Source organism: Streptomyces sp. SD15, from assembly GCF_054462255.1.
This window is the reverse complement of record NZ_JBTLMO010000024.1, coordinates 1-56,107: the sequence shown is the minus strand read 5'-3', so window position 1 is coordinate 56,107 and position 56,107 is coordinate 1. Positions and strand designations below refer to the sequence as shown.

The 56,107-nt window shown below is 70.6% G+C and carries 47 protein-coding genes, 3 tRNA genes and 4 pseudogenes; 32 read left to right on the top strand and 22 right to left on the bottom strand.

The annotated features are described in order from the left end of the window. Window positions 1-141 precede the first annotated feature (141 nt). Complete coding sequence (locus tag ACX28W_RS23730; protein WP_459001267.1) at window positions 142-1,119, top strand: acyl-ACP desaturase; 978 nt, start codon at window positions 142-144, stop codon at window positions 1,117-1,119. A 32-nt stretch (window positions 1,120-1,151) separates the two neighbouring features. Here ACX28W_RS23730 and ACX28W_RS23725 read toward each other — a convergent pair whose 3' ends face one another. Further along, the gene (locus ACX28W_RS23725; RefSeq protein WP_459001265.1) at window positions 1,152-4,514 is read right to left on the bottom strand and encodes a hypothetical protein; all 3,363 of its coding nucleotides are present in this window, start codon (window positions 4,512-4,514) and stop codon (window positions 1,152-1,154) included. A gap of 83 nt (window positions 4,515-4,597) precedes the next feature. Between ACX28W_RS23725 and ACX28W_RS23720 the strand changes: the two genes are divergently transcribed. Further along, the gene (locus tag ACX28W_RS23720) at window positions 4,598-5,446 is read left to right on the top strand and encodes a hypothetical protein (RefSeq protein ID WP_459001264.1); all 849 of its coding nucleotides are present in this window, start codon (window positions 4,598-4,600) and stop codon (window positions 5,444-5,446) included. Between the two features lie 15 nt (window positions 5,447-5,461). Here the strand turns inward: ACX28W_RS23720 and ACX28W_RS23715 are convergent. Beyond that, window positions 5,462-5,537: transfer RNA gene (locus ACX28W_RS23715), tRNA-Trp, on the bottom strand. Window positions 5,538-5,637: 100 nt separating this feature from the next. Here ACX28W_RS23715 and ACX28W_RS23710 point away from each other — a divergent pair. Beyond that, on the top strand, window positions 5,638-7,035 hold the full coding sequence (locus tag ACX28W_RS23710) for a vWA domain-containing protein (RefSeq protein WP_459001262.1): 1,398 nt from the start codon (window positions 5,638-5,640) through the stop codon (window positions 7,033-7,035). Between the two features lie 60 nt (window positions 7,036-7,095). Continuing rightward, the gene (locus ACX28W_RS23705; protein WP_459001261.1) at window positions 7,096-8,910 is read left to right on the top strand and encodes an AAA family ATPase; all 1,815 of its coding nucleotides are present in this window, start codon (window positions 7,096-7,098) and stop codon (window positions 8,908-8,910) included. A gap of 34 nt (window positions 8,911-8,944) precedes the next feature. On the opposite strand, the gene ACX28W_RS23700 is transcribed toward ACX28W_RS23705, so the two are convergent. The 4 genes from ACX28W_RS23700 to ACX28W_RS23685 form a co-directional block, all read right to left on the bottom strand. Beyond that, on the bottom strand, window positions 8,945-10,291 hold the full coding sequence (locus ACX28W_RS23700; protein ID WP_459001355.1) for an SDR family oxidoreductase: 1,347 nt from the start codon (window positions 10,289-10,291) through the stop codon (window positions 8,945-8,947). A 29-nt stretch (window positions 10,292-10,320) separates the two neighbouring features. After that, window positions 10,321-10,392, bottom strand: a tRNA-Ser gene (locus tag ACX28W_RS23695). Between the two features lie 31 nt (window positions 10,393-10,423). Next, window positions 10,424-10,495 (bottom strand) — tRNA-Glu (locus tag ACX28W_RS23690). 51 nt (window positions 10,496-10,546) lie between these two features. Further along, window positions 10,547-10,792, bottom strand: a complete 246-nt coding sequence (locus ACX28W_RS23685) for a WhiB family transcriptional regulator (RefSeq protein ID WP_459001260.1) — start codon at window positions 10,790-10,792, stop codon at window positions 10,547-10,549. A gap of 271 nt (window positions 10,793-11,063) precedes the next feature. Here ACX28W_RS23685 and ACX28W_RS23680 point away from each other — a divergent pair, with 271 nt between their 5' ends. Next, entirely contained in the window at window positions 11,064-11,855 is a 792-nt protein-coding gene (locus ACX28W_RS23680; protein WP_459001259.1) for a VOC family protein, read from the top strand. A gap of 389 nt (window positions 11,856-12,244) precedes the next feature. Next, window positions 12,245-12,910: a TetR/AcrR family transcriptional regulator gene (locus ACX28W_RS23675; RefSeq protein WP_459001258.1), complete on the top strand. Its 666-nt coding sequence runs from the start codon at window positions 12,245-12,247 to the stop codon at window positions 12,908-12,910. A 25-nt stretch (window positions 12,911-12,935) separates the two neighbouring features. Here ACX28W_RS23675 and ACX28W_RS23670 read toward each other — a convergent pair whose 3' ends face one another. Then, window positions 12,936-13,982 carry a LacI family DNA-binding transcriptional regulator gene (locus ACX28W_RS23670; protein ID WP_459001256.1) on the bottom strand — a complete coding sequence of 349 codons (1,047 nt, stop codon included), beginning with the start codon at window positions 13,980-13,982 and terminating at the stop codon, window positions 12,936-12,938. Window positions 13,983-14,166: 184 nt separating this feature from the next. After that, on the bottom strand, window positions 14,167-15,183 hold the full coding sequence (ligD, locus tag ACX28W_RS23665; RefSeq protein ID WP_459001255.1) for a non-homologous end-joining DNA ligase: 1,017 nt from the start codon (window positions 15,181-15,183) through the stop codon (window positions 14,167-14,169). Window positions 15,184-15,271: 88 nt separating this feature from the next. On the opposite strand from ligD, the gene ACX28W_RS23660 reads away from it, so the two are divergent. Together ACX28W_RS23660 and ACX28W_RS23655 are read left to right on the top strand one after the other, a co-directional pair. Further along, on the top strand, window positions 15,272-16,342 hold the full coding sequence (locus ACX28W_RS23660) for an ATP-dependent DNA ligase (RefSeq protein WP_459001253.1): 1,071 nt from the start codon (window positions 15,272-15,274) through the stop codon (window positions 16,340-16,342). A 252-nt stretch (window positions 16,343-16,594) separates the two neighbouring features. Continuing rightward, window positions 16,595-17,620, top strand: a complete 1,026-nt coding sequence (locus ACX28W_RS23655; RefSeq protein ID WP_459001252.1) for a DUF3048 domain-containing protein — start codon at window positions 16,595-16,597, stop codon at window positions 17,618-17,620. Here the strand turns inward: ACX28W_RS23655 and ACX28W_RS23650 are convergent. Together ACX28W_RS23650 and ACX28W_RS23645 are read right to left on the bottom strand one after the other, a co-directional pair. Then, on the bottom strand, window positions 17,590-17,976 hold the full coding sequence (locus ACX28W_RS23650) for a hypothetical protein (protein WP_459001250.1): 387 nt from the start codon (window positions 17,974-17,976) through the stop codon (window positions 17,590-17,592). The genes ACX28W_RS23655 and ACX28W_RS23650 overlap by 31 nt on opposite strands. Further along, window positions 17,973-18,728, bottom strand: a complete 756-nt coding sequence (locus tag ACX28W_RS23645) for an IclR family transcriptional regulator (RefSeq protein WP_459001248.1) — start codon at window positions 18,726-18,728, stop codon at window positions 17,973-17,975. The genes ACX28W_RS23650 and ACX28W_RS23645 overlap by 4 nt, the downstream gene beginning before the upstream one ends. A gap of 129 nt (window positions 18,729-18,857) precedes the next feature. Between ACX28W_RS23645 and ACX28W_RS23640 the strand changes: the two genes are divergently transcribed. Next, complete coding sequence (locus ACX28W_RS23640) at window positions 18,858-20,183, top strand: MFS transporter (RefSeq protein WP_459001246.1); 1,326 nt, start codon at window positions 18,858-18,860, stop codon at window positions 20,181-20,183. An 11-nt stretch (window positions 20,184-20,194) separates the two neighbouring features. On the opposite strand, the gene ACX28W_RS23635 is transcribed toward ACX28W_RS23640, so the two are convergent. Further along, the gene (locus ACX28W_RS23635) at window positions 20,195-20,659 is read right to left on the bottom strand and encodes a MarR family winged helix-turn-helix transcriptional regulator (protein WP_459001244.1); all 465 of its coding nucleotides are present in this window, start codon (window positions 20,657-20,659) and stop codon (window positions 20,195-20,197) included. A 261-nt stretch (window positions 20,660-20,920) separates the two neighbouring features. On the opposite strand from ACX28W_RS23635, the gene ACX28W_RS23630 reads away from it, so the two are divergent. The 8 genes from ACX28W_RS23630 (at window position 20,921) to ACX28W_RS23595 (ending at window position 27,568) form a co-directional block, all read left to right on the top strand. Then, window positions 20,921-21,703, top strand: a complete 783-nt coding sequence (locus ACX28W_RS23630; RefSeq protein ID WP_459001242.1) for a CoA transferase subunit A — start codon at window positions 20,921-20,923, stop codon at window positions 21,701-21,703. Beyond that, complete coding sequence (locus ACX28W_RS23625) at window positions 21,703-22,374, top strand: CoA transferase subunit B (protein ID WP_459001241.1); 672 nt, start codon at window positions 21,703-21,705, stop codon at window positions 22,372-22,374. Before ACX28W_RS23630 ends, ACX28W_RS23625 begins: the two co-directional genes overlap by 1 nt. 2 nt (window positions 22,375-22,376) lie before the next feature. Beyond that, window positions 22,377-23,579, top strand: a complete 1,203-nt coding sequence (locus ACX28W_RS23620) for a thiolase family protein (protein ID WP_459001352.1) — start codon at window positions 22,377-22,379, stop codon at window positions 23,577-23,579. A gap of 10 nt (window positions 23,580-23,589) precedes the next feature. Continuing rightward, entirely contained in the window at window positions 23,590-24,360 is a 771-nt protein-coding gene (gene pcaH, locus ACX28W_RS23615) for a protocatechuate 3,4-dioxygenase subunit beta (protein WP_459001240.1), read from the top strand. 2 nt (window positions 24,361-24,362) lie between these two features. After that, the gene (pcaG, locus tag ACX28W_RS23610; RefSeq protein WP_459001238.1) at window positions 24,363-24,926 is read left to right on the top strand and encodes a protocatechuate 3,4-dioxygenase subunit alpha; all 564 of its coding nucleotides are present in this window, start codon (window positions 24,363-24,365) and stop codon (window positions 24,924-24,926) included. Then, window positions 24,923-26,242, top strand: a complete 1,320-nt coding sequence (gene pcaB / locus ACX28W_RS23605) for a 3-carboxy-cis,cis-muconate cycloisomerase (protein ID WP_459001236.1) — start codon at window positions 24,923-24,925, stop codon at window positions 26,240-26,242. The genes pcaG and pcaB overlap by 4 nt, the downstream gene beginning before the upstream one ends. Continuing rightward, entirely contained in the window at window positions 26,239-27,366 is a 1,128-nt protein-coding gene (gene pcaDC, locus ACX28W_RS23600; protein ID WP_459001235.1) for a bifunctional 3-oxoadipate enol-lactonase/4-carboxymuconolactone decarboxylase PcaDC, read from the top strand. The genes pcaB and pcaDC overlap by 4 nt, the downstream gene beginning before the upstream one ends. Before the next feature lie 79 nt (window positions 27,367-27,445). Next, entirely contained in the window at window positions 27,446-27,568 is a 123-nt protein-coding gene (locus ACX28W_RS23595) for a hypothetical protein (RefSeq protein ID WP_459001234.1), read from the top strand. A gap of 21 nt (window positions 27,569-27,589) precedes the next feature. On the opposite strand, the gene ACX28W_RS23590 is transcribed toward ACX28W_RS23595, so the two are convergent. Further along, window positions 27,590-30,271 (bottom strand): ATP-binding protein, encoded by a 2,682-nt coding sequence (locus ACX28W_RS23590; RefSeq protein ID WP_459001233.1) that lies wholly within the window; start codon window positions 30,269-30,271, stop codon window positions 27,590-27,592. Window positions 30,272-30,508: 237 nt separating this feature from the next. On the opposite strand from ACX28W_RS23590, the pseudogene ACX28W_RS23585 reads away from it, so the two are divergent. Both ACX28W_RS23585 and ACX28W_RS23580 read left to right on the top strand, forming a co-directional pair. After that, window positions 30,509-31,864, top strand: a pseudogene (locus ACX28W_RS23585) (anhydro-N-acetylmuramic acid kinase). A 73-nt stretch (window positions 31,865-31,937) separates the two neighbouring features. After that, complete coding sequence (locus ACX28W_RS23580; RefSeq protein ID WP_459001232.1) at window positions 31,938-32,936, top strand: DUF2510 domain-containing protein; 999 nt, start codon at window positions 31,938-31,940, stop codon at window positions 32,934-32,936. 185 nt (window positions 32,937-33,121) lie between these two features. On the opposite strand, the gene ACX28W_RS23575 is transcribed toward ACX28W_RS23580, so the two are convergent. Next, entirely contained in the window at window positions 33,122-33,736 is a 615-nt protein-coding gene (locus ACX28W_RS23575) for a TetR/AcrR family transcriptional regulator (RefSeq protein WP_459001231.1), read from the bottom strand. A 237-nt stretch (window positions 33,737-33,973) separates the two neighbouring features. Between ACX28W_RS23575 and ACX28W_RS23570 the strand changes: the two genes are divergently transcribed. Continuing rightward, complete coding sequence (locus tag ACX28W_RS23570) at window positions 33,974-34,822, top strand: phosphatase PAP2 family protein (RefSeq protein WP_459001230.1); 849 nt, start codon at window positions 33,974-33,976, stop codon at window positions 34,820-34,822. Then, complete coding sequence (locus ACX28W_RS23565; protein WP_459001228.1) at window positions 34,819-35,808, top strand: DMT family protein; 990 nt, start codon at window positions 34,819-34,821, stop codon at window positions 35,806-35,808. The genes ACX28W_RS23570 and ACX28W_RS23565 overlap by 4 nt, the downstream gene beginning before the upstream one ends. Before the next feature lie 90 nt (window positions 35,809-35,898). Here the strand turns inward: ACX28W_RS23565 and ACX28W_RS23560 are convergent, their stop codons facing one another. The 4 genes from ACX28W_RS23560 to ACX28W_RS23545 form a co-directional block, all read right to left on the bottom strand. Continuing rightward, the gene (locus ACX28W_RS23560; RefSeq protein WP_459001227.1) at window positions 35,899-36,744 is read right to left on the bottom strand and encodes a phospholipid scramblase-related protein; all 846 of its coding nucleotides are present in this window, start codon (window positions 36,742-36,744) and stop codon (window positions 35,899-35,901) included. Window positions 36,745-36,796: 52 nt separating this feature from the next. Further along, entirely contained in the window at window positions 36,797-38,848 is a 2,052-nt protein-coding gene (locus tag ACX28W_RS23555) for a phosphocholine-specific phospholipase C (protein ID WP_459001226.1), read from the bottom strand. A 226-nt stretch (window positions 38,849-39,074) separates the two neighbouring features. Continuing rightward, window positions 39,075-40,103 (bottom strand): DUF6745 domain-containing protein, encoded by a 1,029-nt coding sequence (locus ACX28W_RS23550; protein ID WP_459001224.1) that lies wholly within the window; start codon window positions 40,101-40,103, stop codon window positions 39,075-39,077. 56 nt (window positions 40,104-40,159) lie between these two features. After that, window positions 40,160-40,486, bottom strand: a complete 327-nt coding sequence (locus tag ACX28W_RS23545; RefSeq protein WP_459001223.1) for a hypothetical protein — start codon at window positions 40,484-40,486, stop codon at window positions 40,160-40,162. Window positions 40,487-40,695: 209 nt separating this feature from the next. Between ACX28W_RS23545 and ACX28W_RS23540 the strand changes: the two genes are divergently transcribed. The 5 genes from ACX28W_RS23540 to ACX28W_RS23520 are packed head-to-tail and all read left to right on the top strand — an operon-like array spanning window position 40,696 to window position 45,960. Next, window positions 40,696-41,664: an STM4015 family protein gene (locus ACX28W_RS23540; RefSeq protein WP_459001222.1), complete on the top strand. Its 969-nt coding sequence runs from the start codon at window positions 40,696-40,698 to the stop codon at window positions 41,662-41,664. Window positions 41,665-41,701: 37 nt separating this feature from the next. After that, window positions 41,702-42,865 carry an STM4014 family protein gene (locus ACX28W_RS23535; RefSeq protein WP_459001221.1) on the top strand — a complete coding sequence of 388 codons (1,164 nt, stop codon included), beginning with the start codon at window positions 41,702-41,704 and terminating at the stop codon, window positions 42,863-42,865. Window positions 42,866-42,923: 58 nt separating this feature from the next. Continuing rightward, window positions 42,924-43,730 carry an STM4013/SEN3800 family hydrolase gene (locus tag ACX28W_RS23530; protein WP_459001351.1) on the top strand — a complete coding sequence of 269 codons (807 nt, stop codon included), beginning with the start codon at window positions 42,924-42,926 and terminating at the stop codon, window positions 43,728-43,730. Continuing rightward, window positions 43,727-45,082 carry an STM4012 family radical SAM protein gene (locus ACX28W_RS23525; RefSeq protein ID WP_459001220.1) on the top strand — a complete coding sequence of 452 codons (1,356 nt, stop codon included), beginning with the start codon at window positions 43,727-43,729 and terminating at the stop codon, window positions 45,080-45,082. The genes ACX28W_RS23530 and ACX28W_RS23525 overlap by 4 nt, the downstream gene beginning before the upstream one ends. 8 nt (window positions 45,083-45,090) lie before the next feature. After that, window positions 45,091-45,960 carry an STM4011 family radical SAM protein gene (locus ACX28W_RS23520; protein WP_459001219.1) on the top strand — a complete coding sequence of 290 codons (870 nt, stop codon included), beginning with the start codon at window positions 45,091-45,093 and terminating at the stop codon, window positions 45,958-45,960. Here the strand turns inward: ACX28W_RS23520 and ACX28W_RS23515 are convergent. The 3 genes and pseudogenes from ACX28W_RS23515 to ACX28W_RS23505 form a co-directional block, all read right to left on the bottom strand. Next, entirely contained in the window at window positions 45,944-46,471 is a 528-nt protein-coding gene (locus ACX28W_RS23515) for a hypothetical protein (protein WP_459001217.1), read from the bottom strand. The two genes, ACX28W_RS23520 and ACX28W_RS23515, sit on opposite strands and share 17 nt — an antisense overlap. Next, complete coding sequence (locus tag ACX28W_RS23510) at window positions 46,468-47,937, bottom strand: sensor histidine kinase (protein ID WP_459001215.1); 1,470 nt, start codon at window positions 47,935-47,937, stop codon at window positions 46,468-46,470. The genes ACX28W_RS23515 and ACX28W_RS23510 overlap by 4 nt, the downstream gene beginning before the upstream one ends. Beyond that, window positions 47,934-48,095, bottom strand: a pseudogene (locus ACX28W_RS23505) (winged helix-turn-helix domain-containing protein); the annotation flags it as partial. The pseudogene ACX28W_RS23505 and the gene ACX28W_RS23510, both read right to left, overlap by 4 nt. Before the next feature lies 1 nt (window position 48,096). Between ACX28W_RS23505 and ACX28W_RS23500 the strand changes: the two are divergent. Next, window positions 48,097-48,315 (top strand): annotated as a pseudogene (locus tag ACX28W_RS23500) (DUF3152 domain-containing protein); the annotation flags it as partial. Between the two features lie 82 nt (window positions 48,316-48,397). On the opposite strand, the pseudogene ACX28W_RS23495 reads toward ACX28W_RS23500, so the two are convergent. Continuing rightward, a pseudogene (locus tag ACX28W_RS23495) lies at window positions 48,398-48,508 on the bottom strand (iron chelate uptake ABC transporter family permease subunit); the annotation flags it as partial. A 648-nt stretch (window positions 48,509-49,156) separates the two neighbouring features. Between ACX28W_RS23495 and ACX28W_RS23490 the strand changes: the two are divergent. From ACX28W_RS23490 to ACX28W_RS23470, 5 genes are all read left to right on the top strand, one after another. Then, a complete protein-coding gene (locus ACX28W_RS23490; RefSeq protein ID WP_459001212.1) occupies window positions 49,157-49,885 on the top strand; it encodes a hypothetical protein in 729 nt (242 codons plus the stop codon). Continuing rightward, entirely contained in the window at window positions 49,882-50,193 is a 312-nt protein-coding gene (locus tag ACX28W_RS23485; RefSeq protein ID WP_459001211.1) for a hypothetical protein, read from the top strand. The genes ACX28W_RS23490 and ACX28W_RS23485 overlap by 4 nt, the downstream gene beginning before the upstream one ends. After that, window positions 50,186-50,833, top strand: coding sequence for a hypothetical protein (locus tag ACX28W_RS23480; protein ID WP_459001209.1), 648 nt, complete (start codon window positions 50,186-50,188; stop codon window positions 50,831-50,833). Before ACX28W_RS23485 ends, ACX28W_RS23480 begins: the two co-directional genes overlap by 8 nt. After that, entirely contained in the window at window positions 50,830-54,666 is a 3,837-nt protein-coding gene (locus ACX28W_RS23475) for a hypothetical protein (RefSeq protein WP_459001208.1), read from the top strand. Before ACX28W_RS23480 ends, ACX28W_RS23475 begins: the two co-directional genes overlap by 4 nt. Window positions 54,667-55,084: 418 nt before the next feature. Then, the gene (locus tag ACX28W_RS23470; RefSeq protein WP_459001206.1) at window positions 55,085-55,255 is read left to right on the top strand and encodes a hypothetical protein; all 171 of its coding nucleotides are present in this window, start codon (window positions 55,085-55,087) and stop codon (window positions 55,253-55,255) included. A gap of 175 nt (window positions 55,256-55,430) precedes the next feature. Here ACX28W_RS23470 and ACX28W_RS23465 read toward each other — a convergent pair whose 3' ends face one another. Then, window positions 55,431-55,922 (bottom strand): Asp23/Gls24 family envelope stress response protein, encoded by a 492-nt coding sequence (locus ACX28W_RS23465; protein ID WP_459001204.1) that lies wholly within the window; start codon window positions 55,920-55,922, stop codon window positions 55,431-55,433. Window positions 55,923-56,107: the final 185 nt, after the last annotated feature.

The window sequence follows — 56,107 nt, the reverse complement described above, 5'->3', positions numbered from 1 at the left end:
GCCGCGCCCCCTTGAGTACCCCCGCTGATCAGGCACTCTTTACGCTGCGCTTAACCTACGGTTTCGTAACCTACGGTTTCGTAGCCTACGATGCCGTAGGTTTCGTCCCCGCTCAGTACTTTCCCGTCCCCTGGAGTACCCGTGACGATCACTTCTCCCCACCTTGGCAGCCCGTCCGCCGCCTGGACCGATGCTCGGCTGCTGTACGCGCTGGAGGAAGTGGTCGAGACGGAGCTCAACCGCCACCTGAAGGTGGCCAAGGACTGGATGCCGCACGAGTACGTGCCGTGGGGCGACGCCCGTAACTTCCCCGGCTTCTTCGAGGACGGCGAGGCCTGGGGCAAGGAGCAGTCCAAGGTCACCGAGCTCGGCCGGATCGCGCTGGTCGTCAACCTCCTCACCGAGGACAACCTCCCCAGCTACCACCACGAGATCGCCTCGCTGTTCGGCCGCGACGGCGCCTGGGGCACCTGGGTGCACCGCTGGACCGCCGAGGAGGGCCGCCACGGCATCGTGATGCGCGACTACCTGCTCGCCTCCCGCGCCGTCGACCCCGACAAGCTCGAAGCGTTCCGCATGCAGCACATGAGCGAGGGCTTCGAGTCGGACAACCGCCACTCGATGCTGCACTCCGTCGCGTACGTCGCCTTCCAGGAGCTCGCGACCCGCGTCTCGCACCGCAACACCGGCCACCAGTCGGGCGACCCGGTCTGCGACCGCATGCTGGCGCGCATCGCGACCGACGAGAACCTGCACATGGTCTTCTACCGGAACCTGCTGAAGGCCGCGTTCGAGCTCGCCCCCGACCTGACCATGCAGGCCGTGCGGGACGTCATCGTCAACTTCCGGATGCCCGGTCACGGCATGCCCGGCTTCGAGCGGGCCGCCGCGCAGATGGCCATCGGCGAGGTCTACAACATGCGCATCCACCACGACGACGTGCTGCAGCCGGTGCTGCGCCACCTCAAGGTCCTGGAGATCGACGGCCTCGGCCCCGAGGGGCGGCAGGCCCAGGAGGAGCTCGGCCTCTTCATGGGCGGGCTGGACGCGGAGGCCGCGAAGTTCGACGAGAAGCTCGCGGCCCGCAAGGCACGGATGGCGGCACGCGCGAGCGCGTAGTACCGCCCCCCGTCACCCCCCCCTCTTTCTCTTCACTCGTACGCCGTCACCTGGTCCAGCGCCGCGTCCCGCACGTCGGCCACCGGGTGGCGGCGCAGTGCTCTCAGCCGCTCCCGCCAAGGGGCGGCCCAGCCCGTGCGGGCGCCCATCGCCTCCGTGACGGCCACGGCGAGCAGACCCTCGCCGTACCCGCCGTGAGCGGTCAACCGCCGTACCGCGGCCAGCAGCACCTCGGGATCCCCCTCGGACGGCCGGCTCTGCAACCGCTGCCCCAGCTCCTTGGCGGTCCGGACGGCGAGCGCCGGCCGGCCCTCGGTGAGGGTGGCCAGCCGCTCCAGCCGCACCGGTCCGGTGTCCAGATCCAGGTGAAACACCGCGATCGCGGCCGCCTGCGGTACGAAGGCGTCGTACCCGGCGAGCAGTGCACCAGCGGCGAGGGCCACGGGACGGATGGGTCCCGGGACCACCCTGGCCTCCCGGGCGAGGCCCGCGACGAGGTGGTCGACGCGCTGCCGGGCCGGTCGATCGCGCCGCTCGTCGGCATCGGCATACCCGTCACCTTGCGCAGCGGTCTCCGCCTCGGCCAACGCCCTCAGCGCCCGCTCCAGCGCCAGGCCACCGCGTGGTGAGCCCGCCGCCGCGGTCACCAGACCGCTCGCCGCCGCGCGCCAGTTCGTGCGCTGCGTCAGGTCGGCGATGGCGTCGGCGAGGACCGTCGGGGCCTGCGGGGACCAGGGCGCCCAGCGGGCCAGGGCGTCGAAGGCGAGTCCGGCGGTCTCCGGGTCGCCGGTGGCGGACACGTCGCGTACCAGCCGGGCGTACCGCTCGCGGTGGGGTTCGGGCAGGTCCCACGGGGACACCCGGAGGACCGCGGTGCGCAGCACCGGTTCGGCGCCGGCGGCGTCGCGCAACAGTCCCCACACCGCTTCTTCGGCGAGCAGGCCGCCCGCGAAGGCCACGATGGCGGCGCGGACGTCGACATGGGTGTCCGGCGCCGCGTACGCCTCGGTCAGCAGCGCCGCCGCCCGCGGCACCGGGAGCCGCACGGCGGCGAGCCGGGCGGCCTCCTTGCGGCTGGTCACCTTGGCACGCGGCGCGAACAGCATCGCGCGCAGTTGCTCGGCAAGGCGCGACGGCGCCGCGTACCGGGACGCCTGGGTGGCCGCGTACACGGCGACCCGCGCCCGCTCCGTGCCCGCGTGCGCCAGCAGCTCGGGCAGCGTGTCGGCGGGCCGGTCGGTGCGGGCGAGCGCGGCCAGCGCCGCTTCGGCGAGCACCACGTCCGGGGAATCCGTCCAGTGACGTACGAGATCGGCGCCCGTGTCCGGGACGAGCGCACCCTGCGTGAGGGCCGCGGCCCGCTGGTACAGCGGCAGCCCGGCGTCCTCGGCCTTCGCTGCCAACTGCCGGGCGACGGCGAGCTGTTGACGGGGTACCCAACGCCGTACGTCGCGGTCCACCGGTACGGTCCAGGGGGTGCCCTTGGTCAGAAAGCGCCCGTACGGCGGGGCGTCGGCCAGCAGCAGGTCGAGCAGATCGGTGCGGCGCCGGGTGACGACCTGGAGGACGGTCCACAGCGCACCCGTGGACGGTTCGAGCGCAAGGATGCGCGCCACCCGCTCGTCCCGGGTCGCGGGCGGCTCCAACCACAGCTCGACCGCGCTGCGCACGGTCGTGTCGTTGCCGTACCGGATCGCCTGCCACAGGAGTTCCTGCAGCTCGGGCATGCCGGCGGCGCGGCGCCCCACCGCGCGGGCGAGCGCGAAGGCAAGGCTGTAGTCGGACTTCTCGGCGCCCGCCTCGATCCAGGGGCGCAGCGCCTCGTACACCTGGTGCTCCTGGCCGCGGCGCAGCCTCGCGTCGAGTCGGCCGAGGTCGGCGCCGCCGGTGCTGCCGGATATCCGGACCAGGGTGCGCAGCGCCCAGTTCACCAACTCCCGACGCCCGCCCGCCGCGTGCTCGCGCAGGACGGCGAGGGCGAGCCTGCTGAGGTGCTGCCGGGTGGCGGGCGAGGAGTCGCGGGCCTCGACGGCGTCCGCGGCGATCCGGTCGAGGTGCGGTTCGGCGTCCTCGGTGAACAGCGCGGGCCGGACCCCGGACAGGGCGTGGAGCGCGGCGGAGCGGACCGGATCCTGCTCGTTGCGCAGCCGTCCCATGTCCTCCAGTACGGAGGTGACGGCCGCGGGGTCGCCGGAGCGGGCGGCGTTGCGGATGAGCAACGGCCAGGCCTCGGCGCGGTCTTCGGCGGCCGGGCGCCGGGTGGCCTCGACGAGCCGTTCGCGCACCTCGGCGACGGGCAGGTAGGACTCGGCGAGCAGCAGGGAGTTCCAGCGGGCGCCGTGTTCGCGTGCGACGGCGGCCATCCGTCGGGCCTCCTCGGCGACACCACTGCGCGGCAGCACTTCGAGGATGACCGTGTCGATGGTGGCGTGTCCGGCTCCGCGGTCTTCCTCCGCGCTCCGGTAGAAGGCGTGGCGTCGGGCGGGCGGCAGCGCCTTCAGGAGCGGAGCGAGATCGCCCCACTCGGCCAAGACCCGGCCGTAGGCGGCGAGTTCGGGCGCGCCGGAGCGGGCCAGTCTGCGCAGCACCGTGGGGCCCAGCGCCCGGCTGCGGCGCGCGGCGATTTCGCCCGGTGTGAGCAGCAGCTTCAGGAAGCGGCTCGCGTCGGCCGCCGCGAACGCTCCGAAGTGGTCGTGGAACAGGTGGGGAACGGCGCCCGGCCGGAAGCGTTCGAGCAGGTCCAGCACGCGCAGTGGCTCCGCTGGGACCGTGGCGGCGACGCCCGGTGCGTACCGGCCCCACCAGGTGGCCCGCAAAGCCTCGGGCAGCGCCGTCAACTCCCCTTCGGCGACGTCGAGAAGCGGGCCGGGATGCCGCTTGGCGAGTGTCTTCCACCCGCTGACGGCGTGGAAGAGTTCGGGGAGCAGACGGGCGACCGTCTCCGGGGCGCAGCCGGGCAGCAGCCGGGCCGCGTCCGCGTCGCCCCAAGCCTGCCGCAGGCCTTCCAGCAGCCGGTCGGCGAGCGCGGTCCGCCGCCCCGCGACGATCGCGCCCAGCAGCTGTCTGCGGACCACTTCCGGGGCGTCGTCGAGCGCCGACTCGTAGGCGGAGTCGGGTACTTGGAGGCTGTCGGCGACGCGCAGCGCGTGTCCGCGCACGAAGCTGTCGGGGTCGGCGATGCGGTCCGCGATCCACTCGGCGTCCCGGACGACGGACGCCGCGACGACGGCGATTCCGCGACCGTACGGTCCGCGGCTTTCGAGCTCCTCCAGAACCGGCCGCAGCGGCGCCACCTCCCTGACCATCAGGGCGAGCTCGCGCATGCGGTGCGGGAACGGCAGCGGATCGAGGACGTTCAGCAGACTCTCGGCGTACTGCTGCGGGGTGCGGGACATGCGGGGGATTCTGCCTGCTGAAAGCCATGCGGCGTACCTCATTTACCGTGCGGACCGCCGGGCCGCTGCGGAATCATGCGCCCATGCAAGACAACAGCACGTCGGGACGGGCGGTCGGGTTCCTGCTGGGTCTGATCGGGTCCGACGACGCGGAGCTGGTGCGGTGGCGGATCGGGCTGCCGCCCCCGCCCGACGCCGACGAGGAAGAGCGCATGCGCCATGTGCTGTACGCGTCCTGGAAACGGACGGCCGTGCCGTCCTCCGTCCTCCTGTGGATGCTGGAGGAGGACGAGCCGGAACTGAACGCCGTCGTGTGGGGGCACATGTCGGCGGACGACGCGATGCGCCGAGCCGTCGTACGGGGCATTCCCCACGGTCCCGGCCGCAAGGGTGCGGTACGGGTGGCGAAGGCCTTGCGCGACGAGCCGGAGCCGCCGGTGCCCGAGCACTTCAGCCGGTACGGGCTGATCGGTGCGCTGCGGGCGTCGACGTCCATGGGACCGGCCAGGAGCGCGGCGTCCATGGTTCTCGGGCGCCTCGGCTGGCAGGCGGTCGCCGCCGCGGACCTGGAGCGTCCGCTGCCGGGGTACGCGCGCTGGGCGCTCGCCGTGCGCCCCGACTGTCCGCCCGCGCTGCGCACGCAGTTCGGCTCGCACGCGAAGTTCTCCCATCGGGTGCGGCAGGCGGGCGTCATCGAAGGTCCCGCGCGGTACGCGATGTCCTCGAGCCCCGCGAGCCAGGTGCTCCGTGTGCTGTCCCTGGGCCGGATGATGTTCCCGACCCGCGTCCGGGAGGCCGAGGACGCGCTGCGGCCGCTCGTACGGGACCACTTGGGCGACCGTGAGAACGCCTGGGCCGTGCTCGCCCAGTTGACCGGGACGTACTACGGGACGGTTCCGGAGCTGGTGATGACAGCCGGTGCCATCGCCTGAGCCCGGCAAGAGGGGGGCGGGGCGGCTGGATTCGAACCAGCGTGTTCTGGTTTTGGAGACCGGTGCGCCTGCCTCTGCGCTACGGCCCCGCCCTTGGGGACCAAGGTAATCCTCGGCCCGATGTCAGTGGGACCTGGTACCAAGGAGGCACTGGGGGAGATCTGGCATGGGATCGGACACGGGGGCCGGGCATGGCGTACGGAGAGCGGGGGCGGCGGCCTGTCGTCGATCTGGCGGACCGCAGGGCGCTGGAGCGGTTCAGGCCCGCCGATCCGGAGGTGATCGAGCGGGCGCGTCGGCTCAAGGAGGCCGCGCTGCTCGACTTCGGGCTGACGGAGTCGGCGGTGGCCTCCTGGCTGTACGCGAAGTGCCACCATCAGCTGGCGACGACAGCGGTGGACACGGCGGCCGTGGTGGCCTCCGGCGACGGCTCCTGTCTGTTGCTCTACAACCCTGACTATTTCGTACGGCTCGGCCTGGACGGCGTGAAGTTCGTGCTGTTCCACGAGGCCCGGCACCTGGTGCAGCGCCACCTGTTCGCCGACCCCGAGCTGCGCGCGGACCCGGTCTTCGAAGTGGCGACCGAGGTGTCCATCAACCATGTGGCACTGGTGCGGCTGCGCCGGGACGGGCTGCCCCTGCTGGACGGCCGTCCGACCGGCATCAACCCGCGCCGGGTGCACGAGATGTACCGGGAGGATCTGCTCGCGCAGGGGCTGGAGCCGGTCGCATACGAAGAGTTCACCGAGACCGACATGACGGTGTACGGCGAGCTGAGGAGGATGCGGCAGCCGCCGGTTCCCGCCGGCCGGCTGTGCGCCCATCTGACGTCCGACGTACCCGCCGACCAGGGGACCGTCGACGAGGTCTGCTCCTCCGCGCTGCTCAACGCGCTGCTCGCGGCCCGTCGTGGACACACGGGCGCCGGGCAGGAGCTGCTGGACCTGATGAGGCGTACGGAGGACGCCTCGGCACGAGCCGCGAAGATCTGGGGACGGCTCGGCGCGGGTGTGCTGCGCGGCGAGACCGCGCGGACGCGGACGGTCGACTGGTGGCAGCGCTGGCTGATCGACGTGCTCGGCTCGAGACTCCGCGACGGTGAGCGGCTCGTGTACCCGAAGAAGCGTGGCGCGCTGCTCGCGGCGCTCGGCCAGGACCCGATGCTCTCGCGGCGCGGCCCGGTGCGCGACAAGGTGCTCGTCATCGCCTACGACACCTCGGGCTCCATGCCGGACCGGGTGGTCGACTGGCTCACCGAACTCGTCGGGCGGATCGACGGCGTCGAGGCGCACTGGCTGTCCTTCGACGCCGAGGTGATGCCCTTCGAGCCGGGCGCCCGGGTCTACGGCGGGGGCGGCACGAGCTTCCAGGTCGTCGCGGACTATGTGGAGGGGCGCACGGAGGTGAACGGCCGCCGCTGCGAGGGGAGTCCGGACGCCGTGGTGATGCTCACCGACGGATACGCCCCGCCGATCACACCCGCCGAGCCCGACAAATGGATCTGGCTGATCACCGAGGGCGGCCAGGACTGGCCCGAGACACACAGACCGACGATGGACTGCCATCGTGTGACCACAGGATCGCACTGACTGTCGCGCCGGACCCGAACCGACGACTCCCGCTACCGCTACCGCACAGGATCAGGACGGATGACCACCGCCACCACCCACGGCCCCGCCGATCGCACCGCGCCCGTGCCCTCCCGCCTGGAAGCGTTCATCGACGCGATGATCGACATGGGTCAGACGGGCCAGATCTTCGGCGAGCACGGCATCGGCAAGACGGCGACGTTCTTCTCGCATGTGGCACGCGCCCACCCCGACGCCACGCTGGTGTACGTGCCCGCGGCCAACCTCACCCCGGACGACCTGCTCGTCAACGCGCCGGTACGGGACCCGCGCAGCGGCGAACTCGTGCTGCGCCAGCTCGTGATGAGCCAGCTCAAGCCCAACGCGCCCTTCGTGCTGCTCATCGACGATTCACTGCAGGCCGGCGAGTCCATCCAGTCGCAGTTGATGCAGATCGCCTGCAACTGGACGCTGGGCGAGCACGATCTGCGCACCTTGGGCTGCATCGGCGTCTTCCTCACCGACAACGAGTCGCTGGCCGAGACCTCGGCGCGACGCAGCGACCTCGCCCTCCTGGACCGCATGGTCACGATGCGCATCTCGGCGAACGACACATCGTGGCGCCGCCATCTGGCGGCCAAGTACCGCGAGTGGGACCTGGCTCCGGTGTTCTCCCTGTGGGCATCCCTCTCCCCCGCGCTGCGCGAGCTGCTGTCACCGCGCACCCTGGACCACGTTCTGGCCAATGCCCGGGAGGGTTTCCCCCTGCGCTGGGGTCTGCCGCTGGTGGGCGGCGAGCGGCTGCGCCTCGTCGACACCCGCCCGGACGGAAAGCCGGGGCAGGACCGCACGGCCGAGATCCTGAACCGGATCGCCGAGTACCTGGGCGTGTCCAATCCGTCGACGCTCCCCGACCCCGTACGCCAGGTGGTGCGGGCCGCCCTGCGCAATCGCTGGACGGTGCTGCTCCAGGGCCCGCCGGGCTGCGGCAAGACGGAGCTGGTACGGGAGACGGTGCGCGCGGGGCTGGGCCGGGAGCCGCTGTACTTCTCGCTGCCGGTGACCAACGTCGAGGACCTGTGCGCCCCGATCCCGTCGGCGGACGGCACCCTGGACAACCTGCTCGCGGCGAACTTCACCGGTCCCGAGCCGAAGGCGATCGTCTGGGACGAGTACAACCGGCCCAAGGACAGGGCCGCGTTCGCCAAGCTGATGGAGATCACCCAGGAGTGGTCGCTGGCCGGGCGGCGGATCGAGAACCTGCGGGCGCAGATCGCCGTACAGAATCCGCCGTACCACCTGGGCCGCAAGCTCCTGGTCGCGCGGAACAACATCGCGCAGGCCAGCCGCTTCACGGCCTCGCTGACGGTCGCGCCCGAGGACATCCCGGCCAATGAGTGGCTGCTCGATCGGTACGGATCGGACGCCGAGACCGTCCTCGAGTGGTGGAAGCACGACATCGACGACGACGGCCGCGCCTGGATCACCAAGCGCACGCTGGAGCGGCTCATCAAGCTGCACCGGCACGGGTTGCCGCTGGAGATGGCGACGGTCTACCTCGGCGACGGCGAGTACGCCCCGGTGTCGCTGACGGCGCTGGTCGACCGGCTGCGCGGACGGCCGGTGACAGGGCTGCGGGAGCTCGCGCGCGAGGCCGACGCGTGGGAATCCCGGTTGCGGCGGGCGACGGAGCACTCCGACGAGGGCGCCGACGACAGTGATGTGGTCCACCAGATCCTCGCCAACGCGGAGCTGTCCCAGCTGAAGAAGCACCGCACGGTGGTGACCCGGCTGGTACCACTGCTGCCGCCGAAGTTGCGGGCGACGTATCTGGTGGGGGCGTCGGAGCAGCAGCAGCGGTTCTGGACGGAGATATTCGTGGCGATGCGCCGCTGATCACCGGCTGCCGTCGCCGTCGGCTTCGCCCCGCTCACCACTCCGCCTCCCGGTAGTCCTTGAGGAACACCCCGGACACGGGTGCGCCGGCCTCGCCCCGCACGATCGGGTCGTACACCCGGGCCGCCCCGTCCACGATGTCGAGCGGCGTGCGGAACCCCGCGTCCGCCATCCGCTCCTTCTTCGGAGCGGGGTTCTCGTCCGTGATCCAGCCGGTGTCGACGGCGCACATGTGCACGCCCTGTTCGGCCAGTTCGGCGGCGCTGGTGCGGGTGAGCATGTTCAGGGCGGCCTTGGCCATGTTGGTGTGCGGATGGCCCGCCATCTTGTTGCGTACGGCGAAACGGCCCTCGACGGCCGTCACATTGACGACATAGCGGCGAGGGTGGGGCGAGGCGAGCAGCAGGGGCAGCAGTCGGTCGCAGAGCAGTGCCGGGGCGAGCGCGTTGACCAACTGGGTCTCCAGGACCTCGGCCGGGTCGAGTTCGCCGAGACGGGCCGACCAGGAGTTCTCCGGGGAGGGGTCGGGCAGCAGCCCGGCCTCGTCGGCGTCCCGCAGCGCGACGGGCAGCGCCGAGGAGCCACTCTTCAGCGCCCGCATCGAGGTGAACCCCGGTGCCTGCCGGGCGCCTTCGGGCAGCCCGGTGCGCTCCTCGGCGGCCAGCAGGGCGTACGACTCGACGGGTCTCCGCACCGTCTGCGCGGCGTTGTTCACCAGGATGTCGAGGTGTTCGCCCTCCTGCCTCAACTGCTCGCAGAGCCCCAGGACTTGGCGCGGATCACGCAGATCCACAGCCAGCACGGTCAGCCGGTCCAGCCACTTCCCGCTGCCCGGTTCGGCGCGGAAGCGACGCACGGTGTCGTGCGGAAAGCGGCTGGTGACCAGGAGTTCGGCACCGTCGCGCAGCATCATCAGCGCCAACTGGAAACCGATCTTGACGCGGCCGCCGGTGAGCAGCGCGCGGCGGCCGCTCAGATCGGTGCTGAGCGCCCGCCGGGCGGTGTTGTCGGCGGCGCAGTCCGGACACAGCCGGTGATAAAAGGAGTCGACCTGTCGATACGCCGCCTTGCAGACATAGCAGGCACGCGGCTTCAAGAAGACACCGCCGGAGCCGTCATGGGCACCGGAAGGGGCCAGCGGCGCGTCCTGGCGCCGGTCGAGCGCGCCGGTCGCGGTCGCGGCCATCGTGGCGGCGTCGGCGGCGGACAGTGCGGCCCCGCGCGCCTTGCGCCGTCCGAGCCGCCCATCCCGCGCGAACGACGCCGCGACCTGCTCGGCTCGCAACCGCACCGGGTCATCGACGGGCAGCGCCCGCAACTTCCCGACCGTACGGTGGAAAGCCACCAGCTCGTCCTCGGTGACCCCGCCACCCTCGCCCATGTCGTCCCCGCCCCGCGTGTGCACTGCCGTGGTCCTGACCGGATTCGAACCGGCGTGTCCGCCTGAGCAAGGCGGCGAGTCTGCCTCTGCTCTACAGGACCCCGTATCCCGGTCCCCCTGGACCGGGCGCAGCCCGGACGACCGGATTCGAACCGGCGTATCCGCCTTGAGAGGGCGGCGAGTCTGCCTCTGCTCCACGCCCGGGTGCGCCACCGGGATCCTAGCCGCAGGCCTACTCAGCCGTCCCGGCCAGGCCTACTCAGCCGTACGCCTGAGGCTCATCCTCTCCTTCTCGGAAAGGCCACCCCAGACCCCGAAGCGTTCGTCGTTGTTGAGGGCGTACTGGAGGCAGGCGGAGCGCATCTCGCACATGCCGCAGATGCGCTTCGCCTCCCGCACCGAGCTGCCCGGCTCGGGAAAGAAGAAATCGGCCCCGGTCTGCGCGCACAGTGCCTGGTCCTGCCAGTCGATGTCGGCCGGGGCAATGGTGTCGGTGTGCATGGTGAAGATCGTGCCGCGCGGCGAAAAACGTTCGATCAACGCGGGATCAACGCCGTGTTCCGATGCCGCCGGTGGCCCCGATGATGGCCCCGCCGGATACGGAAGGGCACGGCGGCGCGCGGGAGGCGTGAAGACAAAACGAACCTCCCCGGTCACCCAGGGCAACCGCGGGCGTCGCACAAATCCGCGGCGGGCGGCTCGGCAGCGATTGTCAGTGGGCGGTGCAAGACTCGGCAGTGCAGGCAACGGGACCTCTCAAAGGAGGGCAATCATGCTCACCACCCGCTTTGTCACCGGCGCCCCGAACTGGCTCGATGTCGGCACCCCCGACATCGAGGGCGCCACTTCCTTCTACGGGGACCTCTTCGGCTGGCGATTCCAGTCCGCGGGACCCGACGCCGGTGGCTACGGCTTCTTCCAACTCGCCGGAAAGACCGCCGCGGGCGGCATGCAGACCACCGAGGAGCAGGGCCCGCCCTCCTGGACCGTGTACTTCCAGAGCCCTGACGCCGATGCCACCGCCAAAGCGGCCGAGCAGGCCGGGGGCAGCGTGATCGTCCAGCCCATGGACGTCATGGGCAAGGGCCACATGGCGATCCTCGGCGACGAGGCGGGCGTGCCCTTCGGAATCTGGCAGCCGGGCCAGACCAAGGGCATCGAGGTGGCCGGTGACCCCGGCTCGCTGTGCTGGGTCGAGCTCTACACCGCGGACGAGCCCGCGGCCGCCGCGTTCTACAACTCCGTGTTCGGCTGGGCCACTTCGGCCATGCCGTTCCCCGGCGGCACGTACACCTGTATCAACCCCGCGGGGACCGAGGACACGGACATGTTCGGCGGCATCGTCCCGCTGGCCGACGCCCCGACCGAAACGGAGTCCGGCGCGTACTGGCTGCCGTACTTCGAGGTCACCGACACGGACGCGACGGTCAGCAAGGCCCAGGAGCTGGGCGGCACGGTCCGCATGCCCGCCACCGACCTGGAGGGCGTCGGCCGCATGGCCAAGCTCGCCGACCCGTACGGGGCACGCTTCGCGGTGATCAAGAGCGCGCCGCAGGAGAGCTGAGGTACGACTCGGTGGGGCCCGAAACACGGGGCCACCGAGTCGTTCCCGACGGGAGCCGAGTGCCACCCACAGGAAGCGGGCCGTCTGCCTCGAGGTGACCGTCACGTCGACGGCAACGGCCCGGGCGAGCTGACCCTCGTACAGCTCGTCCGGGCTGATGCCGGAGGCGAGCCGGGAGCCGTGGACCGCGCCGGCAGACGTGCCGACGGCGACATCGGCGCCGGCCCCGGCGACATCGACCCCGGTTTCGGCGAGTCCGGCGAGTACCCCGGCCATCCATGACCCGCCCCTTCACGCCTCCACCTAAGCGGGGATAACTCCCCACTTCTGCGGTAGACGATAGCATCAGTACTGGGGAGCTGTCCCCGGTACTACCGAGAGGCGAGATCATGACGGTCGGCGTGAACGGGCCCGATCCGGTACGGCGGCGCGATGCGCGGCGCAACCGCGAGTCGTTGGTCGAGGCGGCCCGTGAGGTGTTCGCCGCACAGGGGCTGCACGCACCGCTTGATGTGATCGCCCGCCGGGCCGGCGTGGGAAACGCCACGCTCTATCGGCATTTCCCCAGCCGCGCCGCACTGGTCGACGAGGTCTTTCGGGACTCGCTCACGCAGACCATGGACGCCGGAGAGCGGGCCAGGACCACCGAGGAAGCCTGGCCAGGTCTGCTGGGCTATCTGGAGACGGTCTTCGCCGGACTGGCCGCCGACCGCGGTACGAACGACCTGATGACCACCCACCTCGAGGGCGTCGACTCCCTCGATGCCGTACACGCCCACAACCGGGAGACCCTGGAGGTGCTCCTGCGCCGCGGCCGTGAGCAGGGCACGATCCGCGGCGATCTCACCACCGAGGACCTCCTCTTCACACTGGCCGCGCTCGGCCGCGCCGTCCCGGCCCTCACGACCACGGCCCCGGACGCCTGGCGCCGCCCGCTCGCCCTCCTCCTGGACGGTCTGCGCGCCTCCCCCCTCGTCTCAGCGCTGCCCGAGCCATCCCTCACCCCATCTCAACTGGGCGAAGTGCTGGGCAACTTGGGCCCGCACCAGGAGTGACGACAGCGCGGCAACCGGCCAGGACCTATGCGGAGGCCCGCCGTACCAACGTCGTCGGCAGCACCACACTGGAGGGCCCGCCGCCCGAACTTCCCTTACCGGCCCGGCGATCGAGGTCCCGCAACAGCAGGCGAGCCATCAACCGGCCCATTTCCTCGATGTCCTGACGAATCGTCGTGAGCGGAGGGTCCGTCTGTTCGGCGACCGGCAGCATGTCGTCGAACCCGATCACAGCGACGTCGTCGGGCACCTGCCGCCCCCGCTCGCGCAGCACGCGCAGGGCTCCCGAGGCGCTCAGGTCGTTCGCCGCGAACACCGCGTCCACGTCCGGGCAGCGCTCCAACAGCTCCCGCATCGCGCGCTCGCCGCCCGCGGGGGTGAAGTCGCCCTCGACGACGAGCCGCGGATCGACGTCGACCATTACATCCCGGAACCCGTCGAGCCGGTCGACCGCGGAGGTCTGGTCGAGGGCGCCGGTGATGTGTGCGACGCGCGTACGGCCGAGTCCGACGAGGTGACGTACGGCTTCGCGGGCGCCACCCCGGTTGTCGCTGTCGACGTACACCGGCGGCACGGCGCCGCGCGTGCCGTCGCCCCAGCCGGGCCGGCCGCCGAACACGGTCGGCACGCCCGCGCCGCGGATCAGCTCCGGCAGCGGGTCGTCGAGGTGCAGCGAGAAGACGAGCGCGCCGTCGACATGCCCACGGGCGAGATAGCGGCCGACGCGTGCGTGGTCGTCGCGACCTTCCGTGAGCAGCAGCACGAGTTGCGAGTCGTGTGCCGTCAACTCCTTGCTGATGCCGCGTAGTTGGAGAGCGAAGAAGGGGTCGGCGAAGACCCGGGTCTCCGGTTCGGCGATGACGACGGCGACGGCGTCGTGGCGCCGGGTCACCAGGCTGCGCGCGGCCTGGTTGGGAACGTAACCGAGTTCCTCGACGGCCCGCCTGACCCGCTCGACGAGCGGTTCGCGTACTCCGTCACCGCCGTTGACGACACGGGACGCGGTGGCCCGGGAGACCCCGGCCCGCGCGGCCACGGCCTCCAGCGTGGGGCGCGGCGCTGTCCCGGTCACCTCGGCACTCCTCATCGGCGGTTGCGGATCAGGATAACTGCGGGCCGCACGCGATGAGAGCACTCCCCGATCAGATCCGATCCGATCCTCGGCGTATCCGCCGCGTCCGTCGACGAGGGGTTCTCGGTGATCCGCTCAGCGCGCCGGGCGTACGCCGTTGGGACAGCGCCGGGGTGCTGGAGCGCTACGCGTCCTCGTGCTTGGCCCGGCTCGGCTGCACCCGCTTCGGCTCGCCCGGCATCTTCGGGTACTCGGGGGGATAGGGCAGGTCTCCCAGGCCGTGGTCGTGCTCGTCGCGGCTGGCCAGCTCCAGCAGCGCTTCGAGGGAGAAGGCGTGGTCGTCCATGTCCGCGTGTACATCGCCGAGTTCGGCGAAGCGCTTCGGCATGGTCGCCAGGTCGAAGTCGCGGGGATGGGAGTCGCCCACCTCGTCCCAGCGCAGGGGCGCGGAGACGGGGGCGTGCGGGCGGGGCCGCACCGAATAGGCGGAGGCGATGGTGCGGTCCCGTGCGGTCTGGTTGTAGTCGACGAAGATCTTCTCGCCGCGCTCCTCCTTCCACCAGGCGGTGGTCACCTGATCGGGCATCCGGCGTTCGAGCTCGCGCCCGGCGGCGATGGCGGCCCGGCGGACCTGAGTGAAGGTCCAGCGCGGCGCGATCGGCACGAAGACGTGCAGGCCGCGTCCGCCGGAGGTCTTGGGCCAGCCGCGCAGATCCCCGTACTCATGGAGAACCTCGCGCAGTTCGTGGGCGGCACGCACCGCGTCGTCGTAGTCCGTGCCGGGCTGCGGATCGAGGTCGATGCGGAGTTCGTCGGGGCGGTCGACGTCGTCCCGGCGCACCGGCCACGGGTGGAAGGTGAGCGTGCCGAACTGCGCGGCCCACAGCACGGCGGCGACCTCGGTGGGGCACATCTCGTCGGCGCTGCGCCCGCTGGGGAAGGTGATGTGAGCGGTCGGGATCCAGTCGGGCATGTTCTTGGGCGCCCGCTTCTGGAAGAAGTTCTCGCCCTCGACGCCCTCCGGGTACCGCTCCAGGGTGGTCGGGCGGTTGCGCAGGGCGCGCAGGATGCCGTCGCCGACGGCGAGGTAGTACTGGGCGAGGTCCAGCTTCGTGAAGCCGCGCTCCGGGAAGAAGATCTTGCCCGGGCTGGACAGACGTACGGTCCTCCCCGCTGCCTCGAGTTCCACCGCATCGGCCATGCGAGCCACGGTAGGCGCAGCAGGCATGCCTCGCACACCGGGCGAACCACACCGGGCGAACGTCGTCAGGACGCCGCAGAATCGAAGCATGGATCTGCCGGTGATGCCGCCCGTGAAGCCGATGCTCGCCAAGTCCGTGGCGAAGATCCCGCCGGACATGCAGTACGAGGCGAAGTGGGACGGGTTCCGCGCGATCGTGTTCCGCGACGGCGCCGAGGTCGAGCTCGGCAGTCGCACCGGGAAGACGCTGACCAGGTACTTTCCCGAGCTGGTGGACGCGTTGCGGGAGCGGCTGCCGGGGCGGTGCGTGGTGGACGGCGAGATCGTGATCGCCAAGGAAGGACGGCTCGACTTCGACGCGCTCACCGAGCGCATCCATCCGGCGGACTCGCGGGTGCGGATGCTGGCCGAGAAGACCCCGGCGTCGTTCGTGGCCTTCGATCTGCTCGCACTGGCCGACGAGTCCCTGCTCGACGTTCCGCTGGGTGACCGGCGCGCCCTGCTGGTGATGGCCCTGTCCGGGGTGACGCCTCCGGTCCATCTGGCGCCGGCGACCACGGAACGCGAGGTGGCGGAACGGTGGTTCGAGCAGTACGAGGGGGCCGGCCTCGACGGGGTGATCGCCAAACCACTCACGCTGCGATACCGGCAGGACGAGCGGGCCATGTTCAAGATCAAGCACGAGCGCACCGCGGACGTCGTCGTCGCGGGTTACCGCCTCCACAAGAGCGGCCCGATCGTCGGTTCCCTGCTGCTTGGGCTGTACGACGACGAGGGCACCCTCCAGCACGTGGGGGTGAGCGCCGCCTTCCCCTTGAAGCGGCGGGCCGAACTGGTGGAGGAGTTGGAGCCCCTGCGCATGGCGGATGTCGAGCGGCATCCCTGGGCTGCCTGGTCGGACGAGGCGGCGCACGAGTCCGCGCGGTTGCCGGGCGCGCCCAGCCGGTGGTCGACGAAGAAGGACCTCTCCTGGGTGCCGCTGCGGCCCGAGCAGGTCGCCGAGGTGGCGTACGACCACATGGAGAACGGCGTCCGGTTCCGCCACACGGCCCGGTTCCGCCGCTGGCGCCCGGACCGGTCCGCCGAGAGCTGCACGTACAGCCAGCTGGAGGAGCCGCTCGGGTACGACCTCGCGGAGATTTTCGGACCGCAGGACTGATCGCCCGATCACCTGACTGCCCGATCGCCCGACCTCCACATCATCTGACCGCCCAATCACCTGATCGACCGATCGCCTGACCACCCGATCGCCTGATCGCCCGATCGACGCCACCCTGGAGACTGAGTAATCAGTCCCCTTCATGGGCCGATCGGCCCACCTCGACGCGCATGAACAGAACTGTGCGGGTATGCCCATCGATGAACATATGAGCGCACAATCAATGGCACGGGAGAGGGTGGCACGGTGGGCATGCGGCAGATGGCGCGGATGCGGCGCGGCGCGATGACGGCGACGCTGCTGACCGCCGCGGTGACGGGTTCCCTTCTGACGGGCTGCACCTCGGGCGGCGGCGCGATCGACGACGGGCGCGGCCGAGCTCCCAGCCCCAGCCCCAGCCCCAGCCCAAACCCAAGCCCAAGCCAGGGACAGCCTCAGGGCGATACCGGCACCAGCACCGACAGCGTCGGTCCCGTACTCGCCGTGAAGATCGACAACGTGCGTGGGGCCCGGCCGCAGACGGGCCTCGACGCGGCGGACCTTGTGTACGCGGAGCAGGTCGAGGGCGGCCTGAGCCGACTGATGGCGATCTACGCGAGCAAGCTGCCGAAGGTCATCGGACCGGTGCGCAGCGCGCGCGAGTCCGACCTGGAGCTGCTGCGCCAGTTCGACGAGCCGACGCTCGCCTTCTCGGGAGCGCAGCACAAGCTGCTGCCGCTCATCGACAAGGCACCACTGACGGCGGCACCACCCGAGCAGCACTCCGACGCCTACTACCGCGGCAATGACAAGCCTTCCCCGCACAACCTCTATCTGCGCCCCCGGGAGCTGGTGCGCTCGACACCGGGCGCCGACGCACTCACCACGGGATTCCACTTCGGCGCGCCCCCCGAGGGCGGCACCCCGGAGACCTCACGCACGGTGCGCTTCCCGTCGGCCCGCTTCACCTTCGACTGGTCCGCGAGCCGACACCGCTGGCTGGTGTCGATGGACGGGACGCCGACGGTGACCACCGACGGGAAGAAGGTGGCGCCCGCGACCGTCGTCGTGCAGTACGTGAAGGTGCACAAGTCCACATTCCACGACGTCCTGGGCAACAACTCGCCCTACACGGAGACCGTGGGCTCGGGGACCGCCAAGGTGTTGCGCGACGGCCAGGTCTTCGATGTGAACTGGAAGCGCCCGACCGCCACGGACGGCACGGAGTTCACGACGACCGACGGTACGCCGATGAACTTCGCGACGGGTCAGGTATGGGTGGTCCTCGCGAAGGAGTGACCCGGACATCGGCCGGACAGGTCCTGGGTGCGGTGTCCCAGCCGACGCTCGATCGCCGCTCCCGCCTCCTGGCGGGCGGCGGCGAGCGCGTCCCGTGCCGCCTCGACCGAGTCCAGCCCCAAGGCGACCGTGATGTCCTCGCAGCCGACACCCGCGGTGAGTAGCGCCTCGACCGCGGCGCCGACGGCGGCCGCCGAGGCGCGGCGTGCCCGGTCGAGTCCGGCGAGTGTCCGCAGCAGATCGGGAGCCGTCGCCGCGTCGCTGAGACCGTCCTGCGCGGTGTGCCGCGCCTGATCGACGGTGACCCACCAGTCCGCGGGAGTGTGCGGGGAACAGGTGACGAGGGTCTGGCTCACGCCTCGAACGGCAGCCCCGTCTTCGCCAACTCCCGCGCCGCCGCCCCGAGCCCCTCCGCGAATCGCTCCACGCGCTCCTGCGTGAACCGCGTACTCGGCCCGCCGAACGACAGGGCGGCCACCACTCCGCCCCGCCCCCGCACCGGAACGGCCACGGCGGACAGCCCCTCCTCGCGCTCACCATGACTTGTCGCGAACCCGTGTTCACGCGCCTCCGCGACCCAGGAGTGCAGGGTGTCCAGATGGGCAGCCCCGTACGGCGAGGCCTCCGCGACCCGGCGCAGCAGCGCGTCCGACGCGTCGACGAGCAGGGCTTTGGCCACGCCGCCCGCCCACAGGGGGAGTTCGTCGCCGACGCGGACCACCTGCCGAAGGGTCTGCGGGCCCTCCTCCTGGGCGATGCAGACGCGGTGGATGTCCCGGCGTACGTAGAGGTGCACCGTCTCCTTGTACTCGGCGGCGAGGTTCCGCAGGATCACGCCGGCCGCGGGCGGCAGCCGCCAGGCCTGTTCGGCCAGGCGGGACCAGCGCAGCAGCGCCGGGCCCGCGATGTAGCGACCGTGTTCGTCCACCCACAGCAGACCGTTCAGCCGCAGGGTCCCCAGCAGCCGCAGCACCGTGGTCTTCGGCAGTCCGGAGACGGTCACGATCTCGCGGACGGACATCGCGGGGCGACTCTCGTCGAAGAGTCCGAGGATGTCGATCGCCCGCTGGACGGTCCGCATACCGGCGGGTTCAGACTCGGCTGCCATCTGTTCCTCCTCGAGGTCGGACCACGGTGCGGCCCTCCTGACGACTCTGCACAGGCACGGTACTCCGCCGAGGTCCACAGAGTGGACCTGAGCGAGGGCCCATACTGGAACGGCCGCAAAGGAGCAGCCATGAGCACTGCCGTCACGACCCCGTCCGCCCCGGCGGGCGAGAAGGCCCGCCCGGCGAGCAGCAGGGCCCGCTACGGTCTACTGGTCTCGCTGTTCATGATCACCGCGATCAACTATCTCGACCGTACGAACATGGCGGTCGCCCTCCCTCACATCACGGACGAGTTCAAGCTGTCCGCCACCGAGGCGGGCCTGATCCTTTCGGCGTTCTCATGGGTGTACGCGGCGCTCCAGGTGCCGGGCGGCTGGCTCGTCGACAAGGTCGGCCCGAAACTGGCGTTCGGCTACGCGATGGTCGGCTGGTCCCTGTGCACCGTCGCGTTCTTCTTCGCCCGCTCCTTCGGTGTGGTGATCGGCCTGCGGGTCGGCCTCGGCCTCTTCGAGACGCCGGCGTTCCCGGCCAACAACCGGCTGGTCAGCAACTGGTTCCCGAGCAAGGAGCGCGGCCGGGCCACCGCCTGGTACACGGCGGGCGAGTACGTCGGTCTCGCGGTCGCCGTGCCGCTGCTCTCCCTGTTGGTCGTGCACTTCGGCTGGCCGTCGATCTTCCTGGCGACCGGCGTCGTCGGACTGCTTTTCTCCGCGTTCTGGTTCAAGCGGGTGTACGACACCCCGGAGCAGAGCCCGCGGGTGAGCGCCGAGGAACTCGCGTACATCCGCCAGGACGGCGACGGCACGCCCGACGAGCAGGCCGCCGCGCGCACCGAGTCCACCTGGCAGGGGCTGGCGATCCTGGCGAGGAGCCGCCGGATGTGGGGCCTGTACATCGCGCAGTTCGCCAACACCTCGGTGCTCTTCTTCTTCCTGACCTGGTTCCCCAGCTATCTCGTCGACGAGAAGCACATGGACACCATCAAGGCGGGTTTCTGGGGATCGCTGCCCTACCTCTCCGCCATGGTGGGCGTCCTGATGGCGGGCTGGGGCTCGGACCGGCTGCTGCACAGCGGCATGTCCCGCACCTGGGCGCGGAAGCTGCCGGTGATGACGGGCCTGTGCCTGGCGCCGATCATCGTGGCGGCGAACTTCACGGACTCCGTGCCCCTGGTCATCTTCTTCATGTCGACGGCGTTCTTCGCCCAGGGCTTCATGCAGCTCGGCTGGGCGGCACTCTCCGACATCGCGCCGGTCCGCCTGATGGGTCTGGCGGGCGGCACGTTCAGCTTCGCGGCCAACCTCGGCGGCGCGCTCGCCCCGATCGTCATCGGCGTGATCATCGACCGTACGGGCTCGATGGCGGGCGGTCTGGTCTACGTCGCCGCGCTGTCGGTGGCGGGATTCCTCGCGTACGCCCTCCTGATCGACAAAGTCGAACGACTGGACGCTTAGGGCCTGTCGCCCTAGCGCTGGGCGATGAGGGGTTCCGTCGGATTGCGGAGCCCCTCCGCGGCGTCCGAGACCCGCTGGATGAGGTCGAAGAAGACGGCCTGCTCCTCTACGGAGAGCGGCCCCAGGAAGACCTGGTTCATCCGCGCCGTGCGGACGGTCAGCTTCCGGTGCGTCCGCGTCCCCTCGTCCGTCAGGCGCAGCACGGAGCGGCGGCCGTCCTGCGGGTCACGCACCTTGTCGAGCAGACCGCGGCGGCTGAGCCGACTGATGACCTCGGCGATGGTGGACCGGTCCAGTCCCACCCGCTCCCCCACCGTGCGCTGGTCCAGGCCCGGCTCCGCGACCAGCGCGTTCAGGACCGCGAACTGTGGCGAGGTGATCTCCTCGGAGACCATGGTGTTCCACAGCAGGTAGTGCGCCTGCTGCAGCCGCCGGGCCAGGTGCCCGGGGTGGGTGGAGAGGTCCACCGCGGCCATATGCGCTCCTCAGTATTCGTTGGTGTACTGAACGATACCCGTCCGGCGTCGAGCCTGCCTCCCTCCTTCCCCAGGACTCTCACCTGCATATTCCCTGCGGGTCTTGACTCTCCGGGGATCGGATGGCAGCGTGTTTGAAACCTCGAAGAAATAATCAGCGCACTGACTAATTCAGCTGACCGGTTCGACTGACCAGATCGACTGACCAGATCGATTGACTCACTGAGACGCTGGACGCTCGGGAGAGATGGGGCTTCACGGATGGACAAGGTGGTCGCCACGGCCCTGGGGGCGGTGGCCGATGTGCCGGACGGCGCGACACTCGCGGTCGGTGGTTTCGGCCTGAGCGGTGTGCCGAACGTACTGATCGAGGCTCTGTACGAACGTGGCGTCTCGGGGCTCGGCGTGGTCTCCAACAATTGCGGGGCCATGGAGTCCGGCCTCGCGATCCTGCTCGCGGCCGGGCGGATCGCCCGCGTCACCGGCTCGTACATCGGCGCGAACAAGGAGTTCGCCCGCCAGTACCTGGCCGGTGAGCTGGAGGTCGAGATGATCCCGCAGGGCACACTCGCCGAGCGGCTGCGCGCGGGCGGCGCGGGGATCCCCGCCTTCTACACCCCGGCCGGGGTCGGCACCCAGGTCGCGGACGGCGGGCTGCCGTGGCGGTACGACGGACAGGGCGGCGTCGCACTGGCCTCCCCACCGAAGGAGGTGCGCGAGTTCGACGGCACCCAGTACGTGCTGGAGCACGGCATCCGCACCGACTTCGCCCTCGTACGGGCCGCCAAGGGCGACCGGCACGGCAACCTGGTGTTCAACAAGTCCACCCGCAACTTCAACCCCCTCGCGGCGATGGCCGGGCGTATCACCATCGCCGAGGTGGAGGAGCTCGTGGAGCCGGGCGGGATCGACCCGGACGCGGTACATCTGCCGGGCATCTTCGTGCAGCGTGTCGTGGCGCTCACGCCGGAGCAGGCGACCGCCAAGATGATCGAGCGGCGGACGGTCTCGGCGCCCGCGGCGGACGGAACGGTGAGCGAGTAATGGCCTGGAGCAGGGAAGAGATGGCCGCCCGCGCCGCGCGCGAGCTGCAGGACGGCCAGTACGTGAACCTCGGCATCGGCCTGCCGACGCTGATCCCCAACTACCTCCCGGCGGACGTCGAGGTGATCCTGGAGTCGGAGAACGGCATCCTGGGCACCGGCCCCTATCCCAGCGAGGACCAGGTCGACGCGGACCTCATCAACGCCGGCAAGGAGACCGTCACCGTCCTGCCGGGGGCCTCGTTCTTCGACTCGTCGCTGTCCTTCGGGATGATCCGCGGCGGTCACATCGACGTCGCCGTGCTCGGCGCGATGCAGGTGTCCGCGGGTGGCGACCTCGCCAACTGGGCGATCCCCGGCAAGATGATCACCGGCATCGGCGGCGCGATGGACCTCGTCCACGGCGCCCGCACCGTCATCGTCGTGATGACGCACACCGCCAAGGACGGTTCGCCGAAGATCCTTGAAGAGTGCGCGCTGCCGCTCACCGGGAAGGCGTGCGTCGACCGGATCATCACCGACCTCGGCGTCCTCGACGTCACCGACGACGGACTGGTGCTGGTGGAGACCGCGCCCGGTGTGGCCACCGACGAGATCGTCGCCAAGACCGCCGCCAAGGTCCGTGTCACAGATGAACTCACTGATGAACTCACTGAGGAGAGCCGGCCGTGAGCCTGAAGGACGTCTACATCGTCGATGCGGTCCGTACTCCCATCGGCAAGTACAACGGCTCGCTGGCCGCCGTCCGCCCGGACGACCTGGCAGCCCACGCCATCCGTGAACTCCTCGGCCGCACCCCGGAGTTGGACCCGTCCCGGATCGAGGACGTGTACTTCGGCAACGCCAACGGCGCGGGTGAGGAGAACCGCAACGTCGGCCGGATGGCCGCCCTGCTGGCCGGTCTGCCCACCAGCGTCCCCGGCGTGACCGTCAACCGGCTGTGCGCCTCCGGGCTCGAAGCCGTCATCCAGGCCGCGCGGGCCATCGCGCTCGGCGACGCCTCCATCGCCCTGGCCGGTGGTGTCGAGTCGATGACCCGCGCCCCCTACGTCCTCCCCAAGAGCGACAAGCCCTTCCCGGCCGGACACGCCGAGCTGTACTCGACCACGCTCGGCTGGCGCATGGTCAACCCGAGGATGGACCCGCAGTGGACCATCCCGCTCGGCGAGTCGGCCGAACTCATCGCCGAGAAGCACAAGATCACGCGTGAGCAGCAGGACGAGTTCGCGCTCGCCAGCCACCGCAAGGCGGCCCAGGCACAGGCGGACGGCCTGTTCGACGGTGAGATCGCCCCCCTCTCCCTCCCGCGGCGCAAGGGCGATCCGGTCGTCTTCGGCGCTGACGAATGCGTACGCGCCGAGGCGTCCCTGGAGGCCATGGCCAAGCTGAAGCCGTCCTTCCGCACCGAGCACGGCACGGTGACGGCGGGCAACGCGTCGCCGTTGAACGACGGCGCGGCCGCTCTGCTCCTGGTCGACGAGGAGGGTCTGAAGGCCACCGGCCGCGAGCCCCTCGCCCGCATCAGCGCGACCGGCGTCTCCGCTCTCGACCCGCAGTATTTCGGACTCGCCCCCGTCGAGGCGGTCAATCGCGCACTCGCCAAGGCGGGCAAGGAGTTTGACGATCTGTCAACTCTTGAACTGAACGAGGCGTTCGCCGCCCAGGTACTCGGCTGCGTGGCCGAGTGGCCCGAGTTCGACCCGGCGGTCCTCAACCCGCAGGGCGGCGCCATCGCCCTCGGCCATCCCCTCGGCGCGTCGGGCGCCCGGCTCGCCGGAACCGTCGCCCACCAACTCGCCCGCAAGGGCTCCGGAGTTGGTGTAGCCACCCTCTGCATCGGTGTGGGCCAGGGTCTCGCCCTCGTCCTCGAACGATAGGAAGTCGACCATGGCTCTCACTCAGTCGGACATCGACATCGAGATCAAGGATCTCCAGGACGCCTACGACAAGGCGGTCGCCGGCGGCGCCCCGGTCCAGCACCATCCGGCACGCGACTACGCCCCGTACCGCAGCTCCCGGCTGCGCCACCCCAAGCAGCCGCTGGTCGCCGTGAACGGCGGCGACCCGGAGACGGTCGAGCTGTCAGGCCCGGCCTTCGGCGTCACCGACATCACCGAGATCGACAACGACCTGACCCTCCAGCACCGGGGCGAGCCGATCGGCGAGCGCATGACCGTCTCGGGTCGGCTGCTCGACCGCGACGGCCGTCCCGTGCGCGGCCAGCTCGTCGAGATCTGGCAGGCCAACGCCGCCGGCCGCTACGCCCATCTGCGCGAACAGCACCCGGCGCCGCTCGACCCCAACTTCACGGGTGTCGGGCGGACCCTGACGGACGATCAGGGCCGGTACACGTTCACCACGATCAAGCCGGGCCCGTACCCGTGGGGCAACCACACCAACGCGTGGCGGCCCGCGCACATCCACTTCTCGGTCTTCGGCACGGCCTTCACCCAGCGGCTCGTGACCCAGATGTACTTCCCGAGCGACCCGCTGTTCCGGTACGACCCGATCCTGCGGTCCGTGACGGACGAGGCAGCCCGGAACCGTCTGATCGCCACCTACAACCACGACCTCTCGCAGCCCGAGTTCTCCATGGGCTACGAATGGGACATCGTCCTCGACGGTCCCTCCGCCACCTGGATCGAGGAAGGCCGTTGAGCATGACCGAGCGGTTGCTCCCCACCCCGTCCCACACCATCGGCCCCTTCTACGGCCATGCCCTCCCCTTCCCCGGCGGCGCGCAGGTCGCGCCCCAGGGCCACCCCGACACGATCACCCTGCACGGCTACGTGTACGACGGCGCGGGCACACCGATCCCCGACGCCCTGCTGGACTTCTGGCAGGCGGCGCCCGACGGCTCACTCCAGGGCGCCCCCGGCTCGATGCGGCGCGACCCGTCGACGGGCGGCTTCCTGGGCCGCAACGGCATCGACTTCACGGGCTTCGGCCGGGTCGCCACGGACGCCGACGGGCACTACGCCCTCTCCACGCTGCCGCCGGGGAACGCCGGGCTGCCGTACATCAGCGTGTGCGTGTTCGCCCGCGGCCTGGTGCACCACCTCTTCACTCGCGCCTACCTCGCCGACGGCGCGGACCCGCTGCTCGACTCGCTCCCGGCCGACCGGCGCGCCACGCTGATCGCGGCCGAGGGAGCGCACCGCACGTACCGCTTCGACATCCGCCTTCAGGGCGAAGGCGAAACGGTCTTCCTGGAGTTCCGGTGACCTTGGCCCCTTCCGATGCCCTGCTCGCCCCTGGGTGGGCAGGCTCCGCCGCGTCCGCCGCGACCGCCGACGACGCGTTTCTGCAGGCGCTTCTCGACGCGGAGGCGGCACTGACGCGGGCTCAGGCGGGGCTCGGGCTGGCCCCGGCGGAGGCCGGGTCGGCGGTGTCCGCCGTCGCGGTCTCGGACCTCGACGTCCGGTCGATCGCGCTGCGCGCCCGAGGCGGCGGCAATCCGGTGATCCCGCTGGTCGCGGATCTGACGAAGGCGGTCGGCAAGGAACACGGGCCGTACGTCCACCGGGGCGCGACCAGCCAGGACATCATGGACACGGCGATGATGCTGATCGCCCGTCGCACCCTGGCTCTGGTTCTGGAGGATCTGGACCGTACGGCGCGGGGGCTGGGCCGGCTGGCCGCCGCGCACCGTGACACGGTGATGCCGGGGAGGACGCTCACCCAACACGCCGTACCGACGACCTTCGGACTGAAGGCGGCGGGGTGGCGGTCGCTGGCGCTGGACGCCCGGGACCGGCTTGCGGCCGTCCGGCTTCCCGCCCAACTCGGCGGTGCCGCAGGGACGTTGGCCGCCTTCACCGCGTTCGGCACCGACGACACGCAGGCCCTCGTGGCGTCGTATGCCCGTGAACTCGGCCTGGCCGAACCGGCGTTGCCCTGGCACACCCTGCGGACGCCGATCGCCGATCTGGCCGCGGGCCTGGCCTTCACGGCCGGAGCCCTCGGCAAGATGGCGGCGGACATCCTCACGCTCTCCCGTACAGAGATCGCCGAGGTCGCCGAAGGGACCGGAGGCGGGTCCTCCGCCATGCCGCACAAGGCCAACCCCGTGGCGGCCACGTTGATCGCCACTGCGGCCCGGCGCGCGCCGGGGCTCGCCGCCACGCTGTACGCGTCGATGGTCGCCGAGGACGAGCGGCCGGCCGGCGCCTGGCATGCGGAGTGGGAGCCGCTGCGCGATCTGTTGAGGCTGGTCGGCGGCGCCGCGCGGAACGCCGCCGAGCTGGTCGAGGGGCTCCGGGTGAACGCGGACACCATGCGTGAACACCTCGGTCTCACCCATGGGTTGATCGTCTCCGAGCGACTGGCCGTCGAGCTCGCTCCCGTGCTCGGCCGGGCCCGCGCCAAGGAGCTGCTGACGCGGGCCGCGCAGCGCGCCGTCGCCGAGAACCGGCCCCTGGTGGACGTGCTCGGCGAGGAACCGGAGCTCAAGGAGCTCGACCTCGCGGATCTCACCGACCCCACCCGCTACACGGGCTCCGCGGGAGCCCTCACCGACCGTGCACTGGAGCGACGTTGACCCAGAAACTGCTCAGCCACCACGCCGAAGGACCCGCCACCGCTCCCCCACTGCTCCTCGGACCCTCGCTCGGCACCTCGAGCGCCCTGTGGGACAAGGTCGCGCCCGAGTTGTCCGTCGCCCACCGGGTCGTCCGCTGGGACCTGCCGGGCCACGGCGGTTCACCCGCGGACCTGATCGGCCCGGGCGCGACGGTCGCCGACCTCGCCGAGCTGGTGCTGGCGCTCGCCGACTCGCTCGGCATCGACCGGTTCGGCTACGCGGGCGTCTCGCTCGGCGGCGCGGTCGGCCTGCACCTGGCCGTGCACCACCCCGAGCGGGTGTCCTCCCTCGCCGTTATCTGCTCCTCGGCCCACTTCAACGGCTCCAAGACGTGGCAGGAGCGCGCGGAGGTCGTACGCCGCGTGGGCCTGGCCGCGCTCGCCGAGACCGCGAACTCCCGTTGGTTCACGCCCGGCTTCACCGTTCCCGAGCTGGTCGCGGACCATCGCGCCGCGGACCCCGAGGCGTACGCGGCCTGCTGCGACGCGCTGGCCGCCTTCGACCTCCGCGACCAGCTGGCGTCGATCACCGCGCCGACTCTGCTGATCGCGGGCCGCGAGGACCCGGCGACCCCGCCCGCGCACCTGCGGGAGATCGCCGACGCGGTGCCCGGCGCGTCGCTCACCGAGCTCGCGGGTGCCTCCCACCTCGCTCCCGCGGAGCGCCCGGAGGCGGTGCTCGCCGCACTGCGCGGGCACTTCGACGGGTATGCGCAGCGGGGCATGGAGGTACGCCGCCAGGTCCTCGGCGACACACACGTGGACCGCGCGCAGGCACGCCAGACCCCCTTCACCGCCCGGTTCCAGGACTTCATCTCCCGCTATGCGTGGGGCGAGATCTGGACGGACCCGACGCTGGCCCGCCGCGAGCGCAGCATGATCACGCTGACGGCGCTGGTGGCGCACGGCCACTACGACGAGCTGGCGATGCACGTCCGCGCGGCGCGGCGCAACGGTCTCACGCCCGAGGAGATCGGCGCGGTACTGCTCCAGACGGCCGTGTACTGCGGCGTACCGGCGGCCAATTCGGCGTTCGCGGTGGCCCAGCGGGTGCTGGCGGAAGAGGACACGGAGGGATCCTGACCGTCAGGGTGACCCTGCCGGGCGTGGTGGCAAGACGTGGACCACCGTCGCCGACGGCGCGGCGGGTGTACTCGCCCTGGTGACCGGCGAGTCGGGCACGGGTGGGTACTTCGACGGTACGAGTCCCGCGTGGGCGCACGAGGGGACGTACGACCGGGAGGGCTGGAAGCGCCTGGAGACAGTGACCGATCAGCTCCTTTGAGGGGTGACGGGCCCGAGGGAACTACCGCAGCCCTCGCCCCGTCGCCAGCACCGCCTCCGCCTTCGCCACCAAACCGTCCGCCCCGCACGAACGTGCCAGCGTCAGGCCCTTGTTGAGCTCGGAGACCGAGCGCGCGGCGATGCCGTACTCGACGCGGGCCGCCGCGTGTTCGTACTGGCAGGGAGAGGCCTCGAGGTAAGTGACCGCCTGGGCGGCCAGGCGTGCCGCGCGCTGGCCCGATTCGAGGGCCGCCGCGCAGCGCAGGGCCTCGCCGATGGCGGTGTCCGTGCCGAAGCGCTCGGCCCTGCGGCGGGCGTCGGTGGCCAGTGCGGCGGCGCGCGAGGGGTCGTCCTTGGCCAGCGCGCGGGCCAGGTCTAGCGCCCAGGGCGCCAGCACCGTGTTGTGGTGGCCCCGCGCGGCGGCGGCCTTCTCGGCGGCCTCGAGTTCGTTGATGCCGTCCTTCGTGCGACCGGTGGCAAGGAGCAGCCGACCGCGTACGGAGCGGGTGTCGGGCAGCACGATCGTGGACGGGTACGGCGGCGCGAAGCCGTACTGCTCGGCGATCGCCGAGGCCTCCTGGACATCGCCGCGGGCGAGGAGCGTGTCGACGAGGTTGCAGGTGGCGGTCCAGTAGAGCGGGAGTCCACGCCCGACCCGCTCGGCGATGCGCAGCGATTCGCGCAGGGCCGTCTCCGCCTCCCTGAGCCGACCCCGCCTGCGATGCCCGACACCGACGTAGGCATGGGCGAGGGCGAGGTGACCGCCGCTCCAGCCCGCCGCCTCGTAGGTGCGCAGGGCTTCCGTGTAGAGGCTGTCGGCCCGGTCGAGCCGGTCCGCGTAGGCGTACGCGTTGGCCAGCATCAGCAGCAGTTCGATGCCCCACTCGGTGTCGGTCCAGCCGAGTCCCGGCGCGAGGCGGCCGTTGACGAGGGCACGGTCGCAGAGCTCCACGACCTCCTCGGCGCTCTCCCCGCGGGTCATCGCGTCGAAGCCGCGCAGTATGAGCAGCGCGCGCTCGGAGTTGTCGCGGCCGGTGCACGTCTTGACGAGTTCGGCGAGGCTGCGGGAACGCTCGGGAGAGTGCTCCTCGCCCGCGTGGATGCCCTCCCACATGTAGTGCACGGCCTGCAGCCGCATCCTGGCCGGTCCCGGAGCGAGCCGGGCCGTCTCCGCGTCGACCGTGCGGACGGCCTCTTCCAGCTGGTCGTTGTGGAGCAGCGCCTGCGAGAGGCGGAAGACGGCGTCCACGCGCAGATCGCCTTCGAGGCCGGGCATGTCGAGCGCGGCGCGCAGATGTCTGGTCGTGATGGAGGGGGCGGTCAGGAGGGTGGCGCAGCCCAGTTCGTAGAGCACGCGCGCGTGGACCTCCGGCAGCGGGGGCTCGGCGAGGGCGCGCTCCAGGCAGCGCCTGGCCGCGTCGGGGGCGCCGACGGCGAGGTGCTCGCGGGCCGCCTCGCGCATCTGCTCGACGAGTTCGGGGTCGTCGTCCGGGTGCACTTCGAGGAGGTGGCGCGAAGCCGCGGCGGCTCCGCGGCCCGAGTCGGTGACGGCCCACGCGGCCTGGCCGTGCATCGCGGTGCGCAGGGCGTCCGGGATCGAGCGGTAGACGGCAGTGGCGATGAGCGGGTGGACGAACTCCAGGTTGCCGTCGGCCACTTGACCGCTCGCGGGGTCGGTCGCGGTGAGGATGCGGGCCGCGCCGAGCAGTTCGGCGCAGCGCTGTGCCTCGTCGCGCTGCATCCCGGCGAGCTGGGCGGCGAGGTCGAGGGAGATCGCGGTGCCGAGGATCGCGGCCGCCCAGGCGAACCGGGTGGCGTCGATGCCGAGTCCTTCGAGGCGGGCGACGAGTCCGCGGCCGCGCGCCGAGCGGTTCAGGGCGCGCAGTTCGGCGGCCGACGCCTCGACCGGCTCCAGCTCGCTGTCCTGCACCTTGGCGAGGAGTTCGACGGTCTCGTACGGATTGCCGCCGGTGACGGCCCACACCTCGCGGCAGAACGGGGCGTCGGCGTGCTCCCCGAGCGTGACGTGGGTCAGACCCGCGGTCGCTTCGGGTGTCAGCTCGCTGAGGGTGACGACCGGGCGGGCCGCCGCGGCGACCGCGTCGAGCTGGCGGGCCCGCTCGCCGGTGACGTCGCCGGGGCGGCGGGCGACCACGACGAGGACGGGCAGGTCGTCCAGACGCTCGGCGAACGCGGCCAGCCACTGCAGGGTCTCCTGGTCGGCCCAGTGCGCGTCGTCGACGATCAGGACGAGCGGCCACTCGCGCTTGGCCAGCCTGCGCACCGCGGCGACCAGTCCGTCGCACACGCCCTGCGGGTCGGCCTGCCGGTCACCCGGGTCGGTGATGCCCAGCGCGGGTCCGGCGATCTCGTACCAGTCGCCCAGGTATTCGCGAGCCTCTTCGGGCATCAGCGAGACGATGGCGGGCTGGAGCAGTTGCCGTATGACGTTGAAGGGGACGGAGGTGACCGTCTCACCGCCGCGCGCCGACCACACGGTGCAGCCGTGGGCCTCCGCGATCCGGCGGGTCTCGGCGAGCAGCGCGGTCTTGCCGATGCCCGCCTCGCCGCTGAACACCAGCAGGCTGCCCGAGGACGAGGCGTCCGCGCGCAGGGACTGAACGGCCCCTTCGACGTCGGCGATTTCCGCCTCTCGCTCCCACAAGGAGGCCGAGGCGGCCGGTCCGGGCCGTGCCTCCGTCATCCCGCTACCTCCCCAAAGGTCGCCCAAACGACGTACTGGCATCGAGCCTAGCCGTCCGGAAGCCGATGTGGAGGGGGGTCAGGGCACCTGTTGCCGAGACAGGTGACGCAAGGTGTCCGCAGGCGACGCGTCGGGGCGCCGACCAGCCGCCGTGAAAGTTGTCGACCGTCAACAGCCCCGAGAATGAAGCTGACTTTCCGACATCGTCAGGCAGCGACACGGCCCCGGGAGGAACCCATGAGCGCCCCGCGCACAGCTTCGCCCCGCGCACCGCCGACCCCCGGCGCACCCGGCGCAGAGCCCTGCTGGCGGGCTCCGTCGGCAACTTCATCGAGTGGTACGAGTTCGGGGTCTACGGCTACTTCGCGACGATCATCGCGGCGCGGTTCTTCACACCGGAGGGCGGCAGCGAGGTCGAGGCCCTGGTGAAGACGTACGCGTCCTTCGCACTGGCGTTCTCCTTCCGGCCCGTGGGAGCGGCGCTGTTCGGACGGCTCGGCGACCGGATCGGGCGCCGCCCGGTGCTGATCCTGGTGATCGTCCTGATGACGGCCGCGACCTGCCTGATCGGCGCGCTGCCCACGTACGCCACGGTCGGCGCCCTGGCGCCCTGGCTGCACACCTTCCTCCGGGTACTCCAAGGACTCTCCGCGGGCGGGGAGTTCGGGGGCGCGGTGTCGGTGATGACGGAGTTCGCGCCGCCGCGCAGGCGCGGGCTGTACGGGTCGTGGCAGTCGTTCACAGTGGCGCTCGGTCTGCTGGGCGGTGCGGGGGTGGCGGCGCTGCTCGCCACGGTGCTCAGCGCGCGCGAGCTGGGCGACTGGGGCTGGCGGCTGCCGTTCCTGCTGACGCTGCCGCTCGGCCTGGGCGCGCTGTGGCTGCGGCTGGACGAGACGCCGGCCTTCAAGGAGGAACGTGAGCCGTGCGCCCGCCCGGCCGCGAGGTCGCCCGAGCCATCGCGCTCGGCGCGGGACGCGTCATGGGCTGGGCGGCGGCCGGTTACACCTTCCTCGTCGTCGTGCGCGGTCTGACCGGCGGGCGCCTCGACCACGACGTCGACGGCGCCCTCGCCGCCCGCGGCACCGTCCACGGCCCACTGTCCAGCGTCTGCTCGCGGAGCCCTACTACGCGTTGCCCGCACCCAAGACGACCGGCAAGGAACTCTTCCACCTCGGCTATCTGCGCGACGCGTTGGCCGGGTTCGGCACTCTGACCGCCGAGGAGGTCATCGCGGCCCTCACCCGTCTCACCGCCCGCACGGTCGCCGACGCCGCGCGCTCGGTCGGGGCGACGGAGGTGATCGCGTCCGGCGGCGGCACCCGCAATCCGGTGCTGATGGCGATGCTGGGCGCCGAGTTGGCGGGGCCGGCGCTGCGCACCTCCGACGAGTTGGGGCTGTCCTCGACCGCCAAGGAGGCGTACGCCTTCGCCGTCCTCGGATTCCTGACCCTGCACGGCCTCGCGGGCACCGACCCGGTGAGCACCGGGGCGCGGCACGCGAATGTGCTCGGCTCCCTCACTCCGGGTCGGGACGGGCTGCGGCTGCCGCCCAAGGCGCGTGAGGCGCCGGTGCGGCTGGTCGTCTTGAAATGACGCTCCCGGTCGAAATGAAGCTCCCGGGCCCCCCTCTCATCCCCCTTTCACCCAGGGCTCATACGGTAAGCACATGACGCAGGTGACTCCCCCCGGCTGGTATCCCGACCCCGGGCAGACAAGTGACAGTCCCGCCACCGAACGCTGGTGGGACGGCAAGACATGGACGGACCAGACCCGCCCCGTCGGGTCGGCCGCCGCATGGGGTTCCCCGGCGTACCCGCCGGCCGCCGGCCCCTATCCGGCCCTTCCCCCGACTACACCACGGCGCGGGCTGCGCACCGGCATAGCCGTCGCGGCCGCGATCGCGGTTCTCGCGGGCATCGGCGGCGGCGTGTACGCCCTGACCAAGAGCGACGGCGGCAGCGGGAACAGCGCCAACTCCCAGGCTCCCGGCGGCCAGGGCGGAGTCGGCGGCCAGGGCGGCACGGCCGGGCCCGACGGTGGCCAGGGCGGGCCGGGCGGCCTTCCCGGCGGTTCGGGGGGCTCCGGCGGCCAGACCCCGGCGCCGGGCGAGTCGGCCCAGCCGCAGACCGAGGACGGCTACGCCACCGACGCGCTCAGCGGCATCAGCATCCCGGTGCCCGACGACTGGACCGGCCAGAGCGGCACCGGGGGCGCCGCCGTGTCGACCGACGCCACCTACAAGTGCCCGGGCGACACCTCGCAGAACTGCCAGCGGGGCGGCGCGTACTCGACGCTCGCGCAGGTGCAGGGCATCAAGGCCACCACGGCCGAGGCGGCTGCCAAGGAGGACATCTCGAAAAACGCGGAGGAGTCCTACGGGGAGGGCTACGGCGAGATCACCTCGCACACGCAACTCGCCTCCAAGGCGGTGACCGTGGCCGGCGAGAAGGGCTATCTCGTCCGCTGGAAGGTCGTGACCAGCAAGGGCGAGGACGGCTATGTCGAGTCGCTCGTCTTCCCCTCCCCCGTCGACTCCAAGTCGCTGGTCGTCGTCCGCTTCGGCATCGACGTCAGCTCCAAGGCGCCCAAGCAGGCCGTGATCGACGAGATCACCAAGGGCATCAAGGTCGCCTCCGGTACCAGCGGCAGCGGGCAGAACGTATAGCCCGTACGTCTCCTGGACCGTACAGCCCGTACATCTCCCGGCCCCCCGGACACAGATCGGCCGGGTGGGGCACCCCTCCGCTCAAGGGGAACCCCACCCGGCCGGGGGGTGCGCGCCGCCCCCGTCCCCACGGTGCGGCGCGAGCAGGCCGACGTCCGGTCATCCCGCGGACGGCGACCTGAGTCTCAGGTCAGGCCCAGGGCCGGAATCACGACCGCCTCCACGAACTTTGTGAGATACGCCGCATCCGCGTTCCGGCCCTCCAGGACAGGACGCACGCGTACGACACCGAACAGCTGCGCGGGGATGAATTCCAGCGCCGGGTGGTCGGCGGCGATCTCGCCCCGGTCGACCGCGCGGGAGATCATCGCCTGGACGGCGGCGACCTCGGGCTCGATGAGGGCGTGGCGCAACGCGTCCTGCAGCTCCTTGTCCTGCATCACGGAATGGCCGAGGGCCTGGAGCAGCTGGGTGTCGGGGCCCGACCAGTCGTCGGCCGTCTGCGCCACCGCGCGCAGGTCGTCGGCGAGCGAGCCCGTGTCGATGCCCGCGAACCGCGGACAGCGCCTGGCCCGCAGCGCGGCGGCCACGAACTGGGGCTTCGTCTTCCACTGCCGGTACAGCGTGGACTTGCTGCAGCGGGTGCTCGCGGCCACGCCGTCCATGGTGAGCGAGTCGTAGCCGCACTCGCGGATCTGCTGGAGCACAGCGTCGTAGAACTCCTGCTCACGCTCGGGCGTGATTTTGGAGCGGCGCGAGGCGACGACCGTCTCCGGTCCGTCCGCGGCCTGCGACGTCATGGCTCTTCTCCTCGCTCGGTGGGTGGTCCGCTTCACACAGTCTAATCGATACGCCAGTGTACCGGTACGGCCTCGTATCGGTACACTGCCGTATCGGTACATGACCGTATCGGTACCCTGTCGTATCGATGAGTCCTGGACAGAACCCACTCCCATGTCGGGTAGACGGCGAGTGGATCCTGCCCTGGGCTCACCGCGCACCACCCCACGCAAGACCATCAGCAAAGGGGCCGGGGGATGGATTCCCGAACCGAGCCTGCAGAACCGGAGCCGGCCGCGGCGAGACGGCGGCCGTCGCCGCAGCACACCGCGACGCGGCCGCCGATCATCCGTGAGCTCCTGCTCGTCGTAGGACTCTTCGTCGTCTACAAGTTCGGTCGGCAGCTGGCCACCGGGCACACCGCCGAGGCTTTCCGCAACGCGGACCACGTCTGGGACTGGGAGCGGGCCCTCCACCTGCCCGGCGAGGGCGCCGTGCAGGGCGCGCTGCTCCACAGCGGCACCCTCGTGCACCTCGCGAACACCTACTACGCGACCGTCCACTTCCCGGCCACCGTGGCCTTCCTGGTCTGGATGTACCTGCGGCGCCCGGTCCACTACGTGTGGGCCCGCCGGGTACTGGCCGTGGTCACCGCCGCCGCCCTGGTACTGCATCTCACCTTCCCGCTCGCCCCGCCCCGGCTGCTGGCCGCGGCGGGCCTGGTGGACACCGGACAGGTGTACGGGCCCACGGTGTACGGGGCGCACCCGGCGACCGACGAGATCGCGAACCAGTTCGCGGCGATGCCCTCGCTGCACTTCGGCTGGGCGCTGATGGTGGCGATCGGCCTGATCGCCGCGGCCCGCTCCCGGTGGCGCTGGCTGTGGCTGCTGCATCCGCTGGTCACCCTGCTGGTGATCGTCGGTACGGCGAACCACTACTGGCTCGACGCGATCGTGGCCACCGCACTGCTCGGCATCGCCCTCGCCGTGATCCACCTCCCGCACCAGACGCACACAACCGCCGGGCGCGCACAAGAGCTCGTCGCCGGGGAAGCCGGCGAGGCCAAGGAATCCGTACCGGAACTCGTGGGGGCAGGTCGATGAACGCCACTCTCGCCGCCGTCGTCCTGTCGCTGTTCTCGGCCGTCGCGTACGCCGCCGCGGCCGTGGCCCAGGAGCGGCTCGCCTCCCGGACCGCCGACTCGGGCGTGCTGCGACTGCTGGGCAGCGGGGCCTGGTGGTGGTCGGTGGTACTGAACGCGTCCGCCGCGCTGCTGCATGTCGCCGCGCTCAAGTACGGCACCCTCACGCTGGTGCAGCCGCTCGGCGCACTCACTCTGGTGGCCGCGGTGCCGCTCGGCGCGCGCGTCGCCGGACGGCGGGTCAGCGCGGTCGAGTGGCGCGGCACCGCGCTCACCCTGATCGGACTGGCCGCGCTGCTCGTCACGGCGTCCGGGCACGCGCCCGACAACGTGCTGAGCACACCGCAGGCGCTGGGCGTGGCCGCCACGACCGCCGCGCTGATCGGCATCCTGTCGCGGCCCGGCACCCGGCCGGGGCTGCGGCACGCGACCGCCTCCGGGTTCGCGTCGGGTGTCGCGTCGGCGCTCACGCAGACGGTGACGGTGGCGGCGACGGACCGCTCCGGCCCGCTGCTCAGCGCCCAAGTGATCGTGGTGGCCCTGCTCGTGGCGGCCTTCGCGACGGGTGGCCTGCTCCTGTCGCAGACCGCCTACCGCGGTGGGCTCGGCGCTCCCCTCGCCGTCGTGACGCTCGCCAATCCGGTCGCCGCCGCGGCGATCGGCCTCTCCTTGCTGGGCGACCAGATCCGGGGCGGCGCGGCGGGCCTGCTGCTGGCCGCCGTGGGAGCGGGGTTGGCGTCCTGGGGCGTGGTGACGCTGTCGCGCTCGGCACCGGAACTGCCGGAACTCGCGGTGTCGGAACTCGCGGTGTCGGAACCCGTGGTGGACGAGGACCATCCGGTCGCCGCGGTGCTGGCACTGGAGCCCGGATCGGCGGCGTACGAGCCCTCGTTGCTGCCGAAGCAGCCTGGAGCGGTACCGAACCCGGGGCATCTGACGCCCCTGTGAAACCCCCTGCTGAAACCCCCTGCACAGAAAGGGCGGCTGCGGAAAAATCCGCAGCCGCCCTTTCTTGTCAGCGGATTGCCGTGTGCAGGGTCAGCCCAGCCCGCGGGAGTCCTGCTTGAGCGCCGTGTCCACGGTCAGTGCCGTGGCGACGACGAGGCTCAGCAGGGGCTCGGGGAGCTGGAAGTGAATCTGCAGGACGTAGTTGTCCGCAGTGGTGAACATCGTCTTGGCGAGGCCTTCCCAGGTCTTGGTGATCCGGGCGACCTCGTTGTCCGCGTGGTCGACGATCGCGAAGTTCCAGGCGCGCCAGTTCTCCGCCTTGATGGCGCCGACCTGCTGGCCGTTGGCGTTGATCGCGAAGTTGATCTTCCCGATCATGTTCTGCTGCACGATCTCGCCGACGGGCGAACCGTCCGGGCGCGTCACGATCACCCGCGACTTCATGAACTTCCGGGGCCGTGTCAGCAGCAGCACCGGCTGGCCGTAGGCGTCCCGGATCTCCAGCTTGTGCGTCATGAACTGGTCGACGCTGGCAACGAAGCGCAGAGCCTTCTTCAGTGCGCTCTGCCCGACCTGGACGACCGAGCCGAGCTGGTTGCCCTGCTGGTCCATGACCTTGTACTCGTTGGTCAGCTCGATCAGCTTGGCCTTCTGGTTCACCACCAGGACCGGCTCGGTGAACAGGGTGCCGCCGCCCGCGCCGCCGGCCGCGACCCCGGCCTGCTGCTGCACCTGCTTCTGCACGCGCGGGTCGGGGCCTGCCGCCGGCTGTCCGTACGGCTGCTGGGCCTGCTGCGGCACCTGCTGTCCCGCCTGGGCCTGCTGGTCCGCATTCGTGTGCTCGGTCCACTGCGACCCGTCCCAGTAGCGTTGCGTCTGGGGCGCCCCGTGCGGATCCGGGTACCAACCTGCAGGAGTGTTCGAATGCGTGGTCACCGGGGCACACTACCGCGAGTTGGCCGGAAAACAACCAGAGTTCGTGTATCCATCAGTCGGTCACGATCGCCGGATCGCTCACGCCCGCCCGGCCGTTCTCGACATGCCCCGCGAACCGCCGCAGAAACCCGGAGTCCGTGCCGGACACGACGGTCAGGTCGTACCAGCGCCCACTCGCCCGAAGCTCCACCCTGTGCCGCACGGTCGCACCCGCCCGCACCTTGAACGAACGAGCCTGCCCCCCGTAGCCGTTGGTGAGCTTCAGGTCGACCGTGCCGGAGCCCTTGTTGGTGAAGGTCAGCTCCACGTCGTCGCCGACGTGGCGTGCGGTGACCTCGGGTCCCGCGGTCTTCCCCGATCCCTTGAAGGCGCGCAGGAAGCCGTTCGGACCGTGCACCGTGAGGTCGTACGAGCCGTTCGAGTATGCCGAGTTCCAGGTGTCCGAGACCGTCCTGCCCGCCTCGGTGGTGTACGTCCAGGGGCCGTCGGTGCGATTTCCGGACGTGACGAGGAACGCGGCGCCGGCCTTGGCGCCCGAGCCGAAGGTGAGGGTGAACTTGCCGGCCGCCGGGTCCGCCGAACCGTCCACGAGGGGCGCGTACTTGAGCGGGCGGGCCGGGCGCAGACCACGTTCCTGCCGGGGCAGCCGCGGGTCGGAGGGCGGGGTCGGCTTGTAGTCGGGGTGCCGTTCGCGGTCCTGCGGCTCGTAGCCGTCGGTGCCCGGCAGCTCGACGGGGCGCGAGTCCTTGCGGGAGAAGTCGAAGGCGGCGGTGAGGTCGCCGCAGACGGCCCGGCGCCACGGCGAGATGTTGGGCTCGCGCACACCGAAGCGGCGCTCCATGAACCGGACGATCGAGGTGTGGTCGAGGGTCTCGGAGCAGACGTAACCGCCCTTGCTCCAGGGCGAGACCACCAGCATCGGCACGCGCGGGCCGAGACCGTAGGGACCGGCCACGCGGTTGGCGTCGCCCTTATAGAGGTCCGGCTCCACGTCCACCGTGGACTTGCCCTGCGCGGCGGAGCGCGGCGGGAGCGGCGGCACGACGTGGTCGAAGAAGCCGTCGTTCTCGTCGTAGGTGATGAACAGCGCCGTCTTCGCCCAGACCGCGGGGTTGGACGTCAGGGCGTCCAGGACCTGGGCTATATACCAGGCGCCGTAGTTCGAGGGCCAGTTGGAGTGCTCGGAGAACGCCTCGGGGGCGGCGATCCAGGAGATCTGCGGCAGCTTGCCCGCCTTGACGTCGGCCTTCAGCTGGTCGAAGTAGCCGTCGCCGTTCTTCACGTCGGTGCCGGTGCGAGCCTTGTCGTACCAGGGGTCGCCGGGCTTGGCGTTGCGGTACTTGTTGAAGTAGAGCAGCGAGTTGTCACCGTAGTTGCCCCGGTACGCGTCCGCGATCCAGCCCCAGGAGCCGGAGGCGTCCAGACCGTCGCCGATGTCCTGGTAGATCTTCCAGGAGATCCCGGCCTCCTCGAGGCGCTCGGGGTACGTGGTCCAGTCGTAGCCGAGCTCGTCGTTACCGAGGACCGGGCCGCCGCCGACGCCGTCGTTGCCGGTGTAACCCGTCCACATGTAGTACCGGTTCGGGTCGGTGGAGCCGATGAACGAGCAGTGGTACGCGTCGCAGACGGTGAAGGTGTCCGCGAGCGCGTAGTGGAACGGGATGTCCTCGCGAGTCAGGTACGCCATGGTGGTGGAGCCCTTCGCGGGGACCCACTTGTCGTACTTGCCGTCGTTGTAGGCGGCATGTCCGTCGGGCCAGCCGTGCGGCAGGCCCTCCAGGAACTGCATGCCGAGGTCGTCGGCCTCCGGGTGGAAGGGCAGCACCTCCTTGGTGCCGTCCGACTGGTGCCAGACCGACTTGCCACTGGGCAGCGTGGACGGGCGCGGGTCACCGAAACCGCGGACACCTCTGAGCGAGCCGAAGTAGTGGTCGAAGGACCGGTTCTCCTGCATCAGGACGACGATGTGCTCGACGTCGTCGATCGTGCCGGACCGGTGATGCGCGGGCAGCGCGGCGGCGCGCTCGATACTGCTCGACAGGGCGGTGAAAGCCGCGGTGCCGCCCGCGAGTTGGAGGAAGCGACGCCGATTCACTGATGACATGGCTGTGTGACCTCGGTCCTGACGGAGTTCGGATGGCCGGTTACTGCTGGAACGTGTGTGAATGGAGTGTTCCAACAGCACCGAACGCCCGGGAAGGCTGCTGTGGCGCCGATGTGAAAGTCGGCGGTACGGGAGGCGAACGACTACGGACGGGTCACCAGCCCGGCGAGCCGGGGGCCGGCCGTCCCTCTGCCCTTGCAGCTTGTGTCGCCCGCGTCCGCGGCGCTCAGGTCTGCCCCAACGGCTCATAGACCTCAGCGTCCAGACCGAACGTCCACGCCACCCCCTGCCTGGCGGTACGGGTCGTCGGCGGGACCCTCAGCCAGTACGTGCGGCTCGTACCGTCCGGCTCCGGTGTGGAGTTGACGACCTCCACCATCACCACGTCCTCGTCACCGACCAGTTCGACGCGCCACAGCACTCCCGTCTCGTCACGATGGACGGGCACCGCCCCGGACTCCTCCAGGTACCGGTCGTAGCCGTAGTACTCCAGCATCACGCGGCGCAGTTCGGCGTTCTCCTCGCCGCGAATCCGCTCGGGAGTCAACGACCTCAGCTCGTCCAGGAACTCACGCGGGACGGGCATTCCGCGCCAGGCGTACAGCTCGAACCCATCGGCGTAGCCGAGAGCCGGGCCGTCCCCTCTGTCGAGGCGTCCCGCTTCGTCGCGGTGGAGGCACAGAGGCCGTTCACTGACGATCGCCACCTTCTCGTAGGGCCACCACCAGCCCGCGTTGCGTGCCACGGCGCCAAGACCGCTCAGGGGGTTCTCGACATCGCCGGTGTCGAACGCACACAGCCATGACGCGTCGTGCTGTCCCAGCACCGCGTCCAGGAGCAGCAGCCGGACCTGTGTCTCCGCGCGCCGGTCGGAGGCCTCTTCCTCGACGACCCCCGACCGGATCCGGTCCGCCAGGGTTCGGGTGGACTCCCAAAGGGCCGCTCCCGTGGCGCGCCAGTGCCCGCTCCAGCCCTCCGGTCCCAGATGCTTGTGGAGACGGTCCCGTTCCGCAGCCCAGGGCTTACTGAGCACTGCGTCGCGGACACACGCACCCGTGTCGCCCAGGTCCGAACCGTCCGCATCCTCCGCCCCCATGAGCATCCGCACTGCCTCACGGGGCGAGCGCGTCCACACGATGCGTGCGGGTTCGGCCAGCCCTGCGCGCCGGTAGGCGAGTCGAACGCCCTCCTCTGCGGCCGCCCGGTCACCCGCTCCCGTCGCCGCTGCCACCGCACGCCAACTGCTCTGATCCATCACGCCGTTCCCCTCCGAAATTCCCCTGCTCCCAGGCGTATCCGCTCGTGTGTACGTCAATCGGCGACTATCCGCACCGAACCCGGGACGTACTCCCGCTGCCGGATCACGCGGTACCAGCCCTTCGGGAGCGTGATCGCCGCATGCTCCTCGTGCACGACGCGCGCGCCGTCCGGAACGTGCAGCAACATCGGGCCGAACACACCGCTCTCCCGGATCAGCCGCCCCGGTCCGACCACCGCATGGGCGTGGCCGGTGACTTCGCCGAGTGCGAGGACGAGCCTGCCGCGGCCGTCGCGCGGTTCGGACGCGGCGTCCCTCGCGTGGTCCGGCACCGCGTCCTGCGCCAATGGCACGATCAGAACGTCTCCCTGCCGATACATGGGTCTCCCTCCCGAGAAGGCACTCGGTGCGCCATGGAAGAGACCGTAGAGGCGAGCACTGACAATCACGTCTCGCCGACCGGGCAACCCCTGTTCGCTGCGTTGTCAGTGGGGCTTGGTAGAACTCCGTTACCTGGATGCGTCGGCGCGCTCCAGGCTCGCAAGCACTACGTCGATCCATCGGCCTCAGCAAGAAGGAGCGGGCGCGCATGACCATCGGTAGCCACCTCGGGGAATTCCACGGCCTGCCGGCCTTCACCTTTCCGAATGCCGACGCCGAGGCTTCCCGTGCGACGTCTCTTCCGTCGCCGGAGTCCGTGGCGTGGCGCATCGCCGTGGACTCCTACGAGAGCGACGAAGAGTGGGAGGACGCCTTCGCACGCTTCCTGAAGGCGGTGGACACCACGCAGGTGCGCGCCCTGATCGTCGGCGCGTGGAGCGACGTGTACGACAGTGCCCCCGACGCGGTGATCGAGGCCCTGGTCGCGGCCCGTGACCGGCTGCCCGCCCTGCGCGGCCTGTTCCTCGCCGACATCGTGATGGAGGAGTGCGAGATCTCGTGGATCGTCCAGGGCGATGTCAGTCCCCTCCTTGATGCGTTCCCCGACTTGGAGGAGTTCGGCGTCCGGGGCGGGAACCAGCTGGTCTTCCCTCCCGTCCGCCATGAGCGGCTGCGCACGTTGACCGTCGAGACCGGCGGCATGCCCGCCGTGGCGGTGCGCGGAATCGCCGGCAGCGACCTGCCGGCCCTGGTCCATCTCGATCTGTGGCTGGGCACGTCCGAATACGGTGGCGACGCCGACCTGGCCGATCTGGAGCCGTTCCTCGCGGGGACCAGGCTTCCCGCGCTCGCCCACCTCGCCCTGCGCAACAGCGAGATACAGGACGACATCTGCGCGGCGCTGGCAGCCGCCCCCGTGGTGGCGCGCCTCGACGTCCTCGACGTCTCCATGGGCGTACTGACCGACGACGGTGCGACGGCGCTGCTGACGGGCCAGCCGCTGACGCATCTCAAGAAGCTGGACCTGCACCACAACTATCTGAGCACGGCCCTGCGCACCCGTCTGCTGGAGACGCTGCAGCCCGCCGGTGTCGAGGTCGACGCCGACCAGGACGACGCGGAGTCCGACGAGGAGGAGGACGGTACGGTCTGGCGCTTCGTCGCGGTGGGTGAGTAGCGCCGTCCGGCCCCCGGCCGGTGGGAGGGGAAGCGGTATGGGCCACGCGGATCCGGGAGGCACAGCGGTGAGGTGGGCGGTCGTCGTCAACGGGGAGAACCGCAGGCTGAGCCTGTTCACCGCGGCTGCGGAGGCGGCGGGCTGCGGCACGCCCCGCGTCGTCGAATGGCGAGACGTGCTCCATGACGGCGGACACGTCTTCGCCGACGACGAGGTGGTCCGCCTGGACTCGCCCGGAGAGAACGCGGAGGTGGACAGGCTGCTGCGCGGCGTCGAGGATCCGACACGCGTGGAGGGTTCCGCGCGCTGGTACGCCGGTTTCCTCGCCTGCGTGGCTTCGCTGCAGGGAGGCATACGTCTCGACGCTCCGGCAGACCTGACCGTGCTCTTCGACAAACGGCTGTGCCATGCCCGCCTCGCCGGCGCGGGCGTACCGGTGCCGCCGTCGCCCACGTCCGGCGGAATCGCAGCCGTGCGGGGCTGGAGCGACGTACGGGATCTCATGCATGAGGCCGGTACGCGGCGTGTCTTCGTCAAGCTCGCCCACGGCTCGTCCGCTTCCGGCGTCCTGGCGATCGAGACGGCCTCTTCCGGCCGGATCCGGGCGACCACGTCGGTGGAGCGCACCGAGGACGGCCGTCTCCACAACTCCCTGCGCATCCGCCGCTACACGGACGAGTCGGAGATCGCCACGATCGTCGACACGCTCGCCCCGGACGGGCTGCACATCGAGCGCTGGCTGCCGAAGGCCTCGCTCGGGAACAGGTCGGCGGACCTGCGCATCGTGGTCGTGGGAGGCAGGGCCACACACGCCGTCGTCCGAACGAGCCGTTCTCCTCTCACCAATCTCCATCTGGGCGGGGCCCGCGGCGACCTCGCGGCCGCGCGGGCGCTGGCCGGTGACCGATGGGCACAAGCCATCGACATCAGCGAGCGCGCCGCGGCCTGCTTCCCCGGCACCCTGTGCGTGGGGGTCGATCTGTTGCCGGCCATCGGCTGGCGGCGGTTCGCCGTCGCGGAGGTGAACGCCTTCGGAGATCTCCTCCCCCGCCTGACCGGCCTTCCGGGCAGCGGCGCGGAGGACCTGGACACATACGCCGCCCAGATCGCCGCGTTCCGGTCCCTCGCCCCCGGCCGCTTTCCCGTACAACCCGCTCCATCGCTCCTCGTTCCGCCAAGGACAGCACATGCCACAGCCTGAACCCGACCGCGAGTCGGCCACGACACCCCCTCCGCCCACCCCGGCCAGGACACTCGACATGAACGAGGTGGTGGGCCGGGACGACCTGCTCCTCCTGACCCTCGACACCCTTCGCTACGACGTGGCGATCGAACTGGCGGCCTCCGGACGCCTGCCGAACCTGGCCGCGTATCTGCCCGGCGGCACCTGGGAGAAGCGGCATGCGCCCGGGAGCTTCACCTACGCCTCGCACCAGGCGATGTTCGCGGGTTTCCTTCCCACTCCGGCGGAGCCCGGTCCGCATCCGCGGTTGTTCGCGGCGCGGTTCGCGGGCAGCGAGACGACGGCGGACGGCACGTATGTCTTCGACGCCCCCAACCTCGTGTCCGCCCTGGCCGATCGCGGCTACCACACCGTGTGCGTCGGCGGCGTCGGCTTCTTCAACAAGCGGGGCGCGCTGGGCGACGTCCTGCCGGGGCTCTTCCAGGAGAGTCACTGGGAGCCGGAGTTCTCCGTGGCCTCCCCGACGTCCTTCGAGGCCCAGGTCGCGTGCGCCGAGAAGGTCGTCGCCGAACTGCCGCCGCAGCAGAAGCTGTTCCTGTTCCTGAACGCGTCCGCGCTGCACCAGCCGAACTGGTTCCACCTGCCCGGGGCCACCAGGGAGACGGGCGACAGCCGGCGCACCCATGCCGCGGCGCTGGAATACATCGACCGTCACGTCGGTCGGCTGTTCAGCGCGATGAGCTCGCGCCGCCGCTGCTTCGCCGTCGTCTGCTCCGACCACGGCACCGCCTACGGAGACGACGGCTACAGCGGCCACCGTCTCGGCCACGAGTCCGTGTGGACCGTGCCCTACAGCCATTTCTTTCTGGAGCCGTCCGCATGACCCTCACCTCCGCGGCGGCCCCGGCCGTCCTGCCGCGTCCCTACCAGAGCTATACCTACGCCTACCCGCACAAGACCGCATACCGGCCGCTCACCCCGCGGCCTCTGCTCAAGGATCTGTGGGAGGGCGAATCCCGGCAGGCGCTCTCGCTGTACCTGCACATTCCGTTCTGCGAGGTCCGTTGCGGCTTCTGCAATCTGTTCACCCGTATCGGAGCCCCCGACGGTCTGACGGGACGGTACCTGGACGCGGTGCGGCGCCAGGCCGCCGCCGTCCGCGAGGCCCTCGGCGAGGACGAGCCCGTACGCTTCGCCAACGCCGCGTTCGGCGGTGGCACACCGACCTATCTGGAGGCCACTGAGCTGGAGCGGCTGTTCGACATCGCCGAGAAGGAGATGGGAGCGGACCTGCGGGCGATACCCCTGTCCGTAGAGGCGTCCCCCGCGACCGCGACGGCCGACCGGCTGGCCGTGCTGGCGCAGCGGGGCACCACCCGTCTCAGCCTCGGGGTGCAGAGCTTCGTGGAGGAGGAGTCCCGTGCCGCCGTACGTCCCCAGCGGCGCTCCGACGTGGAGGCAGCGCTGGGGCGCATCCGCGAGGCAGCGCTACCCGTCCTCAACATCGACCTCATCTATGGCATCGACGGCCAGAGCGCGGCGAGTTGGCGATACTCCCTCGACGCGGCCCTCGCCTGGCAGCCCGAGGAGATCTACCTCTATCCCCTCTACATCCGCCCGTTCACCGGTCTCGGCCGCCACGCCGACCCACAGGCGGCCGACCGGCAGTGGGACGAGGAACGCCTGCGCCGCTACCGGGAGGGACGCGACCATCTGCTGTCCCAGGGCTACGAACAGGTGTCCATGCGGATGTTCCGGCGCGTGGACGCGCCGCCGCAGGGACCGGACGACTACGCCTGCCAGACCGACGGCATGATCGGCCTGGGCTGCGGTGCGCGCTCGTACACCTCCACGCTGCACTACTCCTTCGACTACGCCGTGTCGATGCGGGAGATCCGCGGCATCATCGACGACTACACCGCCACCGAGGACTTCTCCCGCGCACTGCACGGACGACGGGTCGACCAGGACGAAGCAAGGCGCCGGCATCTGCTGCAGTCCCTTCTCCAGGTCGAGGGCCTGGCCGTCGCGGACTACCGCCTCCGCTTCGGGTCCGACCCGCACGGCGACTTCGGCGCGGAGCTGGACACCCTCGCTGCCCGCGGCTGGCTCGAAGAGTCCGGGGCGGGGCGGCTACTTCTCTCTCCGGAGGGACTCGCCCACTCGGACGCGATCGGCCCTGACTTCTTCTCGCCGGCCGTGCGGGATGCCATGGCCGCCTACGAGATGAAGTGAAGGCCTCCGTGGACCTGACGATTCTGTACCGCGGCCCTCTCTCTTCCTGCGATTACGACTGCCCGTACTGCCCGTTCGCGAAGCGGCGCGACACCACCGCACAACTGCGAGCCGACCGAGCGGCCCTTGAACGGTTCACCGCGTGGGCGCGCGAGCAGAGGGAGGAAAACCTCTCGGTGCTCTTCACGCCGTGGGGAGAGGGCCTGGTCCGCTCCTGGTACCGCCGCACCCTGGTGGAGCTGTCGCACCAGCCACACGTCCGACGGGTCGCCGTCCAGACCAACCTGAGCTGCCGCACCGACTGGCTGGAGGACGCGGACCTCGACACCGTCGCACTGTGGTGCACGTATCACCCCGGGCAGACGCCCTACGAGCGATTCCTGGCCAAGACGCACCGCCTGTCCGCCATGGGAGTGCGCCACAGCGTCGGGATCGTCGGTGTGCCCGAGCATGTGGAGCACGCACGCCGGCTGCGTACGGAACTGCCGGAGCACGTGTATCTGTGGGTGAACGCCGCCGAGGGCCACACGTACACGGACGAGCAGGCCGCCGAGTGGACCGCGCTGGACCCGCTCTTTCCGTACAGCCGGCACCCGCACCGCTCGGCCGGCATGCCGTGCCGGACCGGTGAGTCGGTCATCTCCGTGGACGGTGAGGGAACGGTCCGGCGCTGTCACTTCGTACGGACCGAGTTGGGCAATCTCTACGACGGCTCCTACCGTGCCGCGCTTGCTCCGCGTGCCTGCCCTTTGGCCGTATGCGACTGCCACATCGGATACGTGCACCTGGAGACCCTGCCGCTGTACGACGTCTTCGCGGGCGGCGTCCTGGAACGCGTGCCGGCGGGTGCCGTAGAAGGAGTCAGTCGGCGCTCGTAGCGGATGGGCACGCCTCGCTGGTGCCTTTGGTGTGCCAGGCGTCGGGAACTGTCACGGTCACTCTCATCGATGCGGTGTCGGTGTCCGGGGCTTCGAGGAGGCGGGCCTCGGCGACTGTGCAGATCAGTTGGGTGATGGCCGTTTCGGTCAGTGGCCCGGTGCCCCAGGGCAGTTCGATCGACACCCGCTCGCCGCCCCCGCCGTCCGTCCGGACCGTGGGTCCGACCGTCAGCAGGGGAAGCTCGGTGGTCACGCCCTTACGGCGTTCCAGGACGTCCGGGCCCCGGAACACCATGTCCACAGCCGTCTCGATGCCGAACTGGCCGGTGGCCTGGCGGCGGACGGGGAGCAGAGTGCCCTCGCTGACGAAGTAGAGAACGTGGGCCGGGCGGATGCCGGTGGCCGGCTCTCCGGCCTCCACCACACCGGTCTCGGGGATACCGCAGGAGGAGAGCAGGAGGGCCGTCGTGAACAGCAGCGCGGGCCGGAACCACTGGCGTGCGGAGCTCATGACTCCCCCCGTTCCAGAGGTCGTTGCAGGGGGATCTCGACCGTGAACACGGCGCCGCCCTCCGCACGGTTCGCCGCCCGGACCGTGCCGCCGTGCAGGTGGACGTTCTCGGCCGTGATCGAGAGCCCGAGGCCACTGCCCTCCGTTCTGGTCCGGGCGGTGTCCGACTTGTAGAAGCGGTCGAAGACGTGCGGCAGGACGTCGGCGGGAATGCCCGGCCCACTGTCCAGCACCTCGATGACCGCCCACCTCGCTTCGTCCACGTCCGTCATCTCCCTTGTGTACAGGCACAGTTGCACGGGGCACGCCCCGTGCCGGAGCGCGTTGCCGACGAGGTTCGCGACGACCACGTCAAGGCGGCGCGGGTCGACCCGGCCGCGCAGTTCGCCGGGCTCGGGGAGCCGGGTGTCCACCGTGGCCGACCAGGCGCGGGCGACGAGGGTGCGCCGGAGGGACTCGGCGAGGTCGATGTCGTCGAGTTGCAGGCCGACCGCGCCCGCGTCGAAGCGGGAGATCTCCATCAGGTCGTCCACCAGGCGGGCCAACTTCACGGTTTCCTCACTGATGAGCCGTACGGCCGTGGCGGTGTCCGGGGCAAGCCGGGCCGCGTCCTCGTCGAGGATGTCGGTGACCGCCGACATCGCCGCCAGCGGGGTGCGCAGCTCGTGCGACACATCCGCGACGAAGCGGCGGGCGCGGGCCCCCATGCGGCGCAGCTCGGCCACGGACTCCTCCAGCGCGGCGGCGGTCTCGTTGAAGGTGTGCGAAAGGTCGGCGAGTTCGTCGGAGCCGTTGATGGCGAGCCGGGTGTCCAGGTGGCCCTCGGCGATCCTGCGGGTGGCGCGGCGCAACTCCCTTACCGGGCGCAGCACACCCCGGGCGGCCAGCAGGGCGAGCAGGACGGCCAGGCCCAGCGCGGGCACGACGGCGCGCCCGATGGCGGCGACCAGGGCATCGACGTACCCCTGTTCGACGGTCTGCCGCACGGTCAGGAAGACCGCGACCCCGGACGCCGGGTGCTCGCTGGGGCTCTCGAGGGTGACCGGCAGGCCGACGACGAGCGAGGAGCGGTCGTCCGTCGACACCCGCTGGAAGACGGCGGCCCGGCGGGAGCCCACGGCCGACCGCATGGCGGGCGTCAGCTCGGTGAACCTGTCCTGCGGCGTGGAGGTGGCGCGCAGCTCGCGATAGGTGACCAGTACGCGCCAGTTCTGCGCCGGTTCGGCGCGGGCCACCTCTGCGGCGACCCACTCCAGGTCGGCCCGGCTCGGCGGATAAGTGATGCCCGCGGCAACGGCGTTGACGTGATACCGGAATCTTTTGATCACGGTGTCCTGGCCCTGCTGGAGCACCCCGGTGCGGGCTTCCCTGAAGGTCAGGGCTCCCGTGGTCAGGGTGGCGACGGCGGCGACGAGGACGAACGCCACGAGGAGCCGGCCGCGCAGACCACGCAGCGGTGGCTTCACCGGGACTGGAACCGGTAACCGAAGCCGCGCACGGTCTGGATGTAGCGCGGCTGCCCCGCCGGCTCGCCCATCTTGGTGCGCAGCCGCTTGACGCAGGCGTCCACCAGCCGTGAGTCACCGTGATAGCTGTGCTCCCAGACCGCCTCCAGCAGTTGCCGGGCGACTCCGGTGTACGTCGACTACGTGGACGCCTACCGGGCGCTGATCATCAACCACGAGGTCGGCCACTTCCTCGGCCACGGCCATGTGACCTGCCCCGGCGCGGGCAAGCCTGCCCCGGCGATGATGCAGCAGATCAAGGGGATGCACGGCTGCACCCCCAACGTCTGGCCGTACGACACGAAGGGCCGACTCCTTACCGGACCTGCCGTGCCTTGACCGGCCGTGGACGGGGGCGAGGTCGAGTCAGACGGTGTCGGTGGGTGCCGCGCACCCATGCCACGGACGGGGTCCCGCGGGGCTACCGTCGGCTCCGTACCAGCAGATACAGGAAGTACGGCGTGCCGATCACCGCCGTCATCAGGCCGGCGCCGAGCGGGGAGGGGGCGATGACCGTGCGGCCGAGCAGGCCGCCGGGCGTAGGAGTACATGTCCTTGCCGCCGGCCGGCACGGCCGCCCTGCTGCCATACGACGAGCAGGCGGCGCGAGCAGCGGCCGACGCCTTCCTCATCACGGGTGAACCAGGCGCCTTCGCCGGAGCGACACCGTGCTCAGCATGTTTGTCGCCGACACCGCCTGATGCGGAAGCTCCCGGTTACTGTCACGCCTAATTACTCGCCGGCGAGCTCGCCCGGCGACGCACTCATCTCGCTCGAACCCGTTTACGTGGCAAGGTGTTTACGGAGTCCTGGAATCCGGTCGAGCCTGTACGGATCACAAAGATGACACATGGTCACGCTGGGGGCATGCCTGGCCATAGGTGGCGGTGCTGCATTCCATCGCGTACAGAGGGTGGAGGAATGGAAACGGCGGCGAACACCTACCACAACTTCGCATTCGTACCCGCTTTCGGTGAGGGAGATCCGATGGGGAAACCTTCCGAAGAATCCTGAGCCGGAACTCTTTACGGCGAAGCCAGACAGCGGTACACCGTGAGCCCTGAAAGGGAATTCCGCCGGGCGATCGGCCACGACACCGGCACGGGGTAGGGGGAAGCCTTGGACGGTTTCACCATCGCAGGGCTCGTCATGGGGCGGACGGTCACAGAGGGGGTTGTCCATGTCCGACCCGGCGGCTGTGCAGGCGTTTCTTAGTGGTGTCCAGCTCTACGAACAGACCAACGACATCGCGACACTCGACTACGCCATCAGCGCAGGGCGGATGGTTGTCTCCACGGAACAGGACATCGAGGCGTGGCGCGCGATGATCACAGTGCTCGGCCAGGCTCTGCTGCGCCGGTACGAGGCGACCAATGACCGAGGCGCCTTGGCCGAGTCGGCCCAAGCGTTACGCACTGTCTGCCACAACCTGCCGGCTGGGCACAAGACGCGCCCGCATGCCCTGCTGACCCTCGGCCGGGCACTGCGGGAGGCTGCGATCAACGAGGGGCGGATGGATATCGCGGACGAGGCGATCTACTGGTTCGAACAGTGCGCGGCGATACCGTCCGACGTCCGCTCCGATGCCTACGTGGGGCTGTCCACCTGTCTCCGATTCAAGGCCGACCGCAACGGCGACCCTGTGTTGCTGCAGCACGCGGCCGGAGCGGCCCGGCACGCGGTCGGCTTCGCCCAGAACCCGATGCTGCGGGGGAGGAACCTGCTACACCTGGCCGGGCTACTGGCGCTCGTGCATCGGAAAACGGGGCACCCCGACGTCATCAGGGAAGCGGTCGCAGCGTCCGAGGAGGCGGTACGACTGAGCCCGGATGAGCGAGAACAGCGGAGCCGCAAGAAGATCGCGGCGGCACTCCAGGTGCAGGCGGATCTCGGAGGGTGGCCCGAATGACCGACGACCATGAGCCCGTGGACTACGCGCTCACCGCCCTGCCGCCCCAATCCGCAACACTCACCAACCACGACGGTGAAACCATCGCCCGCTTCCGCTGTCCTCGCTGCCAGGGAAGAACCGCGCAGCTCGTCACCGATGTCCTCCCGGGCAAGGGCGTCCTCCCGTGGACCCGGGCGGCCGCCCCGGCCGTGCCGGGGCCCAACCTCGTCGAATGCCAGTGCGGGCAACCCCATTCCGGGCGCCCGGAGAACGCCACAACGTGGGGCTGTGGCGGCTACTGGAACGAACTCACCGCCGATGGCTGACGCCAACGCAGACGGCCCGGAGCTCGCCTACCCGACCGTCGACGACCTTCGCTGGGCCCGCCTGGCCCGGGAGCTGCCGTTCGAGGAACTGGACGCCGTACGCCGTCAAGCCGAGCAGTGGCGCAACGCCATCGGCGGTGCGACCGCCCTGTTCGGCATCGCCGCCCTGGTGCGCGGGCGCAACGATCTGACCACGGTCCCGGCCGGGTGGCGCACCGCGACCGCGCTCGTGCTGGGGGCCGCGTTCCTGGCCCTCCTCGTTGCGTTCGCCGTCGCCGCCTACGCGTCGTTCGGTCGGCCCGGCGTCCGCGTCCGCGTCCAGGTGAACGGTGCCGCCTACCGCAGGTGGAGCGCGGCGCGAGCCCGGCAGATCGGCAGGCTCGTCCCGATCGCCGCCGCATCCGCCGGGCTGGGAGTCGTTCTCACCGCGGTGGCGGTCGGCCTGACCTGGTTCGCCCCGGCCGCCGCCGAAAGACCCCAGCAGTACGCCGTGCGCAGCACCGGCGGCGACGTATGCGGCGAGCTGGTCGGCGTGGAGAACGGCCAGTTGATGCTGCTCATCGGGACCGGCAGTGGTGCGGGGTCGTGGACCGTGCCGCTGGCCCAGGTGAGCCACATCGGCAAGGTGGTGAAGTGTTGACCGATACGGGCGGACGACCCGACCTGGCCTTCGCGATCGGCATCACCGAGTACGACCGCCCGGACGTCGCCGACCTGCCGTCCGGAGCGAAGGAGATCCGCCGGGTGTTCGATGCGCTGGCGAGCGGCGGTTTCGTAGTCGACCCTGAGCCGCTGATCGGCCGCGCGGATCGAGACGCGACCCTTGCCCATCTGGCAAAGGTCGACAAGCCCGCCCGCCGGCTGCTCGTCTACTGGAGCGGTCACGGTGTCTCCGACGACACCGGGTCGTGGCTGTTCACCAGTGAGACGGATCCGGACGACCCCGGCGGCACCGGCGCCCTCGACTCCCGTACGGTGGCGACCGTCCTCGGTGCTCTCTATCAGGCATCGCAGGTCGTCATGCTGCTTGACTGCTGCGGCTCCGGAGACGCGGCCCTCGATATCGCCACGGCGATCACCCTGTCCCCGCCACCGGACCTCCCGGCTCATCACACACCGCCGGCGGTGTCGCTGATCAGCGCCACGTACGGCGGCGACGAGGCGCGGCCGATGTTCTTCGCCAACGCGATCGCGGACGCGCTGACCAGCGGGCCACCGTCCATGCTGTGGCCGGCGCAGAAGAGCGAGATCTCACCGCAGGAACTCGCCGAAGCCGCGTCCGCCTGGCTGCGCACCAATCTGGTCTCCCGCAGCCAGCGTGCGCGCGGCGTCGGAGTCTCGTCCGGGACGGGGTTCTTTGCCAACCCCGCCTACGACCCCAACACGCGGGACGTGCTGATCGGATCGGATCTGTCGATCCGGCGGGGCACGGTCCTCGACGACGTGCGCAGCTGGCACCGTTCGGCCAGTCGCGGGCTGTTCCTGCTGACCGGGTCCATGGGCACAGGGAAATCCACGGTCGTCAACCAGTTGGTCGAGGAGCACGCAGACGACGTTGCCTGGACCAAGATTGCCTTGACCAAGATGGATCTCCGGTCGGTCACCGCCGAACTCGCCTTGCGCCTCCAATTGAACGGCGCGGGCGAGCTGTTGCCGGAGACTCTCATCGAGACGTACAGCGGCACAGGGCAGCGCGGAAATCTCGCTTTCGACTCGTTGGACGAGGCGGAGCCGGAGAGCGGACTGGAGATCGTCCGGCGGCTGCTGCTGCCCTTGGCCGCACTGCCGGGCGTGCACGTACTGGTCTCTCATCGAGCCGTCACAGGGCAAACCGGCCGCCCGGACGGGGTGGCCGAGCTGCAGGCGGCAGCGACCGGACACAGCGATCTCGATGCCGACCCGACGGCGGAACGGGAGATCCGGCGGCTCGCCACGCGCATTCTCGAGGCGACGCCCCATTCGCCGTACCGCCGGGACGCCGATCTGGCTCGCCGGATCGCCGCCGTGATCGCCGCCCGCAGCGGTGGCATCTTCTACCTGGCCGCCTACGTGGCCCACCGCCTTGCCCGGGAGTCGTCGATCTACGAGCCTGACGACGAGGAACTGGCCGAGATGCTGACCGCCGGCATCGGCGGCGCCATATCCCGGGACTTCCGGGAACGAGGCGTGGACGCGGACCGGCTCCTGGACGTGCTGACGCCGCTGACCTGGGCCGCCGGAACCGGAGTGCCTGTCCATGACGTCTGGCCGGCGATGGTGAACGCGTTGCGTCCCCATGGCAGCCCGGCTCTCACCAAGGGCGACATCCGCAACTTGCTCGGCGAGATAGGCGAGTTCGTGACCGGTGTGCCGTCCGGTCCTGACGCGGCGCCCGGCGACCACGTCTACCGGCTCAGGCACCTGGCCATCGCCGAGTACCTGCGCGCGCGTGCGGGCCGGACCGACGAGGAGGCACACCAGCTCATCGCCGCGGCGCTGAAACCGGCGATCGGCGAGTGGCCGGCGGCACCCCCGTACGTGCTCGACCACTTGGTCGAGCACGCCGACCGTGGGGGCACACTGCTCGATCTGTTCGCCGACCCTGACTTCATGGTCTTCTCCGAGCCGCGCCGCACCCTCGCAGCCGTCACCCGGGCCGAACGGAGCAATCGGCGGTCACCGACCCTGGATCTGTATCTGCGTGCCGCCGCCCGACTCGCCGACAACCCGATCGACATGCGAGTGTTCCTGCTTCAATCACTGCGCCGAGAAGGACGCCGGACCGACGCGCCGGAGGGCCGCCGCTTCTCGGTGAGCGCACCGTGCCGCACCCGATGGACCACCGCGTCAAGCCCGTCGAGCCACCGGCTCATCCGGATCGGTCCGGAGAGACTGGACGGGTTCACGGCGATCCGGACCGCGAGTGGCTCGCGTCTGGTCACCGCCAGCAAGACGCCCAGGACAGGCGGGAGCACGGCCGAGTCCGGCATCGAGGTGTGGGATCCCTCGTTCACCGCGCCGTTGCAGGTCCTGCGTGGACGCGCGGGCAAGGAGATCACCGCGATGGCCGCAGCCCCGTATCAGCAGGAGGACGAGATGCTGGTCGTGGCGTACGGCCGGCGTAACAACCTGTTGGAGGCACGGCTGATCGGCGGAGACCGTGTGCTGTGGACCCGGCACGACGTAGAGGCGTACGAGTTGTCCTGCGTGTGGGCCGGCGGCTCCTGGGCGGTTGCCGCCACGGATCTCTCCCACGTACGGCTGTTCCGGGCGAGCGACGGTCATCCGCTCGGCGCGATCGGCGGCGCCGGCGGCTACCCGAAGTCGGTGATCGGATTCCACACCAGGGGCATCAACGTCATCTGCGTCGTCACCGACTGGGAGCTGACGTTCTGGGACGCCGCCGGATTGCGCCACCTCGGCCTGGTCCGGCTCGGCCGACCCTGGAGCGTCGCCACCGTGGTCCATCACGATCAGGCTCCGATGATCGTCGGTGGGCGTGATGACGGCCGCCTCGAACTGCGCGACGCCGCCACTGGGCTGTCGATCGCCGTGGCGGCCGACGATCTGGGTGACATCGCGGACCGCATGATCGGCCTGGGTTCATCGGTGGCCGTGGCGGCGGGGGCCGAGGTGTCGTGGTGGCGGACCCAGCCGATCGAGCGCGCGTTCCGCTACAACGGGCATGCCGCCAGAGTTGCCGGCCTCGGTGTCGTCCGGGACGAGACCGGCCACGAGTACATCGCCAGCGCCGCGGAGGATGGCTCCGTCCGGGTGTGGACCGACACCAGGTCCATACGTTGGGACAGATGGGACTCCGATCCGATCACGGGCGACTTCGAGCGCGTCCATGCCGCGCGCGTCGGTGGCCGGGCGGTCATCCTCGTCGAGGATGCACTCTCCTTCGTGCTCGTGGACCAGGACGACGGAAGCTTCCTGAGCCGGACCGACAAGAAGCACTTCCGCAGCCAGGCGGAGAGTATGAGCTCGGATCTGGACCGGTATGACGTCTGGGCGGTCGCCCTGCTCGGAAACGACTCCGTCGCGGTCGCCGGTCAGCACCAGGGCGCCCAGGTGATGTGGAGTGTCGACAACCTGACCGACTACGCGTTGCCGACGCCCGGCGCCCCATACGACCGCGATGCCCGCGCGCTGGTGCATACTCCCGGCGGGCCGCTGCTCGTCAGCGGTGGCGGCCGGCACCCGGTCGGCGTCTTCCGGGTCACCGGCGGCCTGCAATGCTGGCTCGACTGCCCCGCGGGCAGCTCGCCGCAGTCGGCTGTAGCCGCCGCAGGCAGCGACCTTGTCCTTGTGCAGCTGCCAGACGGTGATCTTGTGGTGCACGACCCGGTCGACGGTAAAGCCCGCGCGCGGATACCGCTCGGAAATCCGGACAGTCCTTTCCAGGTTCCTCTCGAATCCCCCAGAAATTGCACCGCAACGGCCAGGACTCACAGCGCAATCACAGCCGATTGGGGAAATCACAGCTCCTGAATTAGTGTCAGGTACCGCAGCTTCGGCCGTGTTCGCGCCCATGGGGCGCTCCTCACTGTCGCAGATGGCCGACCGCGGCATCCGATCAGGATCCGGGTGCTCGGTGGTGGCCTGTCCACTTCCCATACTTGCACGGACCGCGTCCGTGGAACGGCCCACCGGATCTGTTCATGAGCTCGAGATGTCGGATGGGTCGACCTGCGGGCTGGGCGGCCAAGGGGGTTCGCGATTGCAGCAGTCCCGGTTGCCTTGTTCACGGCGTCAGCAGGTGAGGCGACGGGGGTGCCGCCGCCGGCTCCGGCACGGGATTTACGTGACTGATCGGCGCCGTCCGGGGCACCCGGCAGGTAGCGACGCAGCCACCGGGATCACGTGTGGTTCGTCGTCCACCGGCAGGGGTAGACAGATGCTCGCATTCGTGGCAGCCGCACTCTTCGTCATCGCCTTCATCATCCGTGTCACCGAGACGTCGACCCAGGTGATCTTCAACCCGACGAGCCTCATGCTTGCCGGGCTTGCTTTCCTCGCCGTGCACTCGGCCGGCGTGGGCTCTGGCTGGTCATCCCGGGGAAGCGGACGTCGGCGCTGAGGAAGCGATGCGCTCCATCCTCGTGCCGGCGGATCCGAACGTGGAGCGGCCGGGTATTGCACGTCAGCGGGGCTGAGTTGCACCCTGATCAGGCGATCACCGCCTGCAGTCCGTGGCTGTCCCCATCTCGCGGAGGAGCGATGGGGCGGAGTCCTTGCCCCTGCCCGCCTCGCGACTAGAGCACGCGGTCGCTGGTCTGCGGCGTGTCCTCGTCCAGCAGGTGCACGTCGTTGACGGCGATGTTCACCTCGACGACTTCCAGGCCCGTCATCCGTTCCACCGCCGCGATCACGTTCTCGCGAACCTCTGCGCCGACCTCGCGGATGCTGACCCCGTATTCGACGACGACCTGGAGGTCGATGGCGGTCTGTTTCTCGCCGACCTCGACCTTGACGCCGCGTCCCGCGCTCGCGTGCCCGCCCGGGACCCGGTCTCGCATGGCTCCCATGGTGCGGGTGAATCCGCCGCCCAGTGCGTTGATCCCGGCGACCTCGCGTGCGGCGATGCCGGCGATCTTTTCCACCACCCCGTCCGCGATGGTCGTCCGGCCGCGGCTCTCCGGCAGTTCCTGAGGCCCGGGCCGTGCGGCCTGCAGCATTGTGCCCAGTTCGGTGCTCGGCTCGTCGGGATCGGGCTTCTGCAGGGTTGGACTGTTCGGCTCCGTCATGCGAAGCCACCTCCTCGCGCAGTCGACCGACTGCCATACGTGAGCGGCTGTTGGCCGCCGCTTTCGTGCTGCTAGGGCCTGTCCGGCGGATCAGGTCGGAGGGAAGCGGCGGTGCCTTGTCGGCGCAGGTGAGCGGGGTCTGGTGCGTCGAGCTGCAAGGCGGAGGAGGGCGTCGACGCGATGGG

What these genes read in the sequence shown, in the direction of transcription:
- ACX28W_RS23725 (WP_459001265.1), bottom strand. Translation starts at nt 4,514, where the DNA reads ATGTCCCGCACCCCGCAGCAGTACGCCGAGAGTCTGCTGAACGTCCTC.
- ACX28W_RS23720 (WP_459001264.1), top strand. Translation starts at nt 4,598, where the DNA reads ATGCAAGACAACAGCACGTCGGGACGGGCGGTCGGGTTCCTGCTGGGT.
- ACX28W_RS23710 (WP_459001262.1), top strand. Translation starts at nt 5,638, where the DNA reads ATGGCGTACGGAGAGCGGGGGCGGCGGCCTGTCGTCGATCTGGCGGAC.
- ACX28W_RS23705 (WP_459001261.1), top strand. Translation starts at nt 7,096, where the DNA reads ATGACCACCGCCACCACCCACGGCCCCGCCGATCGCACCGCGCCCGTG.
- ACX28W_RS23700 (WP_459001355.1), bottom strand. Translation starts at nt 10,291, where the DNA reads ATGGGCGAGGGTGGCGGGGTCACCGAGGACGAGCTGGTGGCTTTCCAC.
- ACX28W_RS23685 (WP_459001260.1), bottom strand. Translation starts at nt 10,792, where the DNA reads ATGCACACCGACACCATTGCCCCGGCCGACATCGACTGGCAGGACCAG.
- ACX28W_RS23680 (WP_459001259.1), top strand. Translation starts at nt 11,064, where the DNA reads ATGCTCACCACCCGCTTTGTCACCGGCGCCCCGAACTGGCTCGATGTC.
- ACX28W_RS23675 (WP_459001258.1), top strand. Translation starts at nt 12,245, where the DNA reads ATGACGGTCGGCGTGAACGGGCCCGATCCGGTACGGCGGCGCGATGCG.
- ligD (WP_459001255.1), bottom strand. Translation starts at nt 15,183, where the DNA reads ATGGCCGATGCGGTGGAACTCGAGGCAGCGGGGAGGACCGTACGTCTG.
- ACX28W_RS23660 (WP_459001253.1), top strand. Translation starts at nt 15,272, where the DNA reads ATGGATCTGCCGGTGATGCCGCCCGTGAAGCCGATGCTCGCCAAGTCC.
- ACX28W_RS23655 (WP_459001252.1), top strand. Translation starts at nt 16,595, where the DNA reads ATGCGGCAGATGGCGCGGATGCGGCGCGGCGCGATGACGGCGACGCTG.
- ACX28W_RS23645 (WP_459001248.1), bottom strand. Translation starts at nt 18,728, where the DNA reads ATGGCAGCCGAGTCTGAACCCGCCGGTATGCGGACCGTCCAGCGGGCG.
- ACX28W_RS23640 (WP_459001246.1), top strand. Translation starts at nt 18,858, where the DNA reads ATGAGCACTGCCGTCACGACCCCGTCCGCCCCGGCGGGCGAGAAGGCC.
- ACX28W_RS23635 (WP_459001244.1), bottom strand. Translation starts at nt 20,659, where the DNA reads ATGGCCGCGGTGGACCTCTCCACCCACCCCGGGCACCTGGCCCGGCGG.
- ACX28W_RS23630 (WP_459001242.1), top strand. Translation starts at nt 20,921, where the DNA reads ATGGACAAGGTGGTCGCCACGGCCCTGGGGGCGGTGGCCGATGTGCCG.
- ACX28W_RS23625 (WP_459001241.1), top strand. Translation starts at nt 21,703, where the DNA reads ATGGCCTGGAGCAGGGAAGAGATGGCCGCCCGCGCCGCGCGCGAGCTG.
- pcaH (WP_459001240.1), top strand. Translation starts at nt 23,590, where the DNA reads ATGGCTCTCACTCAGTCGGACATCGACATCGAGATCAAGGATCTCCAG.
- pcaG (WP_459001238.1), top strand. Translation starts at nt 24,363, where the DNA reads ATGACCGAGCGGTTGCTCCCCACCCCGTCCCACACCATCGGCCCCTTC.
- ACX28W_RS23590 (WP_459001233.1), bottom strand. Translation starts at nt 30,271, where the DNA reads ATGACGGAGGCACGGCCCGGACCGGCCGCCTCGGCCTCCTTGTGGGAG.
- ACX28W_RS23580 (WP_459001232.1), top strand. Translation starts at nt 31,938, where the DNA reads ATGACGCAGGTGACTCCCCCCGGCTGGTATCCCGACCCCGGGCAGACA.
- ACX28W_RS23575 (WP_459001231.1), bottom strand. Translation starts at nt 33,736, where the DNA reads ATGACGTCGCAGGCCGCGGACGGACCGGAGACGGTCGTCGCCTCGCGC.
- ACX28W_RS23570 (WP_459001230.1), top strand. Translation starts at nt 33,974, where the DNA reads ATGGATTCCCGAACCGAGCCTGCAGAACCGGAGCCGGCCGCGGCGAGA.
- ACX28W_RS23565 (WP_459001228.1), top strand. Translation starts at nt 34,819, where the DNA reads ATGAACGCCACTCTCGCCGCCGTCGTCCTGTCGCTGTTCTCGGCCGTC.
- ACX28W_RS23555 (WP_459001226.1), bottom strand. Translation starts at nt 38,848, where the DNA reads ATGTCATCAGTGAATCGGCGTCGCTTCCTCCAACTCGCGGGCGGCACC.
- ACX28W_RS23550 (WP_459001224.1), bottom strand. Translation starts at nt 40,103, where the DNA reads ATGGATCAGAGCAGTTGGCGTGCGGTGGCAGCGGCGACGGGAGCGGGT.
- ACX28W_RS23545 (WP_459001223.1), bottom strand. Translation starts at nt 40,486, where the DNA reads ATGTATCGGCAGGGAGACGTTCTGATCGTGCCATTGGCGCAGGACGCG.
- ACX28W_RS23540 (WP_459001222.1), top strand. Translation starts at nt 40,696, where the DNA reads ATGACCATCGGTAGCCACCTCGGGGAATTCCACGGCCTGCCGGCCTTC.
- ACX28W_RS23535 (WP_459001221.1), top strand. Translation starts at nt 41,702, where the DNA reads ATGGGCCACGCGGATCCGGGAGGCACAGCGGTGAGGTGGGCGGTCGTC.
- ACX28W_RS23530 (WP_459001351.1), top strand. Translation starts at nt 42,924, where the DNA reads ATGAACGAGGTGGTGGGCCGGGACGACCTGCTCCTCCTGACCCTCGAC.
- ACX28W_RS23525 (WP_459001220.1), top strand. Translation starts at nt 43,727, where the DNA reads ATGACCCTCACCTCCGCGGCGGCCCCGGCCGTCCTGCCGCGTCCCTAC.
- ACX28W_RS23515 (WP_459001217.1), bottom strand. Translation starts at nt 46,471, where the DNA reads ATGAGCTCCGCACGCCAGTGGTTCCGGCCCGCGCTGCTGTTCACGACG.
- ACX28W_RS23490 (WP_459001212.1), top strand. Translation starts at nt 49,157, where the DNA reads ATGTCCGACCCGGCGGCTGTGCAGGCGTTTCTTAGTGGTGTCCAGCTC.
- ACX28W_RS23485 (WP_459001211.1), top strand. Translation starts at nt 49,882, where the DNA reads ATGACCGACGACCATGAGCCCGTGGACTACGCGCTCACCGCCCTGCCG.
- ACX28W_RS23480 (WP_459001209.1), top strand. Translation starts at nt 50,186, where the DNA reads ATGGCTGACGCCAACGCAGACGGCCCGGAGCTCGCCTACCCGACCGTC.
- ACX28W_RS23465 (WP_459001204.1), bottom strand. Translation starts at nt 55,922, where the DNA reads ATGACGGAGCCGAACAGTCCAACCCTGCAGAAGCCCGATCCCGACGAG.